This is a genomic window from Myxococcales bacterium, assembly GCA_012517325.1.
Lineage (GTDB): Bacteria > Lernaellota > Lernaellaia > Lernaellales > Lernaellaceae > JAAYVF01.
In genome coordinates this window covers 1-55,545 of record JAAYVF010000026.1, presented here as the reverse complement: position 1 = coordinate 55,545, position 55,545 = coordinate 1, and the positions used below count along the sequence as shown (strand labels likewise).

The window sequence follows — 55,545 nt, the reverse complement described above, 5'->3', positions numbered from 1 at the left end:
TTCGCCTACTGCCACTTCATCGGTCCGCACATGCCCTATCATTTCGTGCCTGGGGTCAGCGACGAGTTTCTGTCTCCGCAAAAAGGAAACGCCCTGGCGGCGCGCTTTCCCACGCGGGACAGTCTCTATGAGCAACCGATATCCGCCGAGCAGCGCGACGATTTGCTGCGCCTTTACGACGGCATGATCCGCGACACGGATCGTCGCGTCGCCGTGTTGCTGCAGGAGATCGACAAGCAGCAGCTGACCGACCAGACATTGGTCATCCTGACCGCCGATCACGGCGAGGAATTCGGCGAGCATGGCGAATGGGAACACGGTCACAGCCTGAAAGACGAGGTCTTGCACGTGCCGCTGATCATCGCGCCTCCCGGCCGACAGGAAAGCACGCGCCGCGATGAGCTGTTGGGCTCGATCCATCTGGCGCCCACCGTCCTGTATTTTTTGGGAATCGCCGCGCCCAACGAGTTCGCCGGCTCCAGCATCATTCCCAATCCGGCCCGCGCGATGCAACGGCCGGTGCTTTCGGAAAATCTGCTTTACGGCGACCAGCGGTCGTCGCTGCGCACCCGTGACCTGAAATACATCTACAACTTCAGCGCCTACCGGGAGGAAGTCTACGATCTGGCGACCGATCCGCGGGAACTGCGCAACCTGGGCGAGGATCCGCAATGGCGGCTGCGCGCCCATCTTCTTTACAACGAATTTCAGAATACCTTCATCGACCGGACGGCGAAAAAATTCATCAATCTGCGGTTCGTTTCAACGGAACCCCACGAATGGAAACTGGTCTTCAAGGCCGACCACGCGCTGATGCCGATCGTGATGGCCGGCAACATCAACGCGGTGCAATGGAAACAGCCCGATCGCTACCTGACCGGCGAGATCCAATTCAAAACAGATGCGATTTTCCCGGTGCTGCTCCACCTGCCCTTCGACGAAACGTTTCAATTGTTGTCGATCGAAATCCTGTTGGACGGCAAACCGATCCCGGAAAGCAACGTGGCCACGAATCCCGCGGCCATGCAGTTCCTCGACAACCTATCGAACATCATGCAAGAAAAGACCTGGCAAGTCTTTTATTCCCCGCAAATGCCGCCCGCGCCGCCGAACGACCTGCCCAAGGTCTTTCTCTGGGCCAGCGGTTCCATTCCCACATTCAATCCGGCGGAGAACGTCGAGAACGTCGAGCGGTTGAAAACGCTCGGCTACCTGCAATAGGCGCCTGCTGTTACCGCATGGTTTCCTCGACCATTTCACGGAGCCGTCGACCGATCGCCGGCGACGCGGTCAGACCCGGCGACTCGATGCCGATCAGATGAATGACGTTCGGCCGATCGCTTTGCCGAGCCAAATGGAAATCCCGCAAGGGCTCGCCCGGCGGCGTCCGGCGCGGGCGAATACCGGACGGCCCGAGACGCAAATCCGCCGTGCTCAGTTCCGGGCACAACCGTTGCGCCGGCGCCAAGAAATCGGCGGCCGGCCGGCGATCGCTTTCGTAATCGTCCCGCCGTTCGACGAACCGGGCGTCGGGGCCGATCCACAATTCTCCTTGGACCGTGCGCGTCAGGTGGACGCCGAGACTGACCGGATCGGGCACCGGGTATACCAAATCGCGGATCAATGCCGTGCGCCGCGGAATCACGGACGCGTATTCGCCGCGGCACGGATAAATCCGGTGGCCGGTCTCGCCGCACAGCGAGGCGATTTCGTCGGCGTGCAGGCCGGCCGCGTTGATCAGCACCCGCCCCGTCACCGCGCCCTTCAAGGCGGTCGTCACCCGTACCGCGTCCTTTCCGTCGTCAACGCCGATCACCTCGGCGCCGGCGACCAGCAACGCGCCCCGCTCCTGGCAACGGCCCGCCAGCCCGTGCAGGTACTCGCCGGCATCGAAAACACCCGATCCCGCCGACAGCAGCGCCGCGCGCAGGCGAATCTGCGGCTCGCGCCGCAATGCCGCGGCCGGTTCGATCCAATCCAGTTGTTCCACTCCGTTCGCCCGGCCGCGCTGCAGCAGATTCTCCAGTTGGCCGACTTCGATATCCTCGACGGCGACGATCAGCTTGCCGCCAAGGCGATGAGCGATTCCCCAAGCCGTCAATCGTTCGATCAACAAACGACGGCCAGAGACGCACAACCGGGCTTTCCACGAATCGCGATCATAATAAATGCCCGCATGAATGACACCGCTATTGTGGGTGGACGTTTCCTCGCCGAAGCGGCCTCGCCGCTCCAGAACCACGGTCCGATATCCGGCGACAGCCAGCTCATAAGCGCAGGACAAGCCGACTACCCCACCGCCGACAATGATGACATCCATTTCAGACATGCAGGTATGATAATAGAATTTCAGGGGTTTTACAGTGTTAGATTTCGCTTGACAACTTTTAAGGCTACTAATACACTCCATCTGGAGTGTTATTGTAGCCTAATCAGAGTGTATCATCCATGTATTTCACTCTTGGGTGGGGCCGTTCGCATTTATCCGAAAGGAGAAGAGAGATGTCCAAACGATTTATTGCATTGGGGATCCTGGCAGTATTGGCTGTTGGTTTGTGCTTGTTCGTAGCTTGCCAGCCGGCGGCCAATCAACCCGCCGATCAGACGGCCGCCAAACCGGCCGAGCCAGCCGGTACGGTGCGGGTTTCCGGAGCTTGGGCGCTTTATCCGATGATGGTCCGTTGGGCCGAGGAATACAACAAGGTTCATCCGAACATCCGGATCGACGTTTCCGCCGGCGGCGCGGGTAAAGGCGCGGCGGACGCGCTGGCCAAGTTGGTGGATATCGGCATGGTTTCGCGGGCGATCAAAGCGGAAGAGACCGCTCAGGGCGCCTTCTTCGTTCCGGTGGTGAAGGACGCGGTGTTCCCGACGATCAACTCGGCCAATCCGCTCGTCGCGAAGGGCCTCGCCGAAAAAGGCATCAAGCGCCAGGTTTTCGTCGACCTGTACATCAACAAAAAGGAATTGACCTGGGGCGACGTCATCGGCGTGCCGGTGAAGGACAAAGTCCAGGTCTATACCCGTTCCGACTCTTGCGGCGCGGCCGAGACGTGGGCGTTGTATCTGGGCGCCAAGGCGCAGGAAGCATTGCAGGGCATCGGCGTGTACGGCGATCCGGGCGTGGCCGAAGCGGTGCGCCGCGATCCGATGGGCCTGGGCTTCAACAATTTGAACTTCGCCTTCGATCCGAAAACCGGCGAGCCGCTCCCCGGCATCATGGTTCCGCCGATCGACATCAACGAAAACGGCAAGGTGGACCCCGAGGAAATGCTGTCCCCGAAAGCCAACGCCATCAAAGCCGTCGTCTCCGGCGTCTATCCTTCTCCCCCGGCACGCGACTTGAACCTGATGACCAAGGACAAGTTCGAAGGCGCCGCGAAGGATTTCGTCCGTTGGATCTTGACAGACGGGCAGAAATTCGTCGATGAAGTAGGTTACATCAAATTGACCGACCAATCGCTGGCCGACAACCTGACGAAGATCGGCCAATAACGGAAAGCGATCACCGAAGATGCAATTACGCAGGCTCAAGGAATTGCTGGCGACGCGCTCGATGCGGCTGGTGGTGTATTTCGCCAACAGCCTCGTCTTGCTGATGGTCGCCGGTTTGTACCTCAAATCGCGGCCGATCCTCGCCAGCAAATCCTTGAGCCATTTGTTGTTTTCCAGCACTTGGCACCCGCTGGAAGGCGAATTCGGCTTTTACCCCTTCATCATCGGCACCATCGAAATCACGCTGATCGCGATGGCGATCGCCGTCCCGATCTGCCTGTTGGCCGCGATCTACCTGTCCGAATACACGACGGCCCGCTACCGCGAAAGCATCCGCATCGTCATCGATCTGATGGCCGGCATTCCCTCGGTCATCTACGGCCTGTTCGGCGTCATCGTGATCGTGCCGGCCGTTCGCGATATCGGCCGCTTCCTGGGGCGGTCGACCACCGGCTACACCCTCTTCTCCGGCGGCATCATCCTGGCCATCATGGTCATTCCGATCATCACCTCGGTCGCAACCGAGGTGATGCGCACCGTCCCGATGGAGGCGCGCGAAACCTCGCTGGCGTTGGGCATCACCCGCTGGGAAGCGGTCAAGCACGTGGTGCTGAAGAGCGCGCTGCACGGGATTTTTTCGGCGATCGTCCTGGGCTTCGCCCGGGCCTTCGGCGAAACCATCGCCGTGATGATGGTGGTCGGCAACGTGCCGCGGGTGCCGGGTTCGATTTTCGATCCGGCCTACACCCTGCCGGCGCTGATCGCCAACAACTACGGCGAGATGATGTCCATCCCGCTCTACGATTCGGCGTTGCTGCTGGCGGCGCTCATTTTGTTGGTCGTGGTCGGCGGTTTCCACCTGGCGGCGCACCTGACGCTGGCCCGGCTTGAACGGAGGCCCTGACCCATGCGCCGTCGCAAGCTCGAGGAAAAAATTTTCAAGGCCCTGATGCTCGCCTCGCTGGCCGCGATCGTGGCGGCGCTCGGCGGCATCATCCTGGTCATCGTCATCCGCGGCGCCGGCGCGCTCAGCCTGAGCATGATTTTCCAGACCCCGAAGGGCGGTTACTATCTCGGCGGCGGCGGCGGCATCGCCAATGCGATCGTCGGCTCGATCTACCTGACGCTCGGCGCGTCGATCATCTCGATCGCGCTAAGCCTGCCCATCGCCTTCGCCCTGCAGCGGGAATATGCCGGGACGACGCTCGGGCACATCACCCGCCTGGCGCTGGACATCCTCTGGGGGACGCCCTCGATCGTTTACGGCGCCTTCGGCTTCGTGATCATGGTTTTCTTCGGCCTGACCGCCTCGCTGCTCGGCGGCATCATCGCCTTGTCGCTGCTCATGTTGCCGATCATGACGCGCGCCATGGAAGAGATCATCCGGATGATCCCGATCGAGCTGAAGGAGATTTCCTATTCGCTCGGCGCGACGAAAATCGAAACCACGTTGTCGGTGGTTTTCCGGCAGGCCCTGCCGGGCATCATCACCGGCGTCATGCTGGCCTTCGGGCGCGGCATCGGCGACGCGGCCTCGATTCTCTTTACGGCGGGCTATACCGATTTCATCCCCCGTTCGATCCTCGACCCCGTGGCCTCGTTGCCCTTGGCCGTTTTCTTCCAGATCGGCACTCCCTTGCCCGAGGTGCAAGGTCGGGCGTATGCTTCGGCGTTACTTTTGCTGATCATCGTTTTGGTGGTCAATTTGGCGGCTCGCTTGTTGAACCGGCGGTTTTCGCGAAACATCATTCGGTAGGTACGCACAATGCCTCACATCAGCGTCCGCAATTTGAATATCTCCTACGGTCCCCAGGCGGGCCTGAAAAATGTTTCCATCGATATTCCGGACGGCCAGATTACCGCCATTATCGGCCCCTCGGGCTGCGGCAAAACCACCTTCCTGAAAAGCCTCAACCGCCTGATCGATCTGTATGACGGCATCAAGGTCGACGGCGAAGTGCTGATCGACGGCGAAAACATCTTCGATCCCAAAGCCGACGTGCTGGAGTTACGGAAGAAGGTCGGCTACCTGAGCCAGCGGCCGTTTCCGCTGCCGATGTCGATTTACGACAACATCACCTTCGGCCCGCGCATCCACGACATGAAACGCGACGCGATCCTCGATCGCCTTGCCGAACTGATGAAGCATCACCCGATGCAGGATTTCGACCCCGAAGCCGCCCTGCGCCAGGCGAAAGCCAAGAAAAAAGGCGAATTCGATCTGCTGGTCGAGTTCTACCTGCGTCTCGCCGGCCTCTGGGTCGAGGTGAAAGATCGCCTGGGCACCGCCGCCTCGCGGCTGTCGATCGGCCAGCAGCAACGTCTCGCGCTGGCGCGCACCCTGGCGGTCGAACCGGAAGTCATCCTGGCCGACGAACCGACCTCGGCGCTCGACCCCATTTCCGCCACCTTGATCGAACAACAGTTCCAACTGCTGAAACGCAACTATTCGATCATCGTCGTGACGCACATTCTGCGGCAGGCGCGCCGCATCGCCGACCACGTCCTGTTCTTCTATCTGGGCGAACTCATCGAGGAAGGGCCCGCGCAGGAATTCTTCGCCAATCCGAAAAATCCCAAGACCAAGGGCTACATTTCGGGCGAAATCGTCTGATCTCCCTTCCTCACCGCAAGGCAACGAGAATTTTTCCCGCCGGCTCTTTCCCGGAAAACCTTCGTTGTGCGAAGATGTCCGCCTACCAAGGAGGCGCCGATGCCGTTACTGGAATTGTCGAAAATCAGCTATACGCAAATCTCCGCGCTGGACCGCACCAAGACGGTGGTCATGGCCGTTTTCAGCCCGCTCGAAGTGCACGGACCGCACCTGCCGCTCGGCGAGGACATTTTCACCGCCGAAGCGCTGGGACGCGGCGCGGCGGAGCGTTACCTGAAAAGCCACCCCGACTGGAATTTCCTGCTGCTGCCGCCCTACGCGGTCGCCACCGACACGGTGCCCAAGCTCGGATCGGTGCCCTTCCCGCCGGCTCTGGTGCGCGACGTGGCTTACCATTCCCTGCTGCCCTTCACGCGACTGGGATTCAAACGGCTGGGCTATTCCAGTTTTCACGGCGGCCCGCGACATTTCATGGCTTTGGAAGACGCCGCCGCCCAGCTCTCGAACCCGAAGGAAGACATCGCGGCCATCAGCCTGTTTTCGGCGGCTATCGCGCGCCTGGCCGAGGGGAAGGTCTTTCACGACGCGGTGCGCGACGATCCGCGAATCGAGATCACGCTGGCCAATTTGAAGGAAGATCATCACGCCGGGTTCGTCGAGACATCCCTGGCGATGCATCTCTGGCCCGAATGCGTCGACGACGGCTGGCAAAATCTGCCGCCGTCGGTATCCCGGCCGGTCGAGGAAGACAGCAAACTGAACGACACGTATCTCTACGGTTACGAAGAAAAAGCCGGCTTACTCGAAAAATCGCGCCGCACCCTTGGCGTCGCCCAGTCCATCTACCGGGCCATGCGGCATTTTCAAGACAACACCTATCACGGTTATCCCGGCAAGGCTTCCGCCGAGGCCGGCCGCCGGCTCTATAACGCCTTGGTGGAAACCAGCGCGGATTTATTGACGGAATTCATCGAAAAAGGCACCGCAATGGACGGCCATTCGCCGCTTTGGAAGCTGCGGCCGCTGCTGCTCAACGAGACGATCGGCAAGGCTTTCGACTCTTGGGTCAATCCGCAAAAGCCTTAAAACAGCCCGTACAAAACAATTGCGCCAGGGAAATGATCGTGCTATAGATTCCCTATATTGAACGATCGTTCAATATAAGGAAAAAAGAATGACCGTGCGGGCGCCAATCGATACTCCGGTTCAAAAAGCGGCCTTAACCGAAAGCTCGGGAAAACGGCGCCGCAATACCGCGCATCTCCGCGATCACACGCGACAAGTTATTTTGGAAGCGGCAACCCAGGAATTCGCCGAACGGGGCTATTTCGACGTCTCCATTCGCGATATCGCCCGGCGGGCCGGGGTCGCGCAGGGACTGGCCTATCACTACTTCGACAGCAAGGAATCCTTATTCGCCGCCCAAGTAGCCTATACGACCGGCATCTGGATCGAGGAATTTCTGGCCTGGCGAGAATCGCAGGAGTTTGCCAGCCTCCCAGGCTTTCTGGTCGAGTACTTGATGTTCATGCGACACTTCATCCAGGAAAGCCATCCGGCCTATTTTCGCTTCTACATGAAGCACATTCACATCGACAATCTGCCGCATCTCGATTTCTTCTTCGACCGGGTGTCGATGATCCAGCCGTATTTTCAGCGCGAAATCGACGCCGCCCGGAGACGCGGCGAACTGCGCGCCGATCTCGATCCGCCAATCATCGTGTTTCAGGTGGAAACGCTTTCCAGCAGTCTGCAGGAAGCGTTTTATTCCGATTTTCTGGGCATGGGCCTGGGCATTTTCAAGGGAGATCCGGAGGAAATTCGACAAAATTTGCATCGGCTGATCGCTTGTGGGTTGGCCGGTGTGCTCGAAAAAACCACGCAATAAAAATGAACAGCGGGAGGGAAAAATGAACACGACAAGTTGGCTGGCGCGCCGTTTTACCTGGGTGTTGCTGGTGGGTCTGCTGGCCGTTGGGGCATACGGCGGTAAAGTCGTTTGCGACGATGAAGACTGGGATGACGTCAAGGACGACGTCGACAATTGCGCCGGCATCTACAATCCCGCGCAACAAGATGAAGACGCCGACGGCCGCGGCGATCCGTGCGACGACTCGACGCCGCAACACGGCATGAAATTCGGCGTCTGTTACCGCACCAACTGGGAAAAGCTCACCGGCGCGGGTTGGGAAGATATCGAAACAACCCTGATTAAAACAGGCCCGACGACCTTCACCGTCAAAATGCGTTGGCCCGACATTTCCGCCGATACGATCGAAATGGGCCCCGGCCATCAGAACGGCCGCGACATCTGGTTCATGGGCCAAAACACCCACTTCCTCACCTGGACCTCGACCTTCGCCGAAGCCACCGCCCTGGATACCGATAAGGACGGCGTGGTGGATCAATTCGCGGGCGTCGGCGTGATGCGCACCTGCGAAAATTGCGATTACACCGTGGCCTGGGACACTTTCTGGTCCGGCACCATGACCGGCGACATCATGCCCGCGGCCTATTGCGGCGCCGAACCCGACGACGACACAACCGATGACGATTCGGCCGACGACGACGCGGCGGACGATGACGCGGCGGACGACGACGTGGCCGACGACGACGCGACGGACGACGACAGCGGCGACGACGAGGCCGACGATGATGACGGCGGCGTCAACGGCGACGATGATGATGACGACGATGACGACAACGGTTCCTGCGGCTGCTGAGCGGAAAGGAGTCGCTGATGAGACCCATGCAGAATGTGCTCGGGCGCCTGTTTTTACCGGTCTTGTTCATCGCGATCGTCATGACTTTCCATTTCGCCGCGATGGCCTGCGAGGACCGCGACCGCGATAACGTCGAAAACGGCGACGACAACTGTTACATCACCTATAACCCGCTGCAACAAGACGAAGACGGCGACGGCAAGGGCGATCCGTGCGATGCCGAGACGCCGCAGCACGATTACCAGATCGACCTTTGCTACCAAGGGGCGTTCACGCCGACCAACGGCGCGTCCTACGACAGCGTCCCGACGGCTTTCCTGCCCCAGGATGACGGCGACTACCAGGCGCGGGTGCTGATGCCGCCGGAATTCGACAGCGTTTTGTTGAACGGCGCCGCGCACTGGAACGGCCGCGACGTCTGGTACATGGCCGAAACGCGAGAATATTTCACCTACCAGGCCAATTTCATCGAAGGCATCACCGTGACGGTCGATGAAGACAACGTCGCCGAAACCATGGAAGGAACGTACATCCTGCTCCAGTGCGAAAATTGCTTCGGCGACGCGGATTACGACACCTACGAAAACTGGTCGTCGGTTTCGCAAGGGATCTGGACCGCCGTGCGGCAACCGGTCGAATTCTGCGGTATCGAACCGCCGGATGACGACACCGCCGACGACGATACGGGCGACGACGACGAAACGCCGGTCGACGACGATGAAACGCCGGACGACGACGGCGACGATGATGATGACGCCGCCACGGATGACGACGACAACGACGACGACAACGGCAGCTGCGGTTGCTGACGAGACGAGGGAGAAAAAGCATGCGGCAAATGAAATGGCTCTGGCTGGCGTTGATCCTGGCCGCCCTGTTGGGTTTGGGCGTCTACGCCGCCGCCTGCGGCGACGACGACGATAACGACAATGACGACGGCGGAACCGAAGACGACGACAGCGTCGATGACGATGACAACGACAACGACGACAACGACAGCGCCGATGACGACAGCGCCGACGACGATGACGACGACGACAACGACACCCCCGACATCTGCGAAACCATCGTGGTCGGACACCTCGAATGGGCGCAATGCGACAACGGCGCCGACATTTCGCAGTACGACGCGATCACCTATGCCGAAACCCTCGAGCTGGACGGCAAAACCGATTGGCGCCTGCCGACCCGGGCGGAATTGATCCCATTGTACGATGAAGACACCGACGACGAGACGGATTGCTACCTGACCGCGCACATCCACGCGCCGTTCAACCTGAGTTGCGTCTGGGTCTGGACCAGCGAGGTTTCCGAGGCGATTCCGGAAATCGCCTGGGTGGTCGGTTTCAGCCAGGGGACCGTGGTGATCGATCAACGCGACACGTACGAAAAGCACCGCGCTTTGGCGGTCCGCGATCTGCCCGATTAAGCAGACCGCATAGAAAAATAAGCGCCGGCGGGCGTCCCCACGGACGCCCGCCGGCCTTTAACTCGTGACTAATTATTGCTCTTCTGTTTGACCGGCCGGAACGGATTGACCCAGTGCCCGAAGGCCGGGGCGCTGCGGGTCTGAATGTAAATATCGCCCTGCCCCGTGTAGCGGCAAACCAATCCTTCGCCGGAGAGGAAGGTGGCTTTCATGCCGCCGACCGGCTGCACGTTGAAGGTGATCGTCTCCGGGAAGGCCACGATGTGCGTCGTGTCCACGATGTAGGCGCCGTTGACGGTCACCTTTTTCAAACCGCCGTACGAGCCGAAGAACACGGTGCCGCGGCCCGTAAGTTTCAGCAGGAAGAGCCCCTCGCCGCTGAAGAACGTCCGCACGCCGCCGAACTTCGCGTCGATTTCGATGTCCCCGACGTGCGCGATGTACGCGCCGGCCTGCATGAAATAGGTGCCGCCGTTGAGTTCGACCGCTTCGATGTCGCCCGGCGCGGACGGCGCCAATTTGATCGTGCCGGGACCGCCCTTCGGGAAGAAGGTGTTGGTGAAGAAGCTTTCGCCGGTGACCATGCGTTTGAGGCCGCCGAGCAGGCCGCCCTTGGCCTTGGTCTCGATTTGCATGTTCGTGCTCATCGCCACCATCGCCCCGGTTTCGGCCACGAGCTTTTCGCCGTCGTCCAGACTCACTTCCGCCAACGCAAAATCGGGTTTGCCTGTCAGTTCGTATTTCATGGCGACCTCCTACTGTTCCCGCGGCGGCAGCTTGCCGCCGAGGAATTGGCCGAAGCCGGTGGCGTTGTGGGTCTGCATGTACAGTTTGCCCTTGCCGGAAAATTCGCAAACCAACCCTTCGCCGGAAAGCAGCGTCGCCTTCCAGCCGCCGACCTTTTTCACTTTGTATTGCAGCGTATCCTCGTAGGCGACGATGTGGCCGGTGTCGCAGATGAAGCTGCCGTCCACGTCGATGCAGAAGATGCCGCCGAACGAATTGACGATCAGCTCGCCGCGGCCGGAGAACTTGATCCAGAACATCGCCTCGCCAGAAAACAGGCCCTTCATGCCGCCGAACTGCGTGTCCATTTCCAGGCCTTCGCTGACGGCGAGATAGCTCGAGCTTTGCACGATCAGGTTTTTCGTGCCGTCCATCGAGATGTGTTCGACATCGCCCACCAGCACCGGCGCCAGGCTGACGTGGCCCGCCTGCGCCGCGGTGAACTTGTTGAGGAAGAAGCTTTCGCCCGTCAGCAGGCGCTTCAAACCTTTCAGCAGCGCGCCCGCGCCACCGCCGCGCGAAAAGGTGCTGGTCGTGACGGTGATGTTGTCGGTCATGCTGACCATCGCGCCGCCCTCGGCGATGACGCTTTCGCCCTGATTCAAATGAACATCGGCGATCGCGTAGGAAGGCCGATGCAGGATTTCGATATTCATCTGTCGCTCCTTTCCTTAGTGTCGCGGCAAAAGCGGCGTCAGCCAGCCCAGCAGCGATGAAACCGTCCGGCTCTGGATGTACAGCTTGCCCTTGCCGTTGAAGCGGGCCACGAAACCCTCGCCCGACAACAGGGTCGACTTGAGACCGCCGATGCGGCTGACCTTGAAGTTCAACGTCGGTTCGAAGGCCACGATGTGCCCGGTGTCGACAATGTACTCCCCGTCCACGTCGATCGGCACGATGTTGCCGTAGGCGTTGAACCACAGATTGCCCGTGCCCTTGAGTTCGAGCAGGAACAAGCCCTCGCCGCTGACCATGGATTTCAGGCCGCCGTACTTGGTTTTCATGTCGATCTCGGGCGAACAAGCCAGGAAAGAAGAGCCCTGTAAAATCAGGGCGCTGTTTTGCAACGGATAATGAACGATTTGCCCCGGCAGCGTCGGCGATAAAATCAATTTTCCCGGCCCGCCCTGGGGCGAATAGGTGTTTTGAAAAACACTTTCGCCGCCGAACAATTTGCGGAACAACGCCTTGAGAAATCCTCCGTAAACCTTGGTTTCGATCGCCAGATTGCCCGACATGCCGACCATGGCTCCCGCCTCGGTGCGAACCTTGTCGCTCGGGTCCATTTCCAGAAACAAACTGGAAAAGGACGGTCCGTGTTTGATCTCGTACTTCAAGGCCTTCACCTCCTCCTTCTCGCGGAACGATCCGCCTGTAACGAATCGCTCGGGTTAGAAAGAAATCGCTCCCCGTTGTGAAAATACCGGACGAATTTCGGTTTGAATTGTCGGAAAACCCATCACCTCTGTTATTACGTCCAACCTAACCACTGAAAAGAAAAAAAATCAATGAATTCCTGAGATTTTTTCTTGAACTCGCCCACCGGCCCCCAAGGCCGGCGGCCGTTGACATCCGACGGTTGGACGCGTTAGGTTACAGGCGCTTGGCTGAAGGATGTTTTTGCCTGATTTAACCTAGCCTTAGAACGTGTAGGGAATCGATCATGGCCGAAAAAACCAGCAAGAAAAAACAGGCCGCGAAAACTCCGCTCAAACCGGCGAAAAAAACCGCGGGGCAGACCAAAGCCGTTGCCGCGCGCGGAAAAGAAAAAACCGGCACGGCACCGAAAAAACCGGCGACCGGCGCCAAGAAGTCCGCGCAGTCGAAGCCCACTGCCAAGCCGCCGATTAAAACGCTGTTTTTCACCGGGTTCCCCGGTTTCCTGGGCCGCAATCAGGTAAAGCAAATCCTTACCACCGAGCAGAACATCCGATTTCGCCTGTTGGTGCAAGAGCAATTTCTCGAAAACGCCCGGACGACGGCGGCGGCCATTCAAGCCGAGTTGCAATTGCCGGCTGCGGATTTGTTCGAGTTCCTGGTCGGCGACCTGACCGTCGATCAGTTCGGTCTGGAAGACGCGGTTTATCGGCGATTGCTGGCGGAAGTCGACGAGGTCTGGCATCTGGGCGCGGCCTACGATCTGGCGATCGCCGAAAAAATCGCCTGGAACGTCAACGTGGAAGGCACGCGCCGCGTGTTGGATTTGTGCCAGGAAATGAAGCGGCTGCAAAAGCTGGTCTATTTTTCCACCTGCTACGTGTCGGGCCTGCGGACCGGCCTGGTGCTCGAGGACGAACTCGATTACGGCCAGGGTTTTAAAAACCATTACGAATCGACCAAATTCGAGGCCGAATCGCTGGTCCGGCAACGGCGGGAACAAATCCCGACGGTGATCATCCGGCCGTCCATCGTCATCGGCGACAGCCGCACCGGCGAGGCGGACAAATACGACGGCCCGTATTTCCTGTTGTCCACCCTGGCGGATGCCGAGGCGCAAAACCTGCTCGCGCCCTTCAAGAAAATGCGCCTGCCGAGCCTGGGCAAAGGCGACGCGTATTTTCATCTGGTGCCGGTCGATTACCTCGTCCAAGCCGTGGTGCACATCGCCGGCCGGCCCGAAGCGATCGGCCGGACCTTTCAGATCTGCGACCCGGACCCGCTGCTGGTACGCGAATTCATCGACCTGACCTATCAACATTTCGGCCTCGGCAAAACCCTCGGCCATTTGCCCATGGGGATGATCAAGGTCGCGCTGAAGATGCCGAAACTGGGCCCGCTGCTGGCTGTGCCCGAGGAAGTGCTGACCTATCTCGAACACCACGCGATCTTCGACTGCCGCCACACCCGCGAATTGTTGAAGGATTCCGGCATCCAGTGCCCGCCGCTGGCCGATTACCTCGGCGTGCTGATCGACTATCTGCGCGGGCATCTCGACAAAAAAGGAAAATTCGCTAAATATTAGTGCCCGGTTGGATTCGCCGCGCGCCACGCCGGCGTCGTCACCGAACCGGAAGGAGTCCTGTTTATGCGTTACCGCACCACGAAAATCAGCCCCCGGATGGCCTTTCGCAAAAGCGTCATCACCGCGCCGCGCGACGTCATTGAAATCGGCCGCAACGACCCCTGCCCCTGCGGCAGCGGCAAAAAATACAAGAGCTGCTGCATCGAAAAGGGCGATCATTTTCTTCGCAAGATGGCGGCGAAAGCCAAGAAAGAGAAACAGGGCGGCCTGATCAAGCGCCTGTTCGGAACCAAGAAAACCGAGGAGTAATGCCGCGCGCCGTCCGCCTCGGGGCTCTGGTCGCGTCACTCGGCCTGCTGGCCGCCTGGATTCTGCGGGTCGCGGTCGTCACCGATTACCAAGAGGAACCGATTCTGCTGCTGGGCGGCCTGTGGTTTCTGACCGCCCTGGCGCTGAGTTGGGACACCCGCCGCCGACTGATCAAATCCGCTCTGGCGTCGTCGCTCGCGGTCGCGATGGTGGCAGTCGGCCTGCTGGCCGACGCGGCGGCCGGCTACCAACAACAGATCCGTCTCGCCATCGCGCACAACGTCATGGAAGCGGTCGCGCGCAGCCTGCATGTCTACGAGGCCGGCGGCAAGGAACTGCCCGCGGTGGAATGGGAAGTATTCATGCCCGCGGTGGAGGACGCCGGCGCCTGGCGCACCCTGTCGATCCCCTACCGGTACAGCGCGCGCGCCGAAACCTTCACGCACATCCCGCGCAAGGATCCGTGGGGGTGCAAATATCGCTATGTGAAAACGGGGGAACACGGCTTTACACTCGGCAGCAGCGGCCCGGATCGCCGCTGGAAAACGCCGGACGATCTGACCATCACCGCCGAGACGATCCTGCCCGACGGGCCCCGCCCCTTGCCGGTCTATCCGCGCCGCTAGGGTTTTATTGCTTCGTTTCGGTTTTTTCGCCGGCCTTGGGCACCGCGTAGACACAGACGCGGTTGCGCCCCTGGCGTTTGGCCTCGTAGAGCGCCGTGTCGGCGGTGCGGATCAATCCCTGCTTGTCGTCGGCGTGATCCGGGTAGGAAGACAGGCCGATGCTGATGGTGACGTTGCGGCCCATTTCGGGGAACTCGATTTGCGCCACGGATTCGCGGAGCCGTTCGGCCATCGCCACGGCGCCGCGGTAATCGGTTTCCGGCAGGATGATGGCGAACTCCTCGCCGCCGAAGCGGGCCGGGGTGTCGATTTCGCGGACGCGCATCTTGACCATGTCGGCCACTTTCGTCAGCACGATGTCGCCGACCTGGTGACCGAACGTATCGTTGACGCTTTTGAAATGGTCGAGGTCGCAGATCGCCAGGGCAAGCTTGTGCCCGTAGCGGCGGGCCCGTTTCATCTCGGTATCGAGGCGCACGTTGAAATAGCGGCGGATATACAGCTTGGTCAGTTCGTCGGTGATGGCCATCTCGTAGAGGGTGGCGTTGTTGATGGCGACGGCGGCCTGGTTGCCCAGGGCCGTGAGCAGATCGACGTCCTCGTGGGTGAATTTCTTGCCGTTCTTTTTGTTGGTGATGTTGATGACGCCGATCGGTTCGTCGGAGGCGATCAGCGGGATGCAGAGGATCGAATCGACGTTCGACGCCTCGCGCGCCATGTAGCGGTCGTCGTCAGTGGTGGAATTGGCGATGATCGGCTTGAGCGTCTGAAAAACCTTGCCGGCGATGCCCTCGCCCACGCCGAAGGTGGCGCATTCGATTTCGCCGCTGTTGATCGCTTCCTCGGTGCGCGGATCGGGCAGGCCTTTGACGACGCGCAGCACGAGGCGCTGGATGTTGGCGTCGTACAGCATCAGCGAGCCCTTCTGCGCCTCGGTGGTTTTCACGGCCTCGCCGAGAATGAACTTCAGCAGATTTTTCAGATCGCTGATGTGAATCATCGCCCGGCCGATGTTGTAGAGCATCGAGAGGTTCTTGACGGTTTTGTCGAGATTGGCCTTGTCGTTCTGGTTTTTTTCGTAAAGCGCCGTGGTGGTGAAACTGACGGCGGCGTGCGCGGCGAGGATCGACAGGAATTCCAGGTCTTCCTCGGAAAAGGTCGAGCCGTCCATTTTGGGGCCGATGGATAGGACGCCGACGACCCGCGCTTTGTGCACCAGCGGCAAAAACAGGCGGCTGTTGAGTACGGTCAGATTGAATTTTTCGAACGGCACCTGGAACCGTGGCAGCTCGTCGCGATCCACCACGGAAAACGGTTTCCCCTGCAAGATGGCTTGCCACAACAGGCCTTCCTGGCGGGGAAACGAAAATTCGACCGGCATTTCCTCGGGCAGGCCGAACCCGCGCACGAGATGAAAATTCGATTCCGTCTCATCCATGATGAACAGCGCGTAGGATTCGATGCCGAGCTTTTCATGGATGATGCTGGCAAAAACGTTGTAAAGCTCGCGCGCCTCGAGAATGTTGTCGAACGCCTTGTTGGCTTGCAGCAGGCTCATCAGATCGAACAACCGGCGATCCAGTCGCACGAGTTGATCGGCTAGTTCCTTGTTCCGCTTTTTCACCGCCGCCAGGGATTCCGGTTCTTTCGTCATCGTCGGGCCATCCGTCCTCGTATTTGCCCTACTTTTTATCACTCTTCCCGGGAGCACCACAAGTTCCAGGCGGGAAAATTTGACAGCGCGCCAACTTCCGGTAAGATCGAAGTCGAATCGTCCGGGAGGATTCGATGAAAAAGGGTCGGCCGTGGCTGGGATTGGCGATCGGGCTGCTTCTGCTGCTCGCCGGCGTCTGGCATTCGCCCTTACGCGCCCAGGACAACGACAGCGTCGACGACGACGCCTCGCCCGACGACGATTCCCCCGATGACGACACTTCCCCCGACGACGACACCTCGCCCGGCGACGACGCCGACGACGACGGCTCGCCCGACGACGACGCCACCATCGACGCCGGCCGCTCCTCGGTGATCGGCGACTCCGGCTGCGGCTGCTGACTCCCGCTCAGGTCGAATCGCCGTCCCGGGGCGCCGGCAGTTCACGCCGCTTGCCGAAAATGTACTTGATGAACTTGCCGAAGGCGTCGATGAAATAGCGCAGATCGTCCGGGCCGCGCAACAGCGCCAGCTTGCGCCAGATGAATCCGGGGCGGAGATAAATCCGGCGGTACATGGACCGCTGCAGGCGCACGAGGTCGGCCGGCGAAAAATGATGCGTCCGCCAGACCGGCTCGCCGCGCACGATGTCGAACTCGTCCCAGTCCTCGCGCGCGATCAGCCCCTCGCGCTGCATCATCTCGTAAAGGGAAGTGCCGGGGTAAGGCACCGCGATGTACACCATGACGAAGTCCGGCCGGATACGCAGCATCAGGCGGAACGTCGCCTCGACCTCGGCCGGCGTTTCGGTCGGGTGCGTTCCGATCATGATGAACGCGCTGGTCAGGATTCCGGCGCGCCGGGCGGCCGCGAACGCCTGCTCCACCTGCTGGATGGTGATCTTCTTGCGGATCGCCTCGAGCATGCGGGGGCTGCCGCTCTCTACCCCGAAAGCGATTTTGACGCAACCGCTTTGCGCCATCAGGCGCAGCAATTCCTCGTCGACGTTGCTGACCCGGCTGTCGCAATCCCACGAAACGCCCAGTTCGCGCAGGCCGCGGCAGATTTCGATCAGCCGTTCGCGGCCGAAGGTGAACGTGTCGTCGTCCACCGTGAAATGGTCGATGCCGTATTTTTCAACGCATTCGCGCACCTCGCCGAGCACGTGGCGGGCGCTGCGGAACCGCACCTTGGTGCGGTGCGTGACGTGGCTGCCGCAAAAGAAGCAATGCACCGGACAACCGCGGCTGGTGAACAACTCGGTGATGTTGCGCAGGCGGCTGGACAGACCCGGGCTGGAACTGCCCTGGTAGCGGGAAAAATCGAGCAGGTCGCGCGCCGGGTACGGCAGATCGTCCAGATTGGCGATCAGCGGCCGTTCCGCCGCGATCCGCAAAGCGCCGCCGTCGCGATAGACCGTGCCGGGAACGCGCTCGGGAAAGCGTTCGCCGCGTTGTCGCCGTGCGCAAATCTCGGCCAGCGTCTGCTCGCCCTCGCCGATCACCCCCAGGTCGAAGGACGGGAACTCGGCGAGCGTCCGTTCGGGGATCGCCGCAACGTGCGGGCCGCCGACGATCGTCAGGATGTCCGGGTTCGTCTCCTTGACGATCGCCGCCTGGCGCGCCGCCGTCTTGGCCAGCGGCGTCATCACCGAAAACCCCACCGCGTCGGGCGCGAACCGCCGCAACCGGTCGCGCAAGCCCACCGGCGAATACGGCTCGACCCCGTAATCCCAGATGGCCGTTTCCACGCCCAGGCGCTCGCGCACGAAGGCCGCCAACTGCGCGAGGTTGATCGGGTGCTGGACGACCTCGGTCGCGATCGACTTCATCGGCTCGGGTGGATGCACCAGCACCAGTTTCATCGGTTGAACCTCAAGCAAGACGGCGGATGAAAACCTTAGCGGCCCGCGAGGGTTTCGTCAATCAATCGCGCCGGCGGCGCGACGGAGGGCGGCCGGGCAATCGCCGCAGCGCGGCTCGCGCCGGCGGCAGAACTCCTTGCCGAGGTAGACGATCTGGGCGTGGAATTCATTGTAAAACGGCGCGTCGGGCGGAAAGCAGCGGTGAAAGAGGTCTTGCAGCTCGGCGTAGTCGATCTCCTCCGGCGTCAGTCCCATCCGCGCCAGAATCCGCCGCGTGTAGGCGTCGATGACGAAGATCGGCTGGCCGGCGGCGTAAAGCACGATCGAATCGGCGGTTTCGGGGCCGATGCCGTTGAGGGCGAGCAATTCCGCGCGCAACCGCGCCGGCGGCAGAGCCAGCAGCTTTTCCAGGCGGCCGTCGTGCGCCTTGGCGACGTGGTCGCAGAAGGTTTTGAGCTTTCGCGCCTTCTGGTTGTAATAGCCCGACGAGCGGATCGCCCGCGCCAGATGATCCAGCCGCGCCCGCCGCATCGCCTCGACCGTCAGCAGGTTCTTGCGCCGCAGCACGGCGATGGCTTTTTCGACGTTGGTCCAGGCGGTGTTCTGGGTCAGGATGGCGCCGACGCAAATCTCGAAGGGCGTCTCGCCGGGCCACCAGTGCAGCGGGCCGAAATGCGCGAACGCTCGGCGGTACAAGCCGCGCAGCGCCCGGCGCGCCTCAGCGATGGAACACTTTGAGTTCTTCGCAACTGGGGAAATGGCGCAGCCAAACATCGCTCATGCCCGGTTGGTGAAAGCAATCGACGCACAGGAAGATTTCGCACGGATCGGAAAGCTGCAAGTAGTTCTGGTGTTCGCCGTCGCCGCTCTGGGACTGAATGCGCTTGACCTTGCCGGTATGAAGGCGGAAGCCGTCGAGGCGGTAATGGTCGCCCTGATGGATCGTTTCGTTGACTTCACGCTGACAGCGGACGCAACGCGGCATCGTTCGAAGCCCTCGCAATTTCGCCTACTATAATGGGTTGTCCGCCCGCTGTCATCGTCGAATCGCCAGGAATGTCCGGATTTTATCCGCGGCGTTTGGCGGCCAGTCGCGCCTTGACCCAAGCGACGAACCGCCCGACGCCCTCGCCGGTGCGGGCCGAAACGCGCAACACTTCCAGGCGCGGATTGACCGCGCGGATGTTTTTCTCCATCAGATCGACGTCGGCGCCCAACGCCGCCGCGGCGTCGATTTTGTTGATCAGGGCCAGCGTCGCCTCCTGAAACAGCAACGGGTACTTGAGCGGCTTGTCCTCGCCCTCGGCGATCGAAAGCACGGCGATCTTGTAATCCTCGCCGAGATCCTCCTCAGCCGGACAGACCAGGTTGCCGACGTTTTCGATCACCACCAGGTCGAGCCGGTCGAGCGGCAGGTTGGCCAGCGCGTTCTTCGCCGACGGCGTCGCGATGTGGCAACTGGTGATGCCGGTACAGATCGGCTCGACGAGAATGTTCAGCTTTTCCAGGCGATCGGCGTCGTTGCGCGTCGCCGCGTCGGCCTCGATAACCCCCAAACGCAGATCGGCGGCGAGCAACGGCAACGCTTTTTCGAGCAGCGTCGTTTTTCCCGAGCCGGGCGAACTGATGAGGTTGATCGCCAGGATGCCCCGGCGCTGGAGATCGGCGCGAATATCCGCCGCCAGCTTCTGATCGTCGCGGCGCGGATCCTTATCGACAACAAGCGTAGTCATTCTTCCACCTCGATTGCGGTAATTAACAATTCCTTGCCCTTGATCAGATTCATCGGCGAGCCGCAAACCTCGCAGATCAGAATCGGTTCGTCGCGTTCGAAGTCCTGCCGACAGCTCGGACAATGCGCGACCATCCGTTGCAATTCGACGACCAGTTCCGCCTCGGCCAGCGGCGTTTCCGCCTTGAAGGCGTCGAAAAACATTTGCATCGCGTCCGGCACCAGGCCCTGGCAGACGCCCACGGTGACGCGCACCTCGCGGGCCGTTCCGCGGACCTCGTTCTCGGCCAGGGCCGCGATTGCGGCATCCAGGATCGAGCGGGTGATCGCGCCCTCGTGCATCAGCAGATCCGCGGCAGGCCGGCTTCAATCGGCATTTCGACGACCCGGCGCGTACCGATGGCGGTTTCCATGACCACGCGGCCGCGCTTGCCGCCCGGTTCGACCCGGCCGATGCGGACCGCATTGGCGCCGTGCGGATGCCGGCGGATCGTTTCCAACACCGCGTCGGCCGCTTCGGGCGCGACGAACAGCAACGCTTTGCCCTCGTTCGCCAGGGGCAGCGGATCGAGGCCGAGCACCTCGATGAACGCGGCGACGCCGGGCGCGATCGGAATTTGCGTTTCCTCGAGCACGATCTGCAGGCCGGTGTCCTGGGCAAATTCGTTCAGCGTGGCGGCCAGCCCGCCGCGCGTGGGATCGCGCAGGGCGTGCAGATGCGGCCCGGCGACGGCGGCGGCTTGCGCGACCAGTTCGTGCAGCGGCGCGCAGTCGCTGGCCAGTTCGCGCGCGAAGCCGAGCTTTTCGCGGGCGTTGAGGATCGCCGCGCCGTGATCGCCGACGGTGCCGGTCACCAGCAGCAGATCGCCGGCGCGGATGAGGGACGGCCCCACCGGTCCGAACACGCGGGTGCCCAGACCCGTGGTGTTGATGAACAGCCCGTCCACCGTGCCCTTTTCCACGACCTTGGTGTCGCCGGTGACGACCTCGACTCCGGTGGCGCGGCAGACCTCGCCGATCGACCGCATGATGCGCGTCAGTTCCTCGAGCGCGAAGCCTTCCTCGATGATCAGCCCGAGCGACAGGTAACGCGGCGCCGCGCCCATCATGGCGACGTCGTTGATCGTGCCGACCACGGCCAGCTTGCCGATGTCGCCGCCCGGGAAAAAGCGCGGCGTGATGGTGAAGCTGTCGGTGGAGACGACCACCGGCGGCCGCAAATCGGGCAACACCGCCGCGTCGAGGGTCACCGCGTGACCGTTGTGGCCGGACAACGCGGGAATGATCACTTCGTCGAGCAGATCCTGGGTCAATTTGCCGCCGAAGCCGTGGGCCAGGCGGATGCGATCACTCATGAGGATCCTCCGGATAGAGATAATGGGCGCGGCAGGCGCCCTCGCCGCCGACCATGCACGGGCCGCGCGGATGGTCGGGCGTGCACAACCCGCCGAACAACCCGCATTGCTCGGGCTCACGGCGGCCGACCATGATCAGGTGGCACTGGCAACCGGGCATGACGTCCTCCACGCCCGTTTCCTCGGCGACGCCCAGCCGCGACAGCGCGTCGTAGCGCCGGAACGGTTCGCGCAACACCAGCCCGGTGCCCGGCAACATGCCGATTCCCCGCCACGCGGCGTCGGCGCGCGTAAACACCCGGTCCATCACTTCCTGGGCGCGGCGATTGCCTTCCGGGCGCACCACCTGGCGGTAGCAATTCGCCACCGTCGGCTCGCCCCGGCGAAGTTGGCGGACGATGGACAACAGCCCGGCTAGGATATCGGCGGCGGCGAAACCCGCCACGGCCGACGGCAGGCGATATTTGTCGGCCAGGAATTGATACGCGACCTGGCCGGTGATCACCGCCGCGTGGCCGGGCAGCAGGTAACCGCTGATGGCGTCCTCGCCGCCGGCCGCCAGCGCCTCCACCGCCGCCGGTACATAACGGTGGCAGGTATAAATCGTAAAGTTGGGCGGCAAGTCGCCCAGCAGCATCGCCGCGACGGGCGCGGCGGTGGTTTCGAAACCGATGCTGAAAAAAACGACCGTGCGGTCCGGGTGCCGCCGGGCCAGCTCGGCCGGCTCGTGCAGATCGTAGACCACGCGAACGTCGGCGCCGTCGCCCCGCGCGTCGAACAGCGAACCGCTTTGAATCGGGGTTTTGACGATGTCGCCATAGGCGCAGACGATCGGCCGCGCCGGATGCAGGGCCAGCTTGATCGCCGTCGCGATCGCCGCCGCCGGCGTGATGCAGACCGGACAGCCCGGTCCGGCGACCAGCCGCACGTTGGCGGGCAGCAGTTGCCGCAACGCGTGCCGGCCGATCTCGTGCTCGTGCGTGCCGCAGACGTGCATCACGGTCACCGCCGCCAGCAGCGCCGCCTCTTCGCGCAGGGCGGCGGTCAGCGCGCGCACCGTTTCCTTCAATTGACGGGGATCAGTTTTCATCCGGCCGGCGAGCCTCCGGCGCCAGCGCCTCGCCGGTTTCGACGAACTCGTCGTAGGCCTCCAGAATCGCCCGCGCGTCCTGTTCCTCCAGGACCTCGATGGCCGAACCGGCGTGCACCAAGACGTAATCGCCCAGCTTGGCTTCCGGCACCAGGATCAGATTGACGGGCAACTCGGTCCCGCCCGCGTCCACCGCGCCGGACAGACCGTCCGGTTGGATCGTCGTCAATTTCATCGGTTTTGCCAGACACATCCTGCCCTCCGTGCGGTGAATAGACTAATCGGCGGGAGCGGTCAGGACAAGGCCGATTTGACCCAGGGCGATGGCCTGGTCGCCGGGCGGCAATTGCTGCGATTTCACGGCGGTCAGGCCGCGCGCCGCCAGTTCCTCGTTCAACAACCGATCGAGCAACCGATTGAGAAAGACGCCGCCGGACGCGATCACGGTCTTGGCGCCCGTCTCCCGCGCCAGGCGCGCCGCGACTTCGGCGACGGCCCGCGCGGCGGCGACGTGGAACGAATACGCCAACGCGGGAGCGTCGGCCGCGGCCGCGAACGCCAGTTCCGGAATCGCCGGGAAATCGATCACCGCCGGCTCGCCGGCGGAAATCGCGAACGGCCATTCGATCGTCGGCGACGGTCCGCCGGCCGCTTCCGCCCGCTTTTGAAGTTCGATCGCCGGTTCCGCCTCGAAAGCGGCGGTGACGCGGATGCCGAGCAGCGCGGAGACGGCGTCGAACCAGCGGCCGAGCGCCGTGCTGCGGCCGACCGCCAGCCGGGCCCGCAAGCCCGCCTGAAACAGCGCCAGGTCGTTTACCGGTGCCTGTCGCAGGGCGATCCATTCGGCCAAACGGCTTTCGGGAACGCCGCGTTCGGCAAGCATCGCCAGCGCGATCCGCCAGGGGCCGCGCACGGCTGCATCGCCCCCCGGCAGCGGCAGCGGAGCGAAATGTGCCGCGCGCCGCAGGCCGTCGCGCAGGGAACCGGCGAAGATTTCGCCGCCCCAGGCGATGCCGTCGTCGCCGTAGCCCGTGCCGTCGAACGCCAGTCCGACGACCGGTTCGGCATACAGGCCGCGTTCCAGGCACACCGCCGCCACGTGGGCGCGGTGGTGTTGCACGTGGGCGATCCGGCAGCCGCGTTCGGCGGCGACGCGTTCGCCCAGGCCGGTGGAAAAGTAGCCCGGATGACGGTCGCAGATGATGAGTTCCGGCGCGAGCCGATCCAGCAGGGCTTCGAGTTTGTCCTGGGTGTCGGGCCCGGCCAGATCGCCGATTTCGTCCAACACCTCGGCCTGGTCGTTTTGCGCCCAGACCGGCCGGCATTTCAAGTCGCCCCCGAGGGCGACGGCCGGCGCCGCGATGCTTTTGGGTAGTGCGATTTTCATGGTCTTAAAAAAGGAAGGCGCGCCGCACCGTCGCCGGTCCGGCGTACCTTCCCGATTGTTCGCCCCGTTATTTCTTCAACTTGGTCTTCAGGGTCACCAGCAAGGTATTGGGATCGATCGGCTTCTGGAAGACGCCGGCCAGCCCCAGTTCCGTGTAGCTGATGTTCTGCGACAGCGAGTCGCCGACCGAACTGAGCATGTACACCGGCTGCTCCGCCTTGAGCAGTTTCAGTTCCCGGACGAAGTTCCGCCCGGCGTCGATCTCTTCCATCATCATGTCGACGATGACCAGATCGGGATGCGCTTCCTTGTATTTCTTCAGGCCGGCCTCGGCGCTGGGGGCCTCTTCCATGTGGTAGCCGGCATTTTCCAAAATGGTCCGCAATACCATCAAGACATCCGGATCGTCATCGATGCACAGAATCACGAATTTTCCGTCTTTCATCTTCTTCCCTCGCGCCTGGTTGGGTTCAACTCGCCGGTCGCGACCGGTCGCCTGCCGCCGCCAGCGCCACGGGGCCCTGCCGGAGCAACGGCACCAGAAATTCGATCGCCGCCGCGAGATTGGCCTCGGCTTGTGCCGTCAACTTTTCAGTGAACATCCCGAACGAGTAACCGCGAATCCCCAGGAGATAGCCCTTGGTTTTCGCCCCGAACATCTCCTCCGCCAGCCCCAGGACCGTGGCCGCGTCGACGCTGTGCGTGGAAAACGACAGTTGCCGTTTCGGCGCCAGCGGCGCGAAGGAAAAGGGCTCGGGCCCCGCCACGGCCGCATCGGCGAAAATCACCGCCGGGTATCGGGCGACCGTCGCGGCGTCCTCGACCGAGAGTTGGTAGTTGGCGTCAACCGCCACACCGGCGATCGCCAGCTTTTCCACCGCCTCGGCCAGGGACGTTCCCAGGCCGTCGTCCTCGCGGCCCGGGTTCCCGTAACCATAGAGCAACACCTGGTCCGCGTCCGGGATCAACCTCTCGTCTTCCTGTCGACCAGGTTACCCTCGGCGTCGACCAGCGTCACTTCGAGCGGCATCTGGCCCAGGGCGTGCGTCGCGCAGGACAGGCACGGATCGTAGGCCCGGATGGCCACTTCGATGCCGTTGAGCATGCCCTCGGTGATCGCCCGGCCGTCGAACGTGTCGGCCGCGACCTTCTGCACCGCCCGGTTCATCGGCTCGTTGTTGCTGGTGGTGGAGACGATCAAGTTGCCCATGACCACCTGGTCGTTCTTGTCGACGCGATAGTGGTGGAACAGCGTACCGCGCGGCGCCTCGATGAGGCCGACGCCTTCCTCGCGGCGCTGGCCGTTGACCACCAGATCGTTGCCCTGCAAATCCTTGTCGTTCAGCAGTTCCTTGATCTTTTCGATCGAGTGCAACAATTCGATGATGCGCGCCCAGTGATACGCCATCGTGATGTTGATCGGCTTGCCGCCGCCCAACGCCATGAATTCATTCCGTTCGGCTTCCGCCTCGGGCGTATCGATGAAATCGGCGGCGTTCACGCGGGCCAGCGGGCCGACGCGGTACCAGCCGTTTTCCGGGCCAATCGATTTGATGAACGGGAACTTCATGTACGACCACGGCCGCACTTCCTCGGCGATGTAGTCGTAGTATTTCTGGTAGTCGACCTGATCGAAGATCTTCTTGCCGCCGGCGTCGATCGCGCGCAGGTTGCCGTGGTACAGATCCATCGCGCCGTCGGCGCGGATCAGGCTCACGTGGTTCGAATCGAAGGAGCCGAACGGCGCCAGCGCTTCGAGTCCCTTGCGCGTGATGTCCTTGACGATGGCCATCGCGCCGCGCGACCAGGTGATCATCTGGTCGAGGTCTTTCAGCAGGTAATCGCGTTCCTCGATGGTGAGGTTTTTGTTGATGCCGCCGGGGATCGCGCCGGTGCCGTGGATTTTCTTGCCCGCGGTCCGCTTGATGATTTCCTGCCCGTACTTACGCATCATCACCGCCTGGACGGCCAGGTCGGGGTGCTTGTAGATGATGCCGATGACGTTGCGGATCGCCGGATCGGCGTCGAAGCCGAACAGCAGGTCCGGCGACGCCAAGTGGAAGAAGTGCAACGCATGCGACTGGAACATCTGGCCGTAGTGCATCAGGCGGCGCATCTTCTCGGCGGTCGGGGTCAACCGGTCGGCGCCGACGATGACGTCCATCGCCTTGGCGGCCGCCAGGTGGTGGCTGACCGGGCAGATACCGCACAGCCGCTGCACCAGCACGGGCACTTCCCAGTACGGCCGGCCTTGGATAAAGCGCTCGAAACCGCGGAACTCGACGATGTGCAGGCGCGCCTGCGCGACCTTGTTTTTCTCGTCGAGCAGCAAGGTCACCTTGCCGTGACCCTCGACACGCGTCACGGGTTCGATAACCACGCGTTTTAATTCTTTCGTCTCTTTCATGGCGACTCCCTATCCTCTCTCGCTCAGTCGTACTTAATGAGTTCGTACGGCAGGGCCAGCGGTTTGCCGGTAAGCAACGCGACCAACGCTTCCCACAACGTGTCGGCTGGAGGCGGACAGCCGGGGAGGTGATAGTCGATTTTCACCACTTCGTGACAGGGATAGACCTTGTCGAGAAGCAGCGGGATTTCCGGATCGTTGGGCAGTTTGCCGCTCGGGTTGTAAACGGTCGGGCCGTTGAGGTACGCCTCTTCGAGGCATTCCTTGAGCGGCACCGTGTTGCGCATCGCGGGCAGGCCGCCCATGATCGCGCAGTCGCCGACCGAGATGAGGATGTCGCAGTGTTTGCGAAAGTCGCGCAGCACGCGGACGTTTTCCTCGTTGGCGCAGCCGCCTTCGATCAGGCCGACCAGACACCGGCCGGTGAATTCCTTGATGTCGTCCACCGGCGACTTGTCGAAATCGATCAACTCGACCAGTTTCAGAATCCGGTCGTCAATGTCCAGGATCGACATGTGACAGCCGAAGCAACCAGCCAGAGATGCCGTGGCGATTTTCGGTTTTTCCATCTGTCAACCTCACTTATCGGCGCTGGCCGAAGCTTGTTTTTTCTCGATAGCGGAGCCGATCGGCTCGTGGTCGTACAACCGCTGGCCCACCGGAATCTTGTAGCCCACCCGCTTGCGCAACAGTGCGCCCACCGGGCAAATCTGCACCGCCTTGTCGGTGGCCGCCGCGTTGGTCGCGGCCAGGTCGGCGTCGGCGTTGACCGCCAGCTTCTTGTGGTGGCCGCGGCCGACGAACTCAAACACCGTCTTGCCGTCGACATCGCGCGAGGCGCGCACGCAACGACCGCAGAGGATGCAGCGGTTGCGGTCGATGAAGATATCAGGGTGCGAGGCGTCCACTTCCCGTTGCGGGAAGAGATAGGGATACTGCGGGGCGGCGATGCCGAAGCGATAGGCCATCGCCTGCAGTTCGCAGTTGCCGCTCTTTTCGCAGAACATGCAGAAGTGGTTGCCCTCGACGAACAACATGTCGATGATGGCGCGGCGGATCGCCGCGATTTTCTCGGAGCCGTTGTCGACGATCATGCCCGGCGCCACCGGCTGCGTGCAGGCCGCCTGCGGCCGGCCGTTGACCAGCACCGTGCAAACGCGGCAACTGCCGTGCACCTTCAGCTCGGGATGGAAGCACAGCCGCGGGATGTAGATGCCCGCCGCCTCGGCCGCCTGCAGGATGGTCTGCCCCGGTTGGGCCTTGATCTCGACACCGTCAATGATAAAGGTGATTGCGTCACTCATGGTACCACCCTCTATTCGTGGTGATGGACCGCTTTGCGGCCCTGCACTTTTTCGGCCAACTTCAACGCCTGCGCCAGGTCGAAGGTCGGCTGCTGGCCGTCCTTCATCGGGTGGACCAGAGCGTTGTACGCCGGGCGGAAGTTTTTCAGCGTCGTCAAAACGGGGTTCGGCGAGGTCTGGCCCAACCCGCAGCGGCTTGCGGCTTTGACGATCTCGCCCAGCTTCTGCAGGTACTCGATGTCTTGCGGCGTGCCCTGGAGCGCGCGGATCTGATGCAGGCGCTCGCGGAGCAGGCGGTTGCCGACCCGGCAGGGCGTGCAGTAGCCGCAGCTTTCATGGATGAAGAATTCCATGAAGGACTCGGCCACCTCGAGCACGTCGCGTTCCGGCCCGAAGATCATCACCGAGCCGCCGGTCGCCAGGTCGTCGAAGCAGATCGTCCGGCCGAAATCGGCGGGACCGACCAGGTTGCCCGAGGGGCCGCCCATCTGCACCGCGATCGCGTCCGTGCCGCCGACTTCCTTGAGCAGATCGGCCAGCGTCATGCCGAACGGAATCTCGTAGACGCCCGGGCTGGAGCAGTCACCGCTGACCGACAACAACTTGGTGCCGGGGCTGCCGTGCGAGCCGATTTCCGAGAACCACGCCGCGCCCTGTTCGATGATGCGCGGCACGCAGCAGAACGTCTCGACGTTGTTGACCGTCGACGGGTTGCCTAGATAGCCCTTTTGGGCGGGGAACGGCGGCCGGTTTTTCGGATCGCCGCGCAGGCCCTCGCAGGAGCTGATCAGCGCGGTTTCCTCGCCGCAGACGTAAGCGCCGGCGCCCATCTGAATGCGGATGTCGAAATTGAAGCCCTGCTTGCCCATGATGTTCGCGCCGAGCCAGCCCTGGCGGCGGCGGTCGTCGAGCACCTTGTTCAGGTAGGCTTCGAGGTAAGCGTATTCGCCGCGCAGATACAGGATGCCCATTTCGGCGCCGATCGCGTAACCGGCGATCGTCATGCCTTCGAACAGCATGTCGGCGCGTTCGGTGAGCAGCACGCGGTCTTTGAACGTGCCGGGCTCGCCTTCGTCGGCGTTGCACAGCACGTATTTCTGCTTGCCGTCGGAATTGCGGGTGAACTCCCACTTGAGGCCGGTCGGGAAGCCCGCGCCGCCGCGGCCGCGCAGGCGGGCCGTTTTGATTTCGCGGATGACTTCCACCGAACTCATCGCCAGGGCTTTGCGCAGCCCCTCGCCGGACGGGAAATCGGCGAACAACACCTGGCCTTTGCGGCGCAGGTTGTTGTGGACCATGGAACGAACCAGTTCGTGGGCGTTGAAGCCGTCACCCAGGCGCTTGACCAGCCGTTTCGGGTCGCCGGTTTCCTTCAGGGTGCGGACGATTTCCCGCGCCTTGTCGCTGGACAGGTAGGTCACCACGACGTCGTTGACCAGCGCCGCCGGCGCCTGATCGCTCATCCCGATGCAGGGCGCCCATTCGAGGCTGATCTTGCCGTCTTTCGTGGTTTCGCCGAAATCGATGCCCAGTTCCTGTTTGAAGGCCTCGGCGACCTGATCGACACCCTGATATTTGTCGATGATGTCGTTGCACAGCCGGATGACGATCTTGCCCTTGGGCGTGTCGGAGAAGAAAGCGTAAAACGAAACCAAGCTCGCCACTTCCACTCGCGGGATGCCCAGTTCCTTCGCGATGAGGTCGATCGCTTCGCTGCTGATGTACCCGTTTTTGGCTTGGACGGCCTCGACGATGTCCATTAACCGCGATTGATCCTTCCCCACTCCGCCACAGATCTTGTTGATGGTGCTTGCCAGACTTTCGCTCATAATAAACCCCAGTGCTTTTTGCCCTCTGACATGATTGGCTTCTTTGAGTGAGTGCTCATTCAGGTTGCTCAGAATACTTAACCGGCCCCCGAAGGTCAAGAGGAAAGTGCAACCATTCTCCCGTGTTGAAATCGATTCGCGCGATTCGGCATTTTCGATTGCGACAATTGGACTTACAGGCCAAAAACGTCCTGTAAAAGCTATCAAAATATTTGCGTGGTGGAAAATTTTTGCGCTGTGAATTTCCTCACGATACCCTCCCTGTTAAAGCATTAACGGGATTCTGTGATTTTTTCGTCTTTTGAATCGCTTAATTACGCCACTTTCCATATATTTTAGCTTTCCAGCCGCATTGGCCGATCGAAAAACAACGAGATACACCACTGCTTTATCGGCCGGCGGGTATTCCAGTGACCACGATTCGATTCGTTCCGTCGCTCTTGGCTTTGCGTAAATTCTGTTCCGCGGATTCGATGAGCCGGGGCAGATTGGTGTCGACCGTGCGACGAAATTTTCCGTAGACCGCACCGACACTCACCGTGGCCGGAGCGCCCAGCGCGGCGGTTTCCAGTTCCACGCGGCGACGGATCGTTTCGACCACCTTGGGCACCGACTTGGCGGTGACGCGGCTCAAGGCCATGGCAAAGCAATCCCCTTCGTAGCGGCCGAGCAAATCGGAGTGCCGCACATCCTCGCTCAATTTCTCGGCGATGACCTGCAGGAGGCGATCACCGACGGCGAAACCGCGCTCTTCGTTGATTCGCTTCAACTCGTCCACGTCGATCAACAGCACGGCCATGGCGTAGGAATTGCGTTGCGCCAGGTAGGCGTGGGTCGACAACGTGGCCAGAAAACCGCGCCGATTGACCAATCCCGTCAAACTGTCGGTGCGGCCGTATTCCACCAGAGCCTGGACATTATTGAACATCGATTCGATCGATTGCATCAGCAATTGCAAATCCGGGCTCTCGGGATTGAACGCGCGGGTTCCCTCGATGAACATTGTGATATGCCGGCGGTAATCCAGCGGCGCGATTTCGCTGTCCGTCAGTTGATTGTAAAAATGAATCAATGTTAGAAAGGCCTCGTGCAGCATCTGGAACTCCAATTCCGTCGCCACCAGAAACGCCTGATGTGACTCCGGTTTACGGCAGTATTCGCCGAATCGTTCCCGGCTGCGCGCCAGAATCCCGGCCAACTTATCCCGAATGATGAACGGCTGATCGAATACCTGCGGCAGGATGTGCAATTCGGCCAGCTTGAGCATCTTTTCCCAGAGACCGACGTGATCCTTTTCCTCGACCGCCAATTCTTCCCAGAATCGCCGTAAGTCGCCGGCCGGCGAATCCGTCGCGAACCGCTGGTAGATTTCGACCGCCAGTTCGTCGATCTGCAGGCACGATTCGAGAATCTCGAAAAGCACGCCCTTTCGTTTCTCGCGAGTCTCCGCGATCAATGCAGACTCCCTCCACCGCCAAGCTCTCCGCCCTGGGCGAAGCTACTTTTTCACGGCCACCGACAAACCATCGCGCAGCGGCAGGATCACCGTTTCGTAACGAGAATCGGCCGCCAGTGATTGATTGAACCGCAGGACACCGCGCGTCGGCGCATCCGGTTCCGGCGCGGCGACCTTGCCGTACCACAAGGCATTGTCGGTGACGAACAAACCGCCCGCGCGCAGCAAAGTCGTCGCGGTTGCGATCGCCGCCGGATAATCCTCCTTGTCGATATCACTAAAAACGATGTCGAACGGCCCCTGAATTCCGCGGGCCAGCGACAGCGCCTCGCCGACGTGAAAGTGCAGTTTGCCCTCCATTCCCGCCCGCCGGAAATAGTCCCGGGCGCGATCGCGATTGTCCGCCGATTGGTCCGTGCAATGAACCTCGCCGTCCGGCGGCAGCGCCAGGGCGAACCAAAACGCGCTGTAACCGTAACCGGAGCCCAATTCCAGCACTCGCCGCGCCCCGGCGAAACGCGCCAGGATGAACAACAATCGGCCGACATCGGGGCCGACGATCGGGAAATCGTGCGCCGCCGCCCAGGCCTCCATTTCGGCCAACGGCGGAACCGACGGCGAGCGCACGGTGGCCAGGTATTTTTCGATGTCCGGCTGAACGATCGGCATCATCCTTCCATCTCCTCTGATTTAACTTTAAGCATGAATTTCCGAATTGCCTATTTTCGTTCCGAGCCGGTCGTGCCCGGCCTTGTTGCGGGCCTGCTTGTAGCGCAAAATTCGAGGGTAACCGAAGCAACGGAGCGGAAGACTTGGGAACGATCAGGGGATTGAACCAGGCGTTGATCGCAGTGGATCTGCAAAACGATTTTTGTCCGGGCGGCGCGCTGGCCGTGCCGGAAGGCGACCGGGCCATTCTGGTCGTCAATCGTCTGTCGCGCTCGTTTCAGCACATCGTCTATACACAGGATTGGCATCCGGCCGATCACCTTTCCTTCGCGTCATCCCACCCCGGGAAAAAGGCCTATGAAACCGTCGATCTCGCTTACGGCCGGCAGATTCTCTGGCCGACGCACTGCGTTCAAGGCACCCGCGGCGCGGAATTCCATCCGGAAGCGGACGTACAGTCCGGCACACTGATCATTCGCAAGGGTTTTCATCGCGCCATCGACTCCTATTCGACCTTCTTCGAAAACGACCAGCGCACCGCCACGGGCCTCGCCGGCTATCTGCGCGACCGCGGCATCGACACCGTTTACCTGGCCGGGCTCGCCACCGATTTCTGCGTCCTCTGGTCCGCCCTCGACGCCCACCGGCTGGGCTTTCGCGTATTCGTCGTCGAAGACGCCTGCCGCGGTATCGACCTGAACGGCTCGCTCGCCGCCGCGCTAAACGAAATGGATCGCGCCGGCGTCAATCGCGTTCAATCGGCCGAGATCATCGAATCGAGGTGAGCGACCACCATGACTCTCCCCGCCACGCCGCTGTTCACCGATCTGTACGAGCTGACGATGATGCAAGGCTATTGGCGCGAAGGGATCCACCGCCGCCGCGCCTGTTTCGAAATGTTTTTCCGCCGTTTGCCGTTCGGCGGCGGTTATGCCGTCGCCGCCGGGATCGCCGACGTCGCGATCTTTTTGAACGGCTTGCATTTCACCGCGACCGATCTCGATCATCTGCGCTCGCTGGGAATGTTTTCGGCGGATTTTCTGGCCTATCTGCGCGATTGGCGATTCACCGGCAACGTTGATGCCGTGCCGGAAGGAAGCTGCGTTTTCCCTTACGAACCGGTGGTGCGGGTTTGCGCACCGCTCGATCAAGGACAGGTGATCGAGTCGGCCCTGTTGAACGCGGTCAATTTCCAAACACTGATCGCCACCAAGGCCATGCGCATCTGCCGGGCGGCCGGGCGCGACAACGTTCTCGAATTCGGCATGCGACGAGCCCAGGGAGCTGATGGCGCGCTGTCCGCCGCCCGCGCGGCGTATATCGGCGGGTGCGCGGCAACCTCCAACGTGGAGGCCGGCCGGCAATACGGCATTCCCGCGCGCGGCACCCAGGCCCATTCGTGGATCATGGCCTTTCCGGACGAACTGACGGCTTTTCGCGCCTATTGCGAAGCCTATCCGGAAAACGGCACTCTTCTGGTCGACACCTACGACACCCTGCGCAGCGGCGTTCCCCATGCCATTCAGGTCGCGCATGAACTGGAGCAAAAAGGCCACCGGCTGTTCGGCATCCGCTTGGATTCCGGCGATCTCGCCGCGCTGGCCAAGGAAGCCCGCCGCCGGCTGGACGAAGCGAATCTGCCGGGGGTGAAAATCGTCGCTTCCGGCGACCTGGACGAATATCGGGTCGCGGCGCTATTGCGCGAGGGAGCGCCGATCGATCAATGGGGAATCGGCACGCGGCTGGTAACGGCCCAGGACGATCCCTCACTGACCGGCGTTTACAAACTGGCCGCCCTGGAGGGCGAGAACGAGCGATGGGAATGCAAAATGAAGCGTTCGGATTCCACCGCAAAAACCACCGTTCCCGGCATGAAAGATCTCTGGCGGCTCAGCGATCCGCAGGGGCGATTTGTCGCCGACGTGCTGGAACTGGAGACCGCCAAACCGGATTGGATGCATTCGACGCCATTGTTTTCGCTGGAAACCGGCGAGCAGGTTTTGATGACGAATCCGGCCTGGATCGCCGAAACGATCTTGCGACCCTTGATCCGCGAGGGGATACCGGCCGGTGAATCGCCGTCGTTGGCCGCCATCAAAGAAAATGCCCGGCGGGAAATCGACCGTTTGCCGGCAGCCTGTTGCGAACTGATCGATCCCGCCGCGTATCCGGTGCTCGCCGGACCGGAGCTCGGCCGCGAAATCCGCCGCGGTCGTTAAAAAGGCTCTTCCCTCCCTTGCCTTCCCTTCGACGTGATTATGTTTGCATGGCAGGGATACCGTTTTCCCAGCCGATTGCCGAAGGGAAATGGGGGATATGCTCATGTCATTGAACGGTAAAATCGTTTATCTCCTCGCCGAGGAACTCTATGAAGAAATGGAGCTCTGGTACCCTTATTATCGACTTTTGGAGGAAGGCGCGAAGGTGACCCTCATCGGTTCGGGTTCGGCGACCAAATACACGGGGAAAACAGGCGCCTATCCGGTCAAGGTCGACGGCAAGGCGGCGGATTTTTCCGGCGACCGCTGCGACATTTTGATCATTCCGGGCGGCTATGCGCCGGACAAAATGCGGCGCTATCCCGAGATGGTCCGTTTGGTTCGGGAGGCATTTGCCGCCGGGAAAATCGTCGCGGCCATCTGCCATGGGCCCTCGATGTTGTGCTCAGCCGATGTGGTTCGCGGCAAGCAAGTGACCGGGTCGCCGGCGATTCAAGTGGATCTGGTCAATGCCGGCGGGGAATATCTCGACGTCGAAGTGGTGGTGGACGGCCGCTTGATCACCAGCCGCCGGCCCGATGATCTGCCGGCTTTTTGCCGGGCAATTATCCACGCGGTTTGATCAAAGCCTTCCCCACATTAAATTGAGGAATTATCGACATCTGTAGATTTTTAGATAACCAACCAAATTTTATCCCCACCATCGAATCATCGTCCCTACGACCGATTGTAACGCTCCATCATCGACGCGAAAAAAATAGATTCGGCCGCCGTCATGGTTTATCCGCCAATCGGAAAGCGAGCGAAAAGTAATGGGGGCGAATTCATTAATTTTCCGTTCCAAAATCCAAACTTCGATCTGCCGGCCAACCAACAGCCTCCAAGAAATACATTTTTGAGATCATCGCCCGATAAGTTCATGTTCCAACTGAAAACGATTAATGAAAAGGATTTTTCCCGGAAGCCGCTTTTTCCCGCAATCGGGACATTTGCATGTTTTTATAATTTATCCACCTGGTTAAAAAGTGACAATCATCGGGCTAATTGAAATCCAGTCTTCTGAGTATTTTTAATTTTCTATGTCTTGCATGTTGCTGGATAATTAATTATATTAATGTCGATTTTGAACGATCGTAAGAAAAAAGGTGATTTAACAATTGCATGAAACGTGGTGTTAATCTATAAATGGATTCATGGGGCGATAGATAACGGTAAAAAATCGAATTCGAAAATGTCCGGAAAGTGTTGAGCTAACTTTTACACTTCCCGTTTTGGGATTTGTGAAAGTAGTATGTATTCATGCGAAAACCGAAAGAGCTAGGGTGAAGGGTCGATGAATCCATCAAAAATCCTTCTACTGTCCCAACAAGGGCGTTTGGAAGAAAAGATACGGCAAATTTTAACGGAATATCATTACGATGTTCAGGTTTGCTCGGACGCCAAACTAGCCATTGAAACCACGTTTAATTTTCAGCCGAACTTAATTCTATGCAGCGCCGAAATGCCGGTGATTTCCGGTATGGAATTGGCGCGCCTGTTCAAAAGCCACGGCAGTCTGAACAACATTCCCTTCCTTTTGCTTTCCCGAAAGATGCCGCCGGTGAGCGACCTGGAGCGCGCCGGCTTTCGCATCGCGGCCGATGAATTCATCCAGTTGCCGATCGACCAGGGCGACTTGCTGCGCGCTATCGGCGAATGGTTGAGCGGTCAAAAAACCTGCCGCAGCCTGGCCGAGCGGTTGGAAGGCCCCTTGACCGACGCTCCGCAGTCGCGCACCTCGAAACCGTGGTATCGTGGGAAGATCACCTCGGCGTCGATCACCCGGCTATTCATGCATCTGATCCGGCACGGCGAATCCGGCGTCTTGCGATTGAAGGGCGAACGCCGAATTTTAAACGTATTGTTGCAGTCCGGCGCGGTGGTCGAGGTCAAGTCGAATTACCTGCGTGAAAACACGCTGGGCCGCTACCTGGAGCAAATCAACAAGCTGACCCAAAAGGAAAACGACGACTCCCTGAGATATGCCAAGGCCCGGAACATCCAGCAGGGGCAAGCATTGGTCCAAATGGGGATCCTCGACGCCAAGGATCTCGACTACTATTTGACGCAGCAACAGGCGCAAAAAATTCTCGACGTCTTCACGCCGCTCTGGAAAGGCAGCGCTTTTCATTTCTCCGGCGAACGCTTGAATCCAAAACGCTACAAAATGGAACCGGTGCCGCTAGCCGAAATCCTCAAGCAGGGATTGATGTTCGAAGCCGATCCGGCCGACTTGTTGGAGTCCTTCCAGCACAACAAGAAAATGGATTGTATTCTCCACAAATCCGACCAATACGAGACGATCGTCAACGAGTTGCGGCTGGATACCGATTTGCAGAATTACGTGCCGACCCTGCTGGGAAAAAGCATCCAACAACTGAAAGAGACTTCCTCGGATAAATTCGAGAATTATCTACGCCTGGCTTTCCTCCTGGTGATTTCCAAGGCGTTGAATTTCGGCGAAACGGCCAAACGGGAAGAACTGTTCGATCGGTTCGAGGGCGAACCGACGACCGACGTCGCGATCGACGTCTCCGACGCGATGCGCGATCGTTTCCCCTCCTGGGACATGGAAGCCTATCGGACCAACCTGACCGAGGGCCGGACTTTCTACAATCGCAACGATTTCCGTGGCGCGTTGCATTTCCTGGACAAGGCGTTGGCGATCAATCCGGAAAGCAGCGAAGCCCTGGCGATGAAAGCCTGGTGCCTGTACGAATTGTCGGGCAAGCAAAACGTGACGGCGAATTTCGAAGCCAAGGAGATGCTCAAGCAAGCGATCACCTTGGACGACACCAACGACGAAGCCTATTTGCTGCTCGGCCGCATTTTCAAGGCCGAGGGCAAAGACGGGCTGGCCGGCACGTATTTTAAGCGATCCAACGATATCAATCCTGCCAATGAAGAAGCGCGACGTGAGGTGAAGCTGATTCAGATCAAGCGGCGGCGTCATCGCGACCTGGGATATCGCGAATAGGCCTCGTTGGCGAAGACGGCAGACGGAAGGTGGTAGCTAGATGACAAACAACAACTTGACCGTGTTGATCATCGACGATGACGAAGTCGCGGCGGAAATTATCCAAAAATTCGTTCACCACAAAATGCCGACGGCCAACATCGAATGGTGTTGGAATGGTTACGAGGCGCTGGTCCGCGTCGAACAGTTGAACCCGGATCTGATTTTTCTCGATTACATGATGCCGAAACTGGACGGTATGTCCTTCCTGCGCGGCCTGAAACAACTGGAATCGGCCAGCATGCGGCATGTCGCGATCATTTCCGCTTTCGTGGACGATCGGAAAAAGCAGGATTTCATGGATCTGGGGGCGAATTTCGTCCTCGCCAAACCGATCAGCGTCGATCAAATCCACCAGGTGCTCGACAAGGTGGTTCGGTCCCTCAAACCGCAGAAGAAAATCTGACCGCTCCGGGGCTCGTTCCGCGCCCACGGACGGCGACGACGCCGGCCGCCTTCAATCGGTCGCTTTTTCGAAGGGCAGCACCACGGTGAAGGTCGTCCCCTCGCCGACGGTGCTGGTCACCTGGATGGTCCCCTGCAGCAAGTGCACGAGTTCACGGGTGATGGTCAGGCCCAGACCGGCCCCCTGGAATTCGCGCGTCGAGGAAGCATCGGTCTGATAAAACGCCTCGAAAATGTTGGCGATCTTGGCCGCATCGATGCCGATGCCGGTATCCTCGACGACAAATTGCAGCCGTTGGCGATCGGGGTGATCCTCCAAGATGGCGACCCGAAAATCGACATAGCCGTCCCGGGTGAATTTGATCGCGTTGCTGATTAAATTGTTGAGGATTTGCCCGAGAAACACCACGTCGCCGATCAGTTCCGGGCCGATTCCCGGCGCCAGATGAAAACGGAATTGCAGGCGACGGACATCGGCCTGCGATTGGAAGGTCTGCCGCATGTCCTGAATCCATTGGTGGAAATCGAATCGCCGCAGCGTCGGCGCGAGTTTGCCGGATTCGATTTTCGCCAGATTCAGGATCGTGGTCAGCATGTCGAGCATCGTCTCGCCGCTGCGCTTGATGATTTTCAGGTATCCCAGCCGCTCGTTCACCGAAATTTTATTTTGCATCAACATGACCGAGGTCAAGCCAATGATGTGATTGAGCGGCGTGCGAATCTCATGGCTCATGTTGGCCAGGAAATTGCTCTTCATCAATTCGGCTTCCTGAGCCTTGCGCAGGGCGACCCGCAGATTTTTTTCCTTGGTCTTGAACTCGGTGATGTCGCGGCCGATGAAGGCGAAGCGGGAAATGCCACCGCTCGGGTCGCGGACCGGACTGAGCAGAATACGGAACCAGTAATCGCCGAATTGTTGCTCCTCGATGCGGGTCTGGCCGGTGGCGCGCACTTGCTCGATCACCCGATAGCCGTAATCCCGCCATTCGGACGGCACCAGTTGCAGCGCATCGGTTCCCTTGATCGCTTCGAGGTCGAGCCGCAGCACCTCGGCGGCGGTTTTGTTCATCGTGATCACTCGGCCGTCCCGATCGGTCAGCACCGCCAACGCCTCGTTGGCGTCCAACATCACCCGCGAGGTGTCCTCGCTTTGCCGCAAATCCAGGTCGGCGCGTTTGCGTTCCAGCGCGTTGACGAAAATCACGCCGACCGTGCGCAGCAGCGCGATCGACTCGTCGTCCCAGACATGCGGGCGACGCGTATCCTCGAACGCGAGCAGGCCGTACAAATCGCCGCAATAGCTCATCGGCACCGCGGCGAACGACCGTACGCCGAACTGCCGGAGATGTTCGCCGAATTCTATCGCCTCGGGCGGCAATTCCGCGACATCCGCGACATTGACGTGTCCGGATTGCTTCAGGATCGGCCACATCCAACCTTGCCGGTGGATCGGCCGGCCATGATACAAATGCTTGCGCGGCTCGATGCCGTCCATGACCCATTCGTGAGTGCAAGTGCCGTGCGTTTCCCGATCGGAGCAAAGGAAAACGTAGCCGTGCTGCACATCGAGAACGGCGGCGATCTCTTTCAGGGCACGTTCGATCCCGGCGTCCACCTGGTCCGGCAGCAGACTGATGAAGGTGGTGGCCATCTCGGTGATGAGCTGCAGCAATTTCATGCGATAGGCCAACGCGTAATCGGCCTTTTTACGATCGGAAATATCGCGAGCCACGCCCAAAAAGCCCAGCGGCGCGCCGTTGGCGTCGCGCGTCAGCGTGATCACCGCGTCGGCCCAATTCGTCGTGCCGTTTTGATGGAAATATTCGAACTCGCCGCTGCCGGTGATTTCCTGGGTCGGATCGGCCAGCATTTCCGGAATCAATTTTTCGCGAATCAGGGACACCGCTTTTTGTTTGGACTCCGCCGTCAGGGTCTTGCCGATCGGCGCTTGCCGCAAATCGTCGAGCGTATAGCCGCCGACGCGGATCAGGGAGGGCGAAACCCATATGGGTTGAAAATTCAGATCCATCAACCAGACCATATCCCGCATATTCTCCGAGATGATCCGGTATTGCTGGGTGCTTTCGTACAGCGCGCTTTCCGCTTTTTTACGCTGGTCGATGTCGCGCGTGGACCCTTGGATTTCCACCGGCAAACCCTGCGCGTCGCAAAGCACCGTAAAGGAAACCTCGGCCCAGAAGCGCGAGCCGTCGCCCCGGATCATTTCGGCTTCGACCCGTCCCGAATGGGTTCCCGGCGATTCGGCCGCCATGGCTTTCTGAATCGCGGCCATAAAAGCCGCGACGGATTCCGGGGTCATGATTTCGTCGAAGGAATGATTCAACGCCGCGGATGGCGGATACCCGAAAAGATGGGCGACGGCCGGGCTGACGTAAGTGAACTGCAAATCCAGGTTCATCTTCCAAATGACGTCCGAGGAGTATTCGGCCAGCAGCCGGTAGCGTTGCTCGCTTTTCGACAACGCATCCGCCGCAATTTTCCGATCGGTGATGTCGCGAACGATGGTCAAAATAGCGTTGATTCCCTGGTAGCCGAATGGAATGGACCCGACTTCCACATCGAACGGCTGGCCGGATTTGTCGATGAACTTGGCCTCCGTAAAGGGGAGGCTCTTCCCCTTCTTCAGCACATCCTCGGCACTCACTTTGCCGGCCGCCTGATAATCGGCATGCACGAAGGGGCGCGGATCCAGGAAGCCGAAATCCTCCGCGTTGATGCCCAGTTTATCGATCGCCGCCTGATTGGCGAAATAGAGCCGTTGCAGGTCGTGCACGAGAATGATATCCGGCGACATCTCGACCAGCCGGCGATAACGGATCTCGCTTTCCCGCAAATCACGTTGCGCGTTCAACCGCTCGGTGATATCACGCGAAACCCCGGTGATCGCCTTGGGCCGGCCTTCTTCCAGCACCAGCGTCCCGTTGATTTCGAGCCAGGCCACCGCTCCGTCCTTCCGCCGGTGCTCGGCTGGAAACACCAGACTGGAGCGGGTCGGCCAGTCGCGGATGAACTGCTCGAACGAGGCCGCGACGTGCCGCGCCGACTCGATCGGGAAAAGGGATTTCAACCGCTGGCCGACGATTTCCTCGGGCTTGAAGCCGAGGATTTTTTCCGCCGCCTGGCTGGCGAAGGTGAAGCGCTGGGTTTTTAGGTCGTAGCTCCAAATGATGTCCATCGAACTTTCGGTCAGGATCCGATAGCGTTCCTCGCTGGCTCGCAATGCCGCTTCCGATTGAACGCGGTCGGTGATGTCGTGCAGCGTGACCAGGGAGGCCTGGCGTCCGTTGAACGGGATGATGCCGGCGTCGATTTCGACCGGGATGCGATGGCCGTCGCGGTGCAGCAGCGAGGATTCGACGATTCCCAGATTGCGGGCGCCGGTCAGGTGGTCGTAGTACTTTTCCCGTAATTTCGCCACCACCTCGGGATTGATGAATTTCAAGAATGGGGCGCCGGTCAGTTCGCGCGTCGAGACGCCCAGCATCTCCGCCAGTTGCGGATTGGCATAGTGGATGGTTTCATCCTGTAAAATACAGATGCCGTCGCTCGCCAGCTCGACCAGATTCTGGTACATCTCGGCGATTTCCGAAAACGGCTTGTCGGGATAGCGCGGCAGCGATTTTTCGGAAAAACGCCAGATCAGCCCTTTCGAGTTGTTCAGATAGGCCGACAGTTTTTCGATGACCAGGTCGGTGCGTTTTTGTTCCGGACCCGCCCAGATTTCCGTCGCGTGCCATTTGCCCCGTTTTTTCAACTCGACCGAAATCTGTTCGAAAAGCGAAGGATACGCCTCCATACCCGACAGTTGGGGCAAGGGCTGACCGACCAAATCGCCGTTTTCCGTCCCGAAAAGCCGGTGTGCCGGTTCATTGAAAAAAAGAATAGTCCATTGATCGTCCGTCACTAAAACGGCGTCGCGATAGTGTTCGAACAGCTTCAGCTCGGACGATTCGCCCACGCTTGGTCACTTTCTGTATGTTTTTGTAAGCCTAATCTTGCACGTTGATGATTAAACCTTGATCGGCGTTCCCAGGCTTGATCCATATTTCACCCTCATTTTCCAAAAATGTCCAGCCGGACGCCGCCGCTTTCAAGGCCGCCAGATCGGCAACCCGAGTCAACTCGCCATGCGGTAAAACCGTGATTTCAACCGGTTCGGTCGCGTTGATCAGCCGAAAGGCATAATCCCGCGCCGTCGCGGAAAGACGGATTTCAAGCTGTCCCTCGTCCACTTGATAAGCGATGTCCGCGCCGGTGCCGTTTTCCTCGTAAACCTTGAAACCGCCCTGCGCGCCCGGATAAATCGTCGCGGTGATCGGCTCGGGCTCGCCGGCCGTCGGGTCGATGACCCCGGCGTCCCGCAAATACTGCGGAATGATCGCCCCCTGCCGAATGAAAATCGGATACCGCGCCAGTGGGAAAGTCAGCGTCTGGACGGACGGGCCGACGTACTCCTCGCGCGTGAAATAATCGATCCAGATCCCTGCGGGGAAGGTCACTTCCTTTTCGCCGCCCGCCGCGGTGATCGGCGCCACCAGGATTTCGTCCCCCAGCATGTGACTCCATTCGAATTTCGCCAACGGCCGGTACACCGACAGCCCCGCGGCGAAATACTCGGCGCCCTGGCTGTAGAGATACGGAATCAAGGCGTAATGCAGCTTGGCGAAGTCGCGGTAGATCCCCAGCACTTCCTCGCCGTACATCCAGGGGCGGTGTTCGCCGCCGCCGCCGTTTTCCATGATCGGGCACATCGCCCCCAATTGCGCCCAACGGACGAAGAGTTCCGGATCGCGCATTTCGTCGCTGCGGTAACCGCCGATGTCGCCGCCGAAGTTCACGTAACCGCGCTCCCCGGAAAAATACAGATTGATTAACGCGGCGTTCATTCCGAGCCAGGTCGGATCCTGGTCGCCGACCCAGCCGGCCAGATTGGCGTCGCGCGGCGCGAAACTGGGCCCCCAGAACGGCACCATGTAGGAATCCACCGGCCGCGCCGTGATGACGCGATCCTTGCCCAGGTACTGCCGCGTGTAATAGAAGAAATCTCGGTAGTACAGATTCTGGTATTCCTTGGGAGAAATGGCGCCGGTGAAGGTGTCGACGCTGAGCCACAGGTAAACCTGATATTCCGATCCATCGCACTTCCAGCCGTCGATGCCCAAATCCAGGACGTTGTTCATCATGCCGTGCCACCAATCCATGGCATCCGGATTGTTGTAGTCGATCAGGCTGCCCTCGCCCTTCCACCATTCGTAAGTCGCGCCGTTCTGAACGTAGTAACCGTTGTCCAGTCCTTCCTGGTAATTCGGCGAATCGACGTTGACGTTCGGGGTGATCCACAACATCACGCGGACACCCAGATCGTGGAAGGTATCGACCATTTCCTGCGGATCGGGGAAAGCGGTCGGTTCGAAATCGAAAGTGTTGTAGCCGGTCTCCCATGGGCTGTCGACGATGATCGCCCCGACGGGGATGTCGTTCGCCAGGTAGTCCTGCACGTAATTAAGCGCGGATTCCTGGGTGCTTTCGTCTTCCCACACCCAAGGCCGCAATACCCATTCCGGCCATTCCGGAGCCGGGTGATTCGCGGGCGGCACCACCACCGAGTCGTTGTCGTCATCATCGTCGTCGTCATCATCATCGGCGGTTTCGTTGTCGTCATCGTCATCCGCCTGTGCCTGCCCCGGACTTGATCCGGAGTCATCGTCGTCGACGCAAGCCGCCATCAGCCAGAGAAAACCGAACAGAATCAGAAAAAAAGGCAGGGAACCAGCAATCAGCCTTCTCATTGTTTTCTTCTCCCCTCGATTTTGAATGCTGAATCAACAAGGCGATCAGTATGCCGTGCGGATAATATCGGATCAACCGTAATTCATACTTGCCAAGCGGACCGGCCGGAGCAACAATAATCGAGTCGCAGGAGAGAGAAGTCCGCGTAGCGGGGAAACGCGGACTTCACACTGTCAGGCGGTTAGCTGCGCCGCCCGGGTCAGATAAATGGCGGCTCGTAAATTTAAAAAAATCGACAACCGGATCTTCTGCTTCAGCTTGGAGACGCCCTTTCCTCTAGGTTTGGTCAACGTCTATTTCATCGCCGACAGCCGGCCGACGCTCATCGACACCGGTCCCAACGAAGAAAGCGTGGCCGATGCCCTGCAACAATCGCTGATGACCGTGGGTTATCATTTCGCCGATATCAAACGAATTCTGATCAGCCACCCGCACATCGATCACTTCGGGCTGGCCGCGCGGATCAAAATCGAGTCCGGCGCCGAGGTGGCGGCGATGGCCGGGGCGCAGCCGTTTTTGCGCAACATCACCAAGGAGTGGGACGCGAACGATCAGTATTTCAAGCATTTTCTAAGCTACTGCGGCGTTCCCGGACAAAAAATCAGCACTCTGCTGGCGGCCGGCCGCGATTACGTCAATTACGGCTGCCAGGTGGAGTTGGATCGCCCGCTGAACGACGGCGACCGCATCGAGTTCGACGATTTCACGTTGCGGGTCCTGCATACTCCCGGCCACACCATGCACGACGCCTGCTTCGAATCGCCGGAACATCGCTTGTTGTTCGTCGGCGATACGTTGCGGCCGCGCATCGCGCCCAGCATCCTCCTGGCCCGTCCTTCCTCGCCCGAAACCAGCCGGCCGCGCATCGCCTACATGCACATGAAAAGCCTGAAACGGCTGATGAACACCACCGCCACGCTGGCCCTGCCCGGCCACGGCGAGCCGTTCGAAAACCCGCGCGAGGCGGCCGAGAAAACGCTGCGCTACCACCACCGCCGGTGCGACGACCTGTTCGCCCTGCTCAACGGCCGCGCCCGCACCCCCTACGAACTGGCGCTCGATCTCTCGCCGGAGTTGCCGGATTTCGAATTGTTCCTGTGGATTTCCGAAGTCATCGGCTACCTGGAACTGCTGGAAGAACAAGGCAAAGTCACGCAGGAATACCGCGACGGACAAATCTACTTTTTCAACATTTCCCATCAAACCAAATAAGCGCCCAATTCGGCCAAGGACCGCAAATCGTGAACATCGGCCGTCAAGGCCGGCACGCGGTAATGGATCTGTCGCGGCTCGGTTTCAGCGAGGAAACGGCGCATGGCTTGATCGTCGGCGGCGGCCTGCTCGGCGAGCCCGGCGGCATTTTCCAGCAAGACGTCGATGGCCGGTGCGTAATGTGGAAAACGCGCCATGACCTTCCGGGCCGCTTGCCGGGCCTGTGCGGCCCAGGTTTGCGGATCGTCCACCGGCAACGTGTGAACGCGGTTGAAAACGACGATTTCGGGCGCCATTTTTTCATGCGTCAACCGGCGCCAGAAAAAGCGCGCCTCATCGATGGCCGGGCTGACCGGACTGGTCACCAGGACAAAAGCGGTTTGCGGCGAAGCGAGCAGCCGCTTGACATGCACCGCCCGTTCCTTGAAGCCGTCGTACATGCCGTCGAACGCCAGGAAAAACTCCGCCAGATCGGCCATGGCCTCGTAACCGGTAAATCGTTCCAGCATTTTAAAGATCATGCCGGCGCTACGCTGAGCGAACGCGAAGCCGACCTTCCCGGCCAGCAGGTACGGTTTGATGAACCACTGGATCACTTTGCCGTCGAGGAAATCGGCCATCCGGTTGGGCGCCTCGAGGAAATCCAGCGCGTGCTTGGTCGGCGGCGTATCGACGACCAGCAAGTCGTAGTCGCGCTCGGCCTGCAACTCGTGCAGCTTCTCCATCGCCATGTATTCCTGGCTGCCGGCCAGCGCGTCCGAAAGGTTCTGGTAATAGTGATTGTCGAGAATGCGCTCGGCGGCCTCGTCGGTCGGCGCGATCCGGCGAATCAGGTCGTCGAAACTGCGCTTGACGTCGAGCATCATGCCCCAAAGCTCCGCCTTCGGTTCCAGGCCGGCGCGTTGAAACACCGCCGGCGAGATCCGGGTTTCGGTGTTGTCCAGCCGTTCGAGACCCAGGCTGTTGGCCAGCCGCCGGGCCGGATCGATGGTCAAGACCAGCGTCTTGCGACCCGCCATCGCGCCTTGCAGGGCGATCGCGGCGGCCAGGGTAGTCTTGCCGACGCCGCCGGAACCGACGCACAGCACGATGCGTTTCGTCGCCAGCCGTTGCGACAACCCGCCGTCCATCAGGACTCACCCCCGATCTGATCCGCCAGCGCCTGCGCCACCCGGGCGATCGATTCGCGATCCAGGCCCGAGCCCGGAATCAGCGGCACCACGAAAACGTCGCTGTCGATCTTTTCGCGCACTTCCCGTAAATAGTGCGCCGAGAGCTTGGCCAGCGCCTGATGCGTTTCCCAAGCGACCTGCAAGGGCTCCGTGCCGCCGGGAACCGCTCGCGTCAATGCCGCCCAGGCCTTGGCATCGGCGCGCAATTCTTTCAGCAATCGGCCCGTTTCCCCGCCGTCCCGCGCGGCGGTAAACGCGTTGACGACCGTCCCGCCGTAAGGAATCTGGAGAATGGTTTTGGCGGCCTGGTGAATTTCCACCACCTCGTTCACCGGCATTTCCTCCGGCAAGGTGACGCCGATCAGCAGCGTCCGGTCGGGGTCCAGCAACAATTTTTGCACTTCCAGCGTGTGCCGGCGGATCGGGCCGAAACGGATGGTGTTGAGGATGATCGCCGGCACGCGCAAAAAGCTGATGCCGTGGCCGGTCGCCGGCGCGTCGACCACCAGCAGGTCGAACCGGGGCCGCTTGTGGTAGCCGGTCGTCTGCTGGGCCAATTGCCAGATTTTGCCGATGGTGATCAGCTCGCGCCACCCGGGCGCGGCCTGCGTCAGGTATTGAATGACCCGGTTTTCCAGAAACCAGTCGACGACGAACCGCATCTTCAGGCTTTCGGCCAGGTATTCGTGCAGCGCCAGGTACGGTTCGATCGAAAAGGCGAACAGCCCGTTTTCCAATTCGACGAATTGATAAGGAGGAACGGTCTTGCCGAAGATCGGGCCGAGGTTGTCCATTTGGCCCAGTTGCACCAACAGGACTTTCCGCCCGCGTTCGCGCGCCGCTACCGCCAGCGCCGCGGCGATCGTCGATTTGCCCACCCCGCCCTTGCCGGTGACGAGTAACAACCGCCGCTGGAAGAGTTGCCTGGCCACGGCCTACCGCGATGCTCCGGCGAGCACTTCGATCACCGTTTCGCCGTCTTCCGGCACCTCGAACGGCGCCACCCGAACCACGGTGCGGCCGTATTTGTTGACCTCCGCCGTTGCCGCCGCCGCCGCGCCGTTGATTTTCACCCCGGCGAAATCAGCGTCCAGCGGCACCGTCAGGGTGAGCGTGAAATCGGTCGCCGCGTCGGTTGTCAGCACGATCCGGCGACCGTCATTTTCGGTACGGGTGACCGTCAGGTCGAAGCGGCCCTCGTTGTACGCCAGTTGGCGGAACGCCATCGTATCCCATTTGGGCGGCAGTTGCGGCGCGAGCGCGGCGGTGCCGTCGTAATAGTCGTAATCGTAACCGGTCAGGTGGTACAGGAACGCCTGCCCCAGAATGCCCGCTTCCCAACTGCGGAAACGCGCCGAGGTGTCGCAGACGATGCCGAACGGTTCGCGGAAGATGGACAGATGGCCGTATTCGGGAACCACCACCGCCTCGTCGGTGAAGCCGGCCGCGGTCGGCACGTCCTTCCAGAGTTCAAAGGCTTGATCGGCGGTGGGGTGAAACATTTTGTCGAGATTGTTGAGCCAGTAGCCGTGGCTCATCCCGGTCTGGATGCCGGCTTTCACCTGTGGGAACAAGAGATTGTAAATCGGGCTGATGCGCGAATACAAAGCGCCGTCGCGGTGCCCCAGCTCGTCCATGACCGTTTCGAAGTTGCTCACCACCCGCGGGTTGGTCAACGGCAGGGCGTTCAACCAGATCGGCATGGTGCTGATGTCCTCGTACGGCCGCGGATACGGTTCGCGCGTCGCGGTATCGGCCTTGACGGCGTAAAAACCCAGGTCGGGCATCCAGAAGGTGTTCTCGGCGCAAACCCGGACGCGTTCCACCAGGTCGGCGAAGTCGGCGGCGTCCTCGTCCTTCCCCAGCAGGGTGGCCAGCCGTTCCATGAAACCGGCGGCGCGCATCAACAGCAATGACGAATAGAACGAAAGCGTCGAATCGTCGGGTTCGTTGAAAATATTCTCGCCGAAGGTGGCTTCCATCACGTCTTCGAACGTCTCGTCGCTGGAGAACGGCTGCAGACAGTTGTCGATCAATTCCTGATGCATCACCGCGTGCCACAGATAATCGTAACGCTCCTCCAGGGTGTCGAGATCGCCGGTGGCCTTCAGGTAGTTTTCGTGTTCGAGGACCAGGGCGCTGGGACTCTCGGCGCGAATCCGGCCGCCGAGCGTGCCCAGGTTACGCCAATCCGGTTCCGCCGGCAGGTCGGAGGTGTCCAGATCGAGGGTCACCGCGTTGGCTAGATTGCCGGTGATCACCGCCGCGCCCCAGAGGTAATCGAGCATCGCCTTGAAGTCGTCGTTCAGGCCGATCAGCGGATAGAGCAACGAGGGCCCGTGCGTGTCGCGCAGCCAGGTATTGGAATACTGGCTCATCTGGGACAAGGCGCCGTTCGCCGCCTGGTTGACCTTGATGGAGAGCGCCAGCGTCAACATCAGTTCGTTGAACTTCGGGTCGGGCGTTTCGATCGTGGCGATTTGGCCCGCCCACTCGTTCCACCAGGCCAGGGTCGATTCGAGCAACGCGTCGACGCCGGCGGTTTGGATCGCTTGGAAAACCTCGCCGGAATTCTGATTGGTCTGCGTAAAAACGTACGGGACCACGATGGCCCGTTCCTCGCCGGGCTGCAGTTCGCCGACGTCGATCCACAGATCGTTGAACGCGTCACCGGGTTCGGCCGCGGCATCCAACGGCCGGATGCTCAGCCAACGACCGGAGTAATCGTTTTCCAGAAAAGCCGACTCGCGGAATTTGCCGAGGTTCGAATCAATTTCCAGGTAAATTTCCGAAATCGCCTGTCGACTCAGATTGCGCACGATCCAGACGCTGATCAACGCCTGTTCGGCTGCCGTGTCGGCCCCATAAATCGGCGCGAAATTGACGCTGGTCCATTCGAGCGCCTGGTTGGCGGCGGTGGCGATGACGATCGGCGCGGTGCGCACGCGGCTGATCGTCTGCGTGGCCGGCGATAGATAATGCCCCCGGACGATCAGCCAGGGCTCTTTGTCGGTAAACCATTTCAAATCTTTTTGATAGGTCGGGCCGCCCAGATTGTGCCAGGAAGCCAGCGGATACTGATTTCCCAAGATGCCGAAAACCTTGCCGTTTCCGACGCCCATGGCGCCGAGATCGCGCACCGGCGGCGGATCGGCCATGTCGATTTCCTGCCCCCATAAGCTGCGGTCCTGCAAGTAGGGCCGCTCGCGCAGCCATTTCGGCAACGCGGGCAGGTGCGGCTCCTGATCATCGTCATCGTCGATCCAGGTATCGTCGTCTCCGGTTTCGGAAGGCGTATTTTCGGCATTGGGTTGCGGAACATACGTCGCGTCCTGGTAGGAGTTGTAGTCCGTAAAATTGCAACCAGCCAAACAAATCAGAACCAAGGCCGCCAAGCTGAAAAAGCCAAGAGTTCGCATACCAGCCTCCCTGGAAAGTACCGAGCATTAAAAGACTAATCGGAAGGGTCGGTCAATGTGGGGGAGGAAAGAAAATGCTGAAAACTTTTCGGAGCTCGCGTGTTTTCTTGACAAACCTCGGCGCTCTTGCCAATATTCCACTGGGAGTATTCAAAAACGAATAACCAAAAGGAGAACATCGATGAAAAAGACGTTTCTGCTTTTTGCTTTCCTGTTAGCTTTTGCTTTCGGCCTGCAGATGTTCATGGCCTGCGACGATGACGACGACGATAACGACGACAACGACACCAGCGAAGACGACGACAACGACGACACTGCCGATGACGACGCCGCCGACGACGACGCCTCGGCTCCGGACATCCCCCACGAAGACTACGGCCAGGCTTGCACCGATTGCCATTCCGATGCGCATGACGGTCAGTACACCGCCGACGATTGCCTGGGCTGCCATAGCTTCGCCGAATAGCGAATCGACTGTTCCAGTAAAAAAAAGCCGCTCGCCTTTCGGCGGGCGGCTTTTTTATTCGCTTTCTTCCTGCCGATCTAGTAGTGGCTGTCCTCCAAGGTCACCTTACCGGCGAAGGTTTTATAAACCCAGTAGTTGTAGGCCAGCACGATGGGCATGCCGATCAGCGCGACGACCAGCATGACCGTCAGGGTCAACTGCGAGGATGAGGAATTGAATGCCGTCAGATGCAGGGCCGGATCGGTCGCCCAAACCAGGGTCGGAAACATCATCGCGCCGACGGTCAGCATCAGCGAGACGATCGTCACGCTCGAAGCGATGAACGCTTTACCGTATTGGGCGGAATTGAGATAAATCCGGATCATGATGATCCCGCCCAGGATGAACGCCGGCAGGATGAACAGCAGCGGGAATTGCATGAAATTTTTATACATGTGACCCGCGAAAACCGCCGTCAGCGGCCCGACCGCCAGGAACAGGATCAGGTAGGCCCACCACCACGGACTCAATTCGGCCTTGATCGCCGCGGCCGGTTCGCCGTCCTGTTTCAACAATTGGTAAAGCCCGCCATGCACGATGAACATGACCAGCCCCAGCACGCCGCCGAACAGCGAATACGGATTGAGCAGCCCGAGGAACGTGCCCTGGTAATCACCATTGGCGTTGAGTTCCAGGCCGCGGATCACGTTCCCCATGGCGACCCCGAACAGCAGCGCCGGCAGCAGGCTGCCCAGACTGAACGCGACGTCCCAGAACCGCCGCCATTTCTCGTCGTGGAGTTGGCCGCGGAATTCGATCGAGGTCGCGCGCATGATTAAACCGAAAAGCACGAGTACCAGGGCCAGGTACATACCTGAAAACACCGAGGCATAAACCGGCGGAAAAGCCGCGAACAACGCGCCGCCGCCGGTGATCAACCAGACCTCGTTGCCATCCCACACCGGGCCGATCGCCGAGAGCATCAACGTGCGGTGCTCGGTTTTGCGCGCCCGCCAGTACCACCAGCCGGTGCCCAGATCGAAGCCGTCCAGCAACGCGTATCCCGTCAGCAGCACGCCGACGAGCAGATACCAAACGGTTTGCAGTGTATTCATGCCGTCACCCCCTTCCCGGCCGGCGCCTCATCGGTTTCCGGTCCCTGTAAAAGTCGGTGGCGCACCAGGAACACCCAGACCCCGAACAGCAGCAGGTAAATCAACCCGAGGAAAAGCAGTGAAAACAGAATTTCACCGGCGCTGACGACCTTGGATACGGCGTCGTTGGTCTTGAGCAGACCGTAAACGATCCACGGCTGGCGACCGATTTCCGCCGTCATCCAACCCAGGGTGCTGGCGAGGATCGGCGCCGGCGCGGCCAAGAACGCCAGCCATTGGTAGAGCGGCGTCTCCGGCAGTTTCTTGCGGTAAAGAAGCACCACCCCCCAAACCGTGACGATCATCAGCAATACCCACAAGGCCACCATGAGGTGGAAGGGGAAAAACGTCAGCAGGATCGGCGGCCATTCCTCGCGCGGCCATTCGTTCAGTCCCTTGATGACCGTATTGAAATCGCCCGTCACCCCGAAACTCAGCATTCCCGGGAGGGCGATCGCCAACTGCGTTTTGCCGGCCGCCACGTCCGGAATGCCGAAGGCCAGCAACGGCGCGTTGGCGGACGATTCGAAATGGCCCTCGAAAGCGGCCAGTTTCAGCGGTTGCGTCTTGTACACCTGCACCGCGTGGTGATGGCCGAAAATGAACTGCAAACCCGACGCGAGCAAGCCGACGATCAACGCGAAGCGCATCGATTCGACGGCGAATTCGATGTGCTTTTTCTTCAGCAGGAACCAAGCCGAAAGCGACAGGACGAAGAAGGAACCGGCGATCAGCGCGCCGTCGACGGTGTGCAGGTAACGAATAATCGTCGAGGGGTTGAACACCGCCTCGGCGAAGCTGGTCATTTCCGCCCGCGTGCCGACGACCTTGAAGCCGGCCGGCGTCTGCTGCCAGGAATTGGCGACGATGATCCAGAACGCCGACAGCGTCGAGCCGAAGGCGACCATGCCGGCCGAGAGCAGATGCACTTTCGGCGACAATTTCTTCCAGCCGAACAGCAGCATGCCCAGGAAGGTGGACTCGAGGAAAAAGGCGATCACGCCCTCGGCGGCCAGCGGCGCGCCGAAAATGTCGCCGACGAAGCGCGAATAATCGGCCCAGTTGGTGCCGAATTGAAATTCCATGACGATGCCGGTGGCCACGCCGACCGCGAAAACCAGCGCGAAGATGTGCGTCCAGAAACGGGCCATCCGGCGGTACAACGGCTGCCCGGTGCGCACCCACCGCGCCATCATCCAGAACAGGATCCAGGCCATGCCGATGGTGATCTGGGGGAAAATATAGTGAAAGCCGACCGTCACCCCGAATTGTATCCGTGCCAGCAGGGTCGCGTCCAAGTGGAGCCTCCTTTGCCTTCTCTTGCCGGAAGCGTTTTCCGGCGATTTCCCGGAGGAAAAAAATTAAAAAAAGCTCCTCCGTCAGCGGGAAGAGCTTTGATTCAACAGGGAGGGCAACATCAGCCGCCGAATTTGCGTTCCGCCAAGCGGGCGTTGATCATGAACAGCGCCTGGACGCTTTTCTCACCGGCCATCTTGAGCATCTGCACGATTTCGTCCGTGCTCTTCTCTTCCTCGACCTGCTCTTTGATGAACCAATTGAGAAACTCGACGGTCGCCAGGTCGCCTTCCTTGCGGGCCAGTTCGGCGAGCTTGTAGATGCGCTCGGTGACGATGCATTCGTGTTTGTAGGCCGCTTCGAAAATCGCCAGCGGGGATTTCCACTCCACGGGCGGCTTGTCGATGGCGCCCAACTCGGCGCGGCCGCCGCGCTCGGTGATGTAGCTATAGAACTTCCGGGCGTGGACGTTGACTTCCTCGTTGTACTGCGCGACCAGCCAGTGGGCGAAGCCCGGCAGGTTGATCGACTCGCAATAGGCCGCCATGCCCCAATAGAGGTAGCCGGAGGCGATCTCGAACTGCATCTGGTCGTTCAAGGCCTTGTTGATTTTTTCACTAATGGTCGCCATGGTCGTTTATCCTTTCCATAATCCGTGGAGGTTGCACAGTTCGCGGGCCACCGGGTTTTTCGGTTTGACCGGGAAGATCGCTTCGGGAGCCTCGCCCGGTTTGAGGTATTTGCGGTAGACGAAATCGCCGTCGATCAGCTCGATCACCATGATGTAGTGGTTGTCCAGCATCGGATGCGGCACCGAACCGACCACGACCTTGGTGCCCTCCGGCACTTCCGAGATCACCGGAACGTGCTTTTCCGTCGTCTTGTCGGCTGTTTTCTCCGGCAGCGCGGCCATCGGCTTGCCGCAGCAAGCCAGTTCGCACCCTTCGGCGCCCTGCAAAACCTCGATAAACGCGCCCGTTTCGCACTGATAGACTTGAAGTTTTTTCATTGCTTGGCTCCTTTGGGAAAGTAAGTTCGGTTTTGCCTTTGGCAAGAGCCAGGCATTAAGATGCCGGTTCGAATTGGTCCTTAGTCGCGCCACAAACCGGGCAAACCCAATCCTCGGGCAGATCTTCGAACTTGGTGCCGGGTTCCACGCCGTTGTCGACGTCGCCCTTGGCCGGATCATAGATATAACCGCAAACCATGCATTCGTATTTCATCTTATGTACTCCTTTGCGAAATGCGTCGTTTTAATTCGACAAAATCATTCGCCCCAGATCCAATGCCCTTGATTGGACAAGGCGTAAAACTGATCTTCCAGCACTTTCCGGTGCAACTCTTCCTCGGCCGCCAATTTGGCAAACATGTTCTTGACGACCGGGCTGACGGCCTGTTTTTCGAGATTCAGATAAGCCTCGCGGGCTTTCTTCTCGGCCGTAATCGCCAGGGCGATCGCCTCGGTATCGGACTTGATTTGCAGGTCGCTCAAGGCGACCGGCGCGGCCGCGGGTTTTTCGGGCAGGAACGCCGTTCCCGCATAACCGTCGAACGGCGCGCCGCCCAACTGATCCCGCAAGCGCTGGAGGTTAAGGTAATGACTGTTCTCGAAATCCGCCAGTTGGCGAAACATCGATTTTCCGCGCGGGTCGGCCGAGGCGTCGGCCGCCCGGCGATAAAACGCCTCGGCTTCCTTTTCCGACGCCATGGCCAACTCGATCGCGCTCGCCAGATTCAGGTCGGCGACTGCGGTCATGTGACACCCCGTCCGGCTACCAGTTTTCGCCGAGCAGTTCGTAATAGGCTTGCGGATGGGCGCAGGCCGGGCACTTCATCGGGGCTTCGTAACCCTCGTAGATGTAGCCGCAGTTGATGCAGCGCCACTTCACTTTTTCCCCGCGCTTGAACACCAGGCCTTTTTCGACGTTGTTCAGAAACGCGAGGTAGCGCCGTTCGTGCTGCGCCTCGGCGTTGCTGACCGCTTGGAAAAGCGTGGCGATGTCCTTGAAGCCTTCCTCGGCGGCGATCTTCGCGTAACCCGGATACATCTCGGTCCATTCGAAGTGTTCGCCAGCCGCCGCGTGCTTCAGTTGCACCGCGGTATCGCCGACGACGCCGGCGGGAAAAGCCGCTTCAATCGCCAGGTCGCCGCCTTCCAGGAACGAGAAGAACCGCTTCGCGTGCTCTTTTTCCTGGTTGGCCGTTTCCTCGAAAACCAGCGAGATTTGGATCAGGCCTTCTTTTTTCGCCTGGCTGGCCGCGAAGGTGTACCGATTGCGGGCCTGGGATTCACCGGCGAACGAGGTCAACAAATTCTTTTCAGTGCGACTTCCTTTTACGCTTGGCATGGAGATCTCCTTTGTTCGTTTTGGTTCCAAGATGGATCGGCGCTCAGGACCGCCCGCTTTTTCTTTCTTTCGGCGCCGCCGTCCGGCGGCAATCGGCGCAAACGCCGAACAGTTCCAACCGGTATTCGGTCAGTTGAAAACCCAACTCGTCGGCCAGGCGGATCGTCGGCGTCGATACGGCCTCGATCGGCACGTCGAACAGCCGATGGCATTGCCGGCATTGCGCGTGATGATGCGGATGCATCCGCCCGTCGTAGCGCCGTTGCGGCCCGCTGTTCTCCAGCTTTCGCACCAGGCCCTGTTCGAACAGCACGTCCAGATTGCGGTAAACCGTGCCCAGGCTGATTTTGGGCAATTGCTGGCGGACCAACTGAAACAATTCATCGGCCGTCGGATGCGTTTCCAGCTCCCGCAGAAGGTGCAAAATAATCTCGCGTTGACGCGTCATCCGGAGCCGTGCAGGGTTTTCCAAGCTCATGTTCCACCAAATCGTTTATCGATAATAGTTCCTGTTACTTATAAGCCCTGATAGGAATAACCAAAACCCGCCGCGCTGTCAAGAAAAAATTAATGCATTTCCTTCAAGTTACAACGGCGTCCGGCGGCTGTCAAAGCAAGTCGGTAAAAAATCCGCTCGCGCGGGTGGACGCAGGCGCGGCCGGTTGGCGGGAAACCTCATTTTCCTGTATGGTAAGCAACGCATCGTCAAGGAGGTTATCCGTGCGAATCGGGAAAACCCTTTTTCTGGCTGTTCTGGCGATTCTGGTGCTCGGCGCGTGCGGCCGGTTGACTCCCCTGGCGCCGACTTTCACGCCGGGCGAAAAAAATTCCTACCGGCTGACCATCGACACCTTCGACGAAATGCGCTCGCGCGGGCAATACCAGACCAAGTACGAATCGCACCAGATCTTCGATTACGAGCAAAAGGTGCTCGAACCGCTGGGCGGCAATCCGCGGCTGCAGGTGACCTTCAAACGCGTCAGCCTGCAAACCGACCTCGCCGGCGGCAAGATCGTCCGGTTCGATTCCGGCGAGGACACCGGCGAATCGTCGGCTTATTTCCGGCCGCTGCGGGCCATGCTCGATCGACCGCTGGTGCTGACTTTCGATCCAGCGGGAAATCTGAAAAACGTGGAAGGTTTCGAGGCGATCAACGCGGCGGTGCAGGCGGACCTTCCCGCCGGCGAAGTCAGTCCGGAAATTCTCGGCACGTTCCAGGCGCATTACGGCGCGGCGTTTCTGGCCAACCTCTACGAACCGTTTTTCGGCGGCCTGCCGCCGGCGGGGGAGCGAAACGCGTTGACCTGGCAACGGCAGCG

The 55,545-nt window shown here is 60.3% G+C and carries 55 protein-coding genes and 2 pseudogenes; 22 read left to right on the top strand and 35 right to left on the bottom strand.

Features of this window, described 5'->3' with window-relative positions:
- Positions 1 to 1,221: sulfatase-like hydrolase/transferase (locus GX444_05660; GenBank protein ID NLH48075.1), on the top strand; the 1,221-nt coding region annotated here is incomplete at its 5' end.
- Between the two features lie 10 nt (positions 1,222 to 1,231).
- Here the strand turns inward: GX444_05660 and GX444_05655 are convergent.
- On the bottom strand, positions 1,232 to 2,320 hold the full coding sequence (locus tag GX444_05655) for an FAD-dependent oxidoreductase (GenBank protein ID NLH48074.1): 1,089 nt from the start codon (positions 2,318 to 2,320) through the stop codon (positions 1,232 to 1,234).
- 182 nt (positions 2,321 to 2,502) lie between these two features.
- Here GX444_05655 and GX444_05650 point away from each other — a divergent pair, with 182 nt between their 5' ends.
- The 9 genes and pseudogenes from GX444_05650 (at position 2,503) to GX444_05610 (ending at position 10,261) form a co-directional block, all read left to right on the top strand.
- A complete protein-coding gene (locus GX444_05650; GenBank protein ID NLH48073.1) occupies positions 2,503 to 3,495 on the top strand; it encodes a PstS family phosphate ABC transporter substrate-binding protein in 993 nt (330 codons plus the stop codon).
- 19 nt (positions 3,496 to 3,514) lie between these two features.
- Positions 3,515 to 4,399 carry a phosphate ABC transporter permease subunit PstC gene (gene pstC / locus GX444_05645; GenBank protein ID NLH48072.1) on the top strand — a complete coding sequence of 295 codons (885 nt, stop codon included), beginning with the start codon at positions 3,515 to 3,517 and terminating at the stop codon, positions 4,397 to 4,399.
- Between the two features lie 3 nt (positions 4,400 to 4,402).
- Positions 4,403 to 5,251, top strand: a complete 849-nt coding sequence (gene pstA / locus GX444_05640; protein ID NLH48071.1) for a phosphate ABC transporter permease PstA — start codon at positions 4,403 to 4,405, stop codon at positions 5,249 to 5,251.
- A 9-nt stretch (positions 5,252 to 5,260) separates the two neighbouring features.
- Positions 5,261 to 6,109 (top strand): phosphate ABC transporter ATP-binding protein, encoded by an 849-nt coding sequence (locus tag GX444_05635; GenBank protein NLH48070.1) that lies wholly within the window; start codon positions 5,261 to 5,263, stop codon positions 6,107 to 6,109.
- A gap of 99 nt (positions 6,110 to 6,208) precedes the next feature.
- Positions 6,209 to 7,195: a creatininase family protein gene (locus tag GX444_05630; GenBank protein NLH48069.1), complete on the top strand. Its 987-nt coding sequence runs from the start codon at positions 6,209 to 6,211 to the stop codon at positions 7,193 to 7,195.
- A gap of 88 nt (positions 7,196 to 7,283) precedes the next feature.
- Positions 7,284 to 7,997 carry a TetR/AcrR family transcriptional regulator gene (locus GX444_05625; GenBank protein NLH48068.1) on the top strand — a complete coding sequence of 238 codons (714 nt, stop codon included), beginning with the start codon at positions 7,284 to 7,286 and terminating at the stop codon, positions 7,995 to 7,997.
- Positions 7,998 to 8,655: 658 nt separating this feature from the next.
- Positions 8,656 to 8,769 (top strand): annotated as a pseudogene (locus GX444_05620) (PepSY domain-containing protein).
- 80 nt (positions 8,770 to 8,849) lie between these two features.
- Positions 8,850 to 9,641, top strand: a complete 792-nt coding sequence (locus tag GX444_05615) for a hypothetical protein (GenBank protein NLH48067.1) — start codon at positions 8,850 to 8,852, stop codon at positions 9,639 to 9,641.
- Positions 9,642 to 9,661: 20 nt separating this feature from the next.
- Positions 9,662 to 10,261 (top strand): DUF1566 domain-containing protein, encoded by a 600-nt coding sequence (locus tag GX444_05610; GenBank protein ID NLH48066.1) that lies wholly within the window; start codon positions 9,662 to 9,664, stop codon positions 10,259 to 10,261.
- 68 nt (positions 10,262 to 10,329) lie between these two features.
- Here the strand turns inward: GX444_05610 and GX444_05605 are convergent, their stop codons facing one another.
- The 3 genes from GX444_05605 to GX444_05595 are packed head-to-tail and all read right to left on the bottom strand — an operon-like array spanning position 10,330 to position 12,384.
- Positions 10,330 to 11,007, bottom strand: a complete 678-nt coding sequence (locus GX444_05605; protein ID NLH48065.1) for a TIGR00266 family protein — start codon at positions 11,005 to 11,007, stop codon at positions 10,330 to 10,332.
- 9 nt (positions 11,008 to 11,016) lie between these two features.
- A complete protein-coding gene (locus GX444_05600) occupies positions 11,017 to 11,703 on the bottom strand; it encodes a TIGR00266 family protein (GenBank protein NLH48064.1) in 687 nt (228 codons plus the stop codon).
- Between the two features lie 15 nt (positions 11,704 to 11,718).
- Positions 11,719 to 12,384, bottom strand: coding sequence for a TIGR00266 family protein (locus GX444_05595; protein ID NLH48063.1), 666 nt, complete (start codon positions 12,382 to 12,384; stop codon positions 11,719 to 11,721).
- 326 nt (positions 12,385 to 12,710) lie between these two features.
- On the opposite strand from GX444_05595, the gene GX444_05590 reads away from it, so the two are divergent.
- From GX444_05590 to GX444_05580, 3 genes and pseudogenes are all read left to right on the top strand, one after another.
- Positions 12,711 to 14,009, top strand: coding sequence for an NAD-dependent epimerase/dehydratase family protein (locus GX444_05590; GenBank protein NLH48062.1), 1,299 nt, complete (start codon positions 12,711 to 12,713; stop codon positions 14,007 to 14,009).
- Between the two features lie 126 nt (positions 14,010 to 14,135).
- Positions 14,136 to 14,318 (top strand): annotated as a pseudogene (locus GX444_05585) (hypothetical protein).
- Positions 14,318 to 14,944, top strand: coding sequence for a hypothetical protein (locus GX444_05580; protein NLH48061.1), 627 nt, complete (start codon positions 14,318 to 14,320; stop codon positions 14,942 to 14,944). The pseudogene GX444_05585 and the gene GX444_05580 overlap by 1 nt, the downstream one beginning before the upstream one ends.
- 4 nt (positions 14,945 to 14,948) lie before the next feature.
- Here GX444_05580 and GX444_05575 read toward each other — a convergent pair whose 3' ends face one another.
- Positions 14,949 to 16,598: a sensor domain-containing diguanylate cyclase gene (locus GX444_05575; protein NLH48060.1), complete on the bottom strand. Its 1,650-nt coding sequence runs from the start codon at positions 16,596 to 16,598 to the stop codon at positions 14,949 to 14,951.
- A 134-nt stretch (positions 16,599 to 16,732) separates the two neighbouring features.
- Between GX444_05575 and GX444_05570 the strand changes: the two genes are divergently transcribed.
- Positions 16,733 to 16,999, top strand: coding sequence for a hypothetical protein (locus tag GX444_05570; GenBank protein ID NLH48059.1), 267 nt, complete (start codon positions 16,733 to 16,735; stop codon positions 16,997 to 16,999).
- A 7-nt stretch (positions 17,000 to 17,006) separates the two neighbouring features.
- Here the strand turns inward: GX444_05570 and GX444_05565 are convergent, their stop codons facing one another.
- The 17 genes from GX444_05565 to GX444_05485 form a co-directional block, all read right to left on the bottom strand.
- Complete coding sequence (locus GX444_05565) at positions 17,007 to 18,461, bottom strand: radical SAM protein (protein NLH48058.1); 1,455 nt, start codon at positions 18,459 to 18,461, stop codon at positions 17,007 to 17,009.
- A gap of 57 nt (positions 18,462 to 18,518) precedes the next feature.
- Positions 18,519 to 19,235: an endonuclease III domain-containing protein gene (locus GX444_05560; GenBank protein NLH48057.1), complete on the bottom strand. Its 717-nt coding sequence runs from the start codon at positions 19,233 to 19,235 to the stop codon at positions 18,519 to 18,521.
- Positions 19,180 to 19,446, bottom strand: a complete 267-nt coding sequence (locus GX444_05555) for a hypothetical protein (GenBank protein ID NLH48056.1) — start codon at positions 19,444 to 19,446, stop codon at positions 19,180 to 19,182. The genes GX444_05560 and GX444_05555 overlap by 56 nt, the downstream gene beginning before the upstream one ends.
- Before the next feature lie 82 nt (positions 19,447 to 19,528).
- Complete coding sequence (hypB, locus tag GX444_05550; protein ID NLH48055.1) at positions 19,529 to 20,194, bottom strand: hydrogenase nickel incorporation protein HypB; 666 nt, start codon at positions 20,192 to 20,194, stop codon at positions 19,529 to 19,531.
- Positions 20,191 to 20,535, bottom strand: coding sequence for a hydrogenase maturation nickel metallochaperone HypA (locus tag GX444_05545; GenBank protein NLH48054.1), 345 nt, complete (start codon positions 20,533 to 20,535; stop codon positions 20,191 to 20,193). Before GX444_05545 ends, hypB begins: the two co-directional genes overlap by 4 nt.
- The gene (gene hypE, locus GX444_05540; protein ID NLH48053.1) at positions 20,535 to 21,548 is read right to left on the bottom strand and encodes a hydrogenase expression/formation protein HypE; all 1,014 of its coding nucleotides are present in this window, start codon (positions 21,546 to 21,548) and stop codon (positions 20,535 to 20,537) included. The genes GX444_05545 and hypE overlap by 1 nt, the downstream gene beginning before the upstream one ends.
- Complete coding sequence (gene hypD, locus GX444_05535; GenBank protein ID NLH48052.1) at positions 21,541 to 22,638, bottom strand: hydrogenase formation protein HypD; 1,098 nt, start codon at positions 22,636 to 22,638, stop codon at positions 21,541 to 21,543. Before hypD ends, hypE begins: the two co-directional genes overlap by 8 nt.
- Positions 22,628 to 22,891, bottom strand: a complete 264-nt coding sequence (locus tag GX444_05530) for a HypC/HybG/HupF family hydrogenase formation chaperone (protein NLH48051.1) — start codon at positions 22,889 to 22,891, stop codon at positions 22,628 to 22,630. The genes hypD and GX444_05530 overlap by 11 nt, the downstream gene beginning before the upstream one ends.
- Before the next feature lie 24 nt (positions 22,892 to 22,915).
- Positions 22,916 to 23,968: a hypothetical protein gene (locus tag GX444_05525; GenBank protein NLH48050.1), complete on the bottom strand. Its 1,053-nt coding sequence runs from the start codon at positions 23,966 to 23,968 to the stop codon at positions 22,916 to 22,918.
- 124 nt (positions 23,969 to 24,092) lie between these two features.
- Entirely contained in the window at positions 24,093 to 24,470 is a 378-nt protein-coding gene (locus GX444_05520; GenBank protein ID NLH48049.1) for a response regulator, read from the bottom strand.
- Positions 24,471 to 24,495: 25 nt separating this feature from the next.
- Complete coding sequence (locus tag GX444_05515) at positions 24,496 to 24,993, bottom strand: hydrogenase maturation protease (GenBank protein NLH48048.1); 498 nt, start codon at positions 24,991 to 24,993, stop codon at positions 24,496 to 24,498.
- A complete protein-coding gene (locus GX444_05510; protein NLH48047.1) occupies positions 24,990 to 26,432 on the bottom strand; it encodes a Ni/Fe hydrogenase subunit alpha in 1,443 nt (480 codons plus the stop codon). Before GX444_05510 ends, GX444_05515 begins: the two co-directional genes overlap by 4 nt.
- A gap of 23 nt (positions 26,433 to 26,455) precedes the next feature.
- A complete protein-coding gene (locus tag GX444_05505) occupies positions 26,456 to 27,001 on the bottom strand; it encodes an NADP oxidoreductase (GenBank protein ID NLH48046.1) in 546 nt (181 codons plus the stop codon).
- A 9-nt stretch (positions 27,002 to 27,010) separates the two neighbouring features.
- A complete protein-coding gene (locus tag GX444_05500) occupies positions 27,011 to 27,736 on the bottom strand; it encodes a 2Fe-2S iron-sulfur cluster binding domain-containing protein (protein ID NLH48045.1) in 726 nt (241 codons plus the stop codon).
- An 11-nt stretch (positions 27,737 to 27,747) separates the two neighbouring features.
- Entirely contained in the window at positions 27,748 to 29,565 is a 1,818-nt protein-coding gene (locus GX444_05495) for an NADH:ubiquinone oxidoreductase (protein NLH48044.1), read from the bottom strand.
- A gap of 388 nt (positions 29,566 to 29,953) precedes the next feature.
- Positions 29,954 to 31,021 (bottom strand): GGDEF domain-containing protein, encoded by a 1,068-nt coding sequence (locus tag GX444_05490; GenBank protein ID NLH48043.1) that lies wholly within the window; start codon positions 31,019 to 31,021, stop codon positions 29,954 to 29,956.
- 42 nt (positions 31,022 to 31,063) lie between these two features.
- The gene (locus tag GX444_05485) at positions 31,064 to 31,693 is read right to left on the bottom strand and encodes an O-methyltransferase (GenBank protein NLH48042.1); all 630 of its coding nucleotides are present in this window, start codon (positions 31,691 to 31,693) and stop codon (positions 31,064 to 31,066) included.
- 149 nt (positions 31,694 to 31,842) lie between these two features.
- On the opposite strand from GX444_05485, the gene pncA reads away from it, so the two are divergent.
- From pncA to GX444_05460, 5 genes are all read left to right on the top strand, one after another.
- Positions 31,843 to 32,475, top strand: a complete 633-nt coding sequence (gene pncA / locus GX444_05480) for a bifunctional nicotinamidase/pyrazinamidase (GenBank protein NLH48041.1) — start codon at positions 31,843 to 31,845, stop codon at positions 32,473 to 32,475.
- Between the two features lie 9 nt (positions 32,476 to 32,484).
- Positions 32,485 to 33,909 carry a nicotinate phosphoribosyltransferase gene (locus GX444_05475; GenBank protein ID NLH48040.1) on the top strand — a complete coding sequence of 475 codons (1,425 nt, stop codon included), beginning with the start codon at positions 32,485 to 32,487 and terminating at the stop codon, positions 33,907 to 33,909.
- Between the two features lie 103 nt (positions 33,910 to 34,012).
- Entirely contained in the window at positions 34,013 to 34,531 is a 519-nt protein-coding gene (locus tag GX444_05470; GenBank protein NLH48039.1) for a type 1 glutamine amidotransferase, read from the top strand.
- 711 nt (positions 34,532 to 35,242) lie between these two features.
- On the top strand, positions 35,243 to 36,925 hold the full coding sequence (locus GX444_05465) for a response regulator (GenBank protein NLH48038.1): 1,683 nt from the start codon (positions 35,243 to 35,245) through the stop codon (positions 36,923 to 36,925).
- Between the two features lie 40 nt (positions 36,926 to 36,965).
- A complete protein-coding gene (locus tag GX444_05460; GenBank protein ID NLH48037.1) occupies positions 36,966 to 37,370 on the top strand; it encodes a response regulator in 405 nt (134 codons plus the stop codon).
- Between the two features lie 51 nt (positions 37,371 to 37,421).
- On the opposite strand, the gene GX444_05455 is transcribed toward GX444_05460, so the two are convergent.
- Positions 37,422 to 41,348, bottom strand: coding sequence for a PAS domain S-box protein (locus GX444_05455; GenBank protein ID NLH48036.1), 3,927 nt, complete (start codon positions 41,346 to 41,348; stop codon positions 37,422 to 37,424).
- 31 nt (positions 41,349 to 41,379) lie between these two features.
- Entirely contained in the window at positions 41,380 to 43,179 is a 1,800-nt protein-coding gene (locus GX444_05450; GenBank protein ID NLH48035.1) for a hypothetical protein, read from the bottom strand.
- Between the two features lie 208 nt (positions 43,180 to 43,387).
- Between GX444_05450 and GX444_05445 the strand changes: the two genes are divergently transcribed.
- Positions 43,388 to 44,392, top strand: a complete 1,005-nt coding sequence (locus GX444_05445; GenBank protein ID NLH48034.1) for an MBL fold metallo-hydrolase — start codon at positions 43,388 to 43,390, stop codon at positions 44,390 to 44,392.
- On the opposite strand, the gene GX444_05440 is transcribed toward GX444_05445, so the two are convergent.
- From GX444_05440 to GX444_05430, 3 genes are read right to left on the bottom strand one after another with little or no spacing between them, the layout of a single operon-like run.
- Positions 44,380 to 45,522 (bottom strand): ArsA family ATPase, encoded by a 1,143-nt coding sequence (locus GX444_05440; protein NLH48033.1) that lies wholly within the window; start codon positions 45,520 to 45,522, stop codon positions 44,380 to 44,382. The genes GX444_05445 and GX444_05440 overlap by 13 nt on opposite strands.
- Positions 45,522 to 46,496, bottom strand: a complete 975-nt coding sequence (locus GX444_05435) for an ArsA family ATPase (protein ID NLH48032.1) — start codon at positions 46,494 to 46,496, stop codon at positions 45,522 to 45,524. The genes GX444_05440 and GX444_05435 overlap by 1 nt, the downstream gene beginning before the upstream one ends.
- 3 nt (positions 46,497 to 46,499) lie before the next feature.
- Positions 46,500 to 48,983, bottom strand: a complete 2,484-nt coding sequence (locus GX444_05430) for a hypothetical protein (GenBank protein NLH48031.1) — start codon at positions 48,981 to 48,983, stop codon at positions 46,500 to 46,502.
- A 181-nt stretch (positions 48,984 to 49,164) separates the two neighbouring features.
- Between GX444_05430 and GX444_05425 the strand changes: the two genes are divergently transcribed.
- The gene (locus GX444_05425) at positions 49,165 to 49,449 is read left to right on the top strand and encodes a hypothetical protein (GenBank protein ID NLH48030.1); all 285 of its coding nucleotides are present in this window, start codon (positions 49,165 to 49,167) and stop codon (positions 49,447 to 49,449) included.
- A 77-nt stretch (positions 49,450 to 49,526) separates the two neighbouring features.
- Here the strand turns inward: GX444_05425 and cydB are convergent, their stop codons facing one another.
- From cydB to GX444_05385, 8 genes are all read right to left on the bottom strand, one after another.
- A complete protein-coding gene (gene cydB, locus GX444_05420; protein NLH48029.1) occupies positions 49,527 to 50,543 on the bottom strand; it encodes a cytochrome d ubiquinol oxidase subunit II in 1,017 nt (338 codons plus the stop codon).
- The gene (locus GX444_05415) at positions 50,540 to 51,880 is read right to left on the bottom strand and encodes a cytochrome ubiquinol oxidase subunit I (protein NLH48028.1); all 1,341 of its coding nucleotides are present in this window, start codon (positions 51,878 to 51,880) and stop codon (positions 50,540 to 50,542) included. The genes cydB and GX444_05415 overlap by 4 nt, the downstream gene beginning before the upstream one ends.
- Before the next feature lie 119 nt (positions 51,881 to 51,999).
- The gene (locus GX444_05410; GenBank protein ID NLH48027.1) at positions 52,000 to 52,509 is read right to left on the bottom strand and encodes a ferritin; all 510 of its coding nucleotides are present in this window, start codon (positions 52,507 to 52,509) and stop codon (positions 52,000 to 52,002) included.
- A 6-nt stretch (positions 52,510 to 52,515) separates the two neighbouring features.
- Positions 52,516 to 52,887, bottom strand: coding sequence for a desulfoferrodoxin (locus GX444_05405; GenBank protein ID NLH48026.1), 372 nt, complete (start codon positions 52,885 to 52,887; stop codon positions 52,516 to 52,518).
- 55 nt (positions 52,888 to 52,942) lie between these two features.
- Positions 52,943 to 53,101 (bottom strand): rubredoxin, encoded by a 159-nt coding sequence (locus tag GX444_05400; protein ID NLH48025.1) that lies wholly within the window; start codon positions 53,099 to 53,101, stop codon positions 52,943 to 52,945.
- A gap of 44 nt (positions 53,102 to 53,145) precedes the next feature.
- The gene (locus GX444_05395; GenBank protein NLH48024.1) at positions 53,146 to 53,634 is read right to left on the bottom strand and encodes a ferritin family protein; all 489 of its coding nucleotides are present in this window, start codon (positions 53,632 to 53,634) and stop codon (positions 53,146 to 53,148) included.
- A 16-nt stretch (positions 53,635 to 53,650) separates the two neighbouring features.
- The gene (locus tag GX444_05390; protein ID NLH48023.1) at positions 53,651 to 54,226 is read right to left on the bottom strand and encodes a rubrerythrin family protein; all 576 of its coding nucleotides are present in this window, start codon (positions 54,224 to 54,226) and stop codon (positions 53,651 to 53,653) included.
- A 43-nt stretch (positions 54,227 to 54,269) separates the two neighbouring features.
- On the bottom strand, positions 54,270 to 54,704 hold the full coding sequence (locus GX444_05385; protein ID NLH48022.1) for a transcriptional repressor: 435 nt from the start codon (positions 54,702 to 54,704) through the stop codon (positions 54,270 to 54,272).
- A gap of 242 nt (positions 54,705 to 54,946) precedes the next feature.
- Between GX444_05385 and GX444_05380 the strand changes: the two genes are divergently transcribed.
- Positions 54,947 to 55,545 (top strand): hypothetical protein (locus GX444_05380; GenBank protein ID NLH48021.1); only part of this gene is annotated, 599 nt, incomplete at its 3' end.

Coding starts and splice junctions, on each gene's coding strand:
- GX444_05655 (NLH48074.1), bottom strand. CDS start 2,320: ATGGATGTCATCATTGTCGGCGGTGGGGTAGTCGGCTTGTCCTGCGCT.
- GX444_05650 (NLH48073.1), top strand. CDS start 2,503: ATGTCCAAACGATTTATTGCATTGGGGATCCTGGCAGTATTGGCTGTT.
- pstC (NLH48072.1), top strand. CDS start 3,515: ATGCAATTACGCAGGCTCAAGGAATTGCTGGCGACGCGCTCGATGCGG.
- pstA (NLH48071.1), top strand. CDS start 4,403: ATGCGCCGTCGCAAGCTCGAGGAAAAAATTTTCAAGGCCCTGATGCTC.
- GX444_05635 (NLH48070.1), top strand. CDS start 5,261: ATGCCTCACATCAGCGTCCGCAATTTGAATATCTCCTACGGTCCCCAG.
- GX444_05630 (NLH48069.1), top strand. CDS start 6,209: ATGCCGTTACTGGAATTGTCGAAAATCAGCTATACGCAAATCTCCGCG.
- GX444_05625 (NLH48068.1), top strand. CDS start 7,284: ATGACCGTGCGGGCGCCAATCGATACTCCGGTTCAAAAAGCGGCCTTA.
- GX444_05615 (NLH48067.1), top strand. CDS start 8,850: ATGAGACCCATGCAGAATGTGCTCGGGCGCCTGTTTTTACCGGTCTTG.
- GX444_05610 (NLH48066.1), top strand. CDS start 9,662: ATGCGGCAAATGAAATGGCTCTGGCTGGCGTTGATCCTGGCCGCCCTG.
- GX444_05605 (NLH48065.1), bottom strand. CDS start 11,007: ATGAAATACGAACTGACAGGCAAACCCGATTTTGCGTTGGCGGAAGTG.
- GX444_05600 (NLH48064.1), bottom strand. CDS start 11,703: ATGAATATCGAAATCCTGCATCGGCCTTCCTACGCGATCGCCGATGTT.
- GX444_05590 (NLH48062.1), top strand. CDS start 12,711: ATGGCCGAAAAAACCAGCAAGAAAAAACAGGCCGCGAAAACTCCGCTC.
- GX444_05580 (NLH48061.1), top strand. CDS start 14,318: ATGCCGCGCGCCGTCCGCCTCGGGGCTCTGGTCGCGTCACTCGGCCTG.
- GX444_05575 (NLH48060.1), bottom strand. CDS start 16,598: ATGACGAAAGAACCGGAATCCCTGGCGGCGGTGAAAAAGCGGAACAAG.
- GX444_05570 (NLH48059.1), top strand. CDS start 16,733: ATGAAAAAGGGTCGGCCGTGGCTGGGATTGGCGATCGGGCTGCTTCTG.
- GX444_05565 (NLH48058.1), bottom strand. CDS start 18,461: ATGAAACTGGTGCTGGTGCATCCACCCGAGCCGATGAAGTCGATCGCG.
- GX444_05560 (NLH48057.1), bottom strand. CDS start 19,235: ATGTTTGGCTGCGCCATTTCCCCAGTTGCGAAGAACTCAAAGTGTTCC.
- GX444_05555 (NLH48056.1), bottom strand. CDS start 19,446: ATGCCGCGTTGCGTCCGCTGTCAGCGTGAAGTCAACGAAACGATCCAT.
- hypB (NLH48055.1), bottom strand. CDS start 20,194: ATGACTACGCTTGTTGTCGATAAGGATCCGCGCCGCGACGATCAGAAG.
- GX444_05545 (NLH48054.1), bottom strand. CDS start 20,535: ATGCACGAGGGCGCGATCACCCGCTCGATCCTGGATGCCGCAATCGCG.
- hypE (NLH48053.1), bottom strand. CDS start 21,548: ATGAGTGATCGCATCCGCCTGGCCCACGGCTTCGGCGGCAAATTGACC.
- hypD (NLH48052.1), bottom strand. CDS start 22,638: ATGAAAACTGATCCCCGTCAATTGAAGGAAACGGTGCGCGCGCTGACC.
- GX444_05530 (NLH48051.1), bottom strand. CDS start 22,891: ATGTGTCTGGCAAAACCGATGAAATTGACGACGATCCAACCGGACGGT.
- GX444_05520 (NLH48049.1), bottom strand. CDS start 24,470: ATGAAAGACGGAAAATTCGTGATTCTGTGCATCGATGACGATCCGGAT.
- GX444_05510 (NLH48047.1), bottom strand. CDS start 26,432: ATGAAAGAGACGAAAGAATTAAAACGCGTGGTTATCGAACCCGTGACG.
- GX444_05505 (NLH48046.1), bottom strand. CDS start 27,001: ATGGAAAAACCGAAAATCGCCACGGCATCTCTGGCTGGTTGCTTCGGC.
- GX444_05500 (NLH48045.1), bottom strand. CDS start 27,736: ATGAGTGACGCAATCACCTTTATCATTGACGGTGTCGAGATCAAGGCC.
- GX444_05495 (NLH48044.1), bottom strand. CDS start 29,565: ATGAGCGAAAGTCTGGCAAGCACCATCAACAAGATCTGTGGCGGAGTG.
- GX444_05485 (NLH48042.1), bottom strand. CDS start 31,693: ATGATGCCGATCGTTCAGCCGGACATCGAAAAATACCTGGCCACCGTG.
- GX444_05475 (NLH48040.1), top strand. CDS start 32,485: ATGACTCTCCCCGCCACGCCGCTGTTCACCGATCTGTACGAGCTGACG.
- GX444_05470 (NLH48039.1), top strand. CDS start 34,013: ATGTCATTGAACGGTAAAATCGTTTATCTCCTCGCCGAGGAACTCTAT.
- GX444_05465 (NLH48038.1), top strand. CDS start 35,243: ATGAATCCATCAAAAATCCTTCTACTGTCCCAACAAGGGCGTTTGGAA.
- GX444_05460 (NLH48037.1), top strand. CDS start 36,966: ATGACAAACAACAACTTGACCGTGTTGATCATCGACGATGACGAAGTC.
- GX444_05450 (NLH48035.1), bottom strand. CDS start 43,179: ATGAGAAGGCTGATTGCTGGTTCCCTGCCTTTTTTTCTGATTCTGTTC.
- GX444_05445 (NLH48034.1), top strand. CDS start 43,388: ATGGCGGCTCGTAAATTTAAAAAAATCGACAACCGGATCTTCTGCTTC.
- GX444_05440 (NLH48033.1), bottom strand. CDS start 45,522: ATGGACGGCGGGTTGTCGCAACGGCTGGCGACGAAACGCATCGTGCTG.
- GX444_05430 (NLH48031.1), bottom strand. CDS start 48,983: ATGCGAACTCTTGGCTTTTTCAGCTTGGCGGCCTTGGTTCTGATTTGT.
- GX444_05425 (NLH48030.1), top strand. CDS start 49,165: ATGAAAAAGACGTTTCTGCTTTTTGCTTTCCTGTTAGCTTTTGCTTTC.
- cydB (NLH48029.1), bottom strand. CDS start 50,543: ATGAATACACTGCAAACCGTTTGGTATCTGCTCGTCGGCGTGCTGCTG.
- GX444_05410 (NLH48027.1), bottom strand. CDS start 52,509: ATGGCGACCATTAGTGAAAAAATCAACAAGGCCTTGAACGACCAGATG.
- GX444_05405 (NLH48026.1), bottom strand. CDS start 52,887: ATGAAAAAACTTCAAGTCTATCAGTGCGAAACGGGCGCGTTTATCGAG.
- GX444_05400 (NLH48025.1), bottom strand. CDS start 53,101: ATGAAATACGAATGCATGGTTTGCGGTTATATCTATGATCCGGCCAAG.
- GX444_05395 (NLH48024.1), bottom strand. CDS start 53,634: ATGACCGCAGTCGCCGACCTGAATCTGGCGAGCGCGATCGAGTTGGCC.
- GX444_05390 (NLH48023.1), bottom strand. CDS start 54,226: ATGCCAAGCGTAAAAGGAAGTCGCACTGAAAAGAATTTGTTGACCTCG.
- GX444_05385 (NLH48022.1), bottom strand. CDS start 54,704: ATGAGCTTGGAAAACCCTGCACGGCTCCGGATGACGCGTCAACGCGAG.